Origin of the sequence: Lactiplantibacillus dongliensis (genome assembly GCF_005405105.1) — a bacterium.
Lineage (GTDB): Bacteria > Bacillota > Bacilli > Lactobacillales > Lactobacillaceae > Lactiplantibacillus > Lactiplantibacillus dongliensis.
In genome coordinates, this window is sequence record NZ_BJDK01000014.1 from 1 (window position 1) to 57,671 (window position 57,671).

The 57,671-nt window shown below is 45.0% G+C and carries 45 protein-coding genes and 1 tRNA gene (1 of these 46 running past the window's edge); 11 read left to right on the plus strand and 35 right to left on the minus strand.

Annotated features, from left to right (window positions below):
* Positions 1-252 precede the first annotated feature (252 nt).
* Both FFM80_RS06590 and FFM80_RS06595 read right to left on the minus strand, forming a co-directional pair.
* Entirely contained in the window at positions 253-900 is a 648-nt protein-coding gene (locus FFM80_RS06590) for a putative immunity protein (protein WP_137640090.1), read from the minus strand.
* A 171-nt stretch (positions 901-1,071) separates the two neighbouring features.
* Positions 1,072-1,785 carry an SDR family NAD(P)-dependent oxidoreductase gene (locus tag FFM80_RS06595; RefSeq protein ID WP_137640091.1) on the minus strand — a complete coding sequence of 238 codons (714 nt, stop codon included), beginning with the start codon at positions 1,783-1,785 and terminating at the stop codon, positions 1,072-1,074.
* A gap of 70 nt (positions 1,786-1,855) precedes the next feature.
* Between FFM80_RS06595 and FFM80_RS06600 the strand changes: the two genes are divergently transcribed.
* Positions 1,856-2,236 carry a MerR family transcriptional regulator gene (locus FFM80_RS06600; protein ID WP_171001049.1) on the plus strand — a complete coding sequence of 127 codons (381 nt, stop codon included), beginning with the start codon at positions 1,856-1,858 and terminating at the stop codon, positions 2,234-2,236.
* A 428-nt stretch (positions 2,237-2,664) separates the two neighbouring features.
* Here the strand turns inward: FFM80_RS06600 and FFM80_RS06605 are convergent, their stop codons facing one another.
* The 10 genes from FFM80_RS06605 to yycF form a co-directional block, all read right to left on the minus strand.
* On the minus strand, positions 2,665-3,846 hold the full coding sequence (locus FFM80_RS06605) for a helix-turn-helix domain-containing protein (RefSeq protein WP_171001050.1): 1,182 nt from the start codon (positions 3,844-3,846) through the stop codon (positions 2,665-2,667).
* Between the two features lie 18 nt (positions 3,847-3,864).
* Entirely contained in the window at positions 3,865-4,614 is a 750-nt protein-coding gene (locus FFM80_RS06610; RefSeq protein WP_137640094.1) for a hypothetical protein, read from the minus strand.
* A gap of 556 nt (positions 4,615-5,170) precedes the next feature.
* On the minus strand, positions 5,171-6,091 hold the full coding sequence (locus FFM80_RS06615; RefSeq protein ID WP_137640095.1) for a helix-turn-helix domain-containing protein: 921 nt from the start codon (positions 6,089-6,091) through the stop codon (positions 5,171-5,173).
* A gap of 790 nt (positions 6,092-6,881) precedes the next feature.
* Complete coding sequence (gene rlmH, locus FFM80_RS06620) at positions 6,882-7,361, minus strand: 23S rRNA (pseudouridine(1915)-N(3))-methyltransferase RlmH (protein WP_137640096.1); 480 nt, start codon at positions 7,359-7,361, stop codon at positions 6,882-6,884.
* A gap of 546 nt (positions 7,362-7,907) precedes the next feature.
* Complete coding sequence (locus tag FFM80_RS06625) at positions 7,908-9,182, minus strand: S1C family serine protease (protein ID WP_137640097.1); 1,275 nt, start codon at positions 9,180-9,182, stop codon at positions 7,908-7,910.
* A 114-nt stretch (positions 9,183-9,296) separates the two neighbouring features.
* Positions 9,297-10,112, minus strand: a complete 816-nt coding sequence (locus tag FFM80_RS06630; RefSeq protein ID WP_137640098.1) for an MBL fold metallo-hydrolase — start codon at positions 10,110-10,112, stop codon at positions 9,297-9,299.
* A 182-nt stretch (positions 10,113-10,294) separates the two neighbouring features.
* Positions 10,295-11,158, minus strand: coding sequence for a two-component system regulatory protein YycI (locus tag FFM80_RS06635; RefSeq protein ID WP_137640099.1), 864 nt, complete (start codon positions 11,156-11,158; stop codon positions 10,295-10,297).
* A 12-nt stretch (positions 11,159-11,170) separates the two neighbouring features.
* Positions 11,171-12,496 carry a YycH family regulatory protein gene (locus FFM80_RS06640; RefSeq protein ID WP_137640100.1) on the minus strand — a complete coding sequence of 442 codons (1,326 nt, stop codon included), beginning with the start codon at positions 12,494-12,496 and terminating at the stop codon, positions 11,171-11,173.
* Positions 12,477-14,354: a cell wall metabolism sensor histidine kinase WalK gene (walK, locus tag FFM80_RS06645; protein WP_137640101.1), complete on the minus strand. Its 1,878-nt coding sequence runs from the start codon at positions 14,352-14,354 to the stop codon at positions 12,477-12,479. The genes FFM80_RS06640 and walK overlap by 20 nt, the downstream gene beginning before the upstream one ends.
* Positions 14,355-14,367: 13 nt before the next feature.
* A complete protein-coding gene (gene yycF / locus FFM80_RS06650; RefSeq protein WP_137634259.1) occupies positions 14,368-15,075 on the minus strand; it encodes a response regulator YycF in 708 nt (235 codons plus the stop codon).
* Positions 15,076-15,389: 314 nt separating this feature from the next.
* On the opposite strand from yycF, the gene FFM80_RS06655 reads away from it, so the two are divergent.
* The 4 genes from FFM80_RS06655 to pgmB all read left to right on the plus strand — a co-directional run bounded on the left by FFM80_RS06655 (position 15,390) and on the right by pgmB (position 19,976).
* Positions 15,390-15,462 (plus strand) — tRNA-Lys (locus tag FFM80_RS06655).
* Between the two features lie 233 nt (positions 15,463-15,695).
* Positions 15,696-16,130 carry a pyridoxamine 5'-phosphate oxidase family protein gene (locus FFM80_RS06660; RefSeq protein WP_137640102.1) on the plus strand — a complete coding sequence of 145 codons (435 nt, stop codon included), beginning with the start codon at positions 15,696-15,698 and terminating at the stop codon, positions 16,128-16,130.
* A 423-nt stretch (positions 16,131-16,553) separates the two neighbouring features.
* Positions 16,554-19,277: a glycoside hydrolase family 65 protein gene (locus FFM80_RS06665; RefSeq protein WP_137640103.1), complete on the plus strand. Its 2,724-nt coding sequence runs from the start codon at positions 16,554-16,556 to the stop codon at positions 19,275-19,277.
* 12 nt (positions 19,278-19,289) lie between these two features.
* Entirely contained in the window at positions 19,290-19,976 is a 687-nt protein-coding gene (pgmB, locus tag FFM80_RS06670; RefSeq protein ID WP_137640104.1) for a beta-phosphoglucomutase, read from the plus strand.
* A gap of 287 nt (positions 19,977-20,263) precedes the next feature.
* Here pgmB and FFM80_RS06675 read toward each other — a convergent pair whose 3' ends face one another.
* The 10 genes from FFM80_RS06675 to FFM80_RS06720 all read right to left on the minus strand — a co-directional run bounded on the left by FFM80_RS06675 (position 20,264) and on the right by FFM80_RS06720 (position 35,053).
* The gene (locus tag FFM80_RS06675; RefSeq protein WP_137640105.1) at positions 20,264-21,031 is read right to left on the minus strand and encodes a Cof-type HAD-IIB family hydrolase; all 768 of its coding nucleotides are present in this window, start codon (positions 21,029-21,031) and stop codon (positions 20,264-20,266) included.
* 290 nt (positions 21,032-21,321) lie between these two features.
* Positions 21,322-23,136 carry a glycoside hydrolase family 13 protein gene (locus tag FFM80_RS06680; RefSeq protein ID WP_137640106.1) on the minus strand — a complete coding sequence of 605 codons (1,815 nt, stop codon included), beginning with the start codon at positions 23,134-23,136 and terminating at the stop codon, positions 21,322-21,324.
* Positions 23,137-23,148: 12 nt separating this feature from the next.
* Complete coding sequence (locus FFM80_RS06685) at positions 23,149-25,554, minus strand: glycogen/starch/alpha-glucan phosphorylase (RefSeq protein ID WP_137640107.1); 2,406 nt, start codon at positions 25,552-25,554, stop codon at positions 23,149-23,151.
* Between the two features lie 19 nt (positions 25,555-25,573).
* Complete coding sequence (gene glgA, locus FFM80_RS06690) at positions 25,574-27,013, minus strand: glycogen synthase GlgA (RefSeq protein WP_137640108.1); 1,440 nt, start codon at positions 27,011-27,013, stop codon at positions 25,574-25,576.
* Complete coding sequence (gene glgD / locus FFM80_RS06695; protein ID WP_137640109.1) at positions 27,006-28,178, minus strand: glucose-1-phosphate adenylyltransferase subunit GlgD; 1,173 nt, start codon at positions 28,176-28,178, stop codon at positions 27,006-27,008. Before glgD ends, glgA begins: the two co-directional genes overlap by 8 nt.
* Positions 28,175-29,314 carry a glucose-1-phosphate adenylyltransferase gene (locus tag FFM80_RS06700; RefSeq protein WP_137640110.1) on the minus strand — a complete coding sequence of 380 codons (1,140 nt, stop codon included), beginning with the start codon at positions 29,312-29,314 and terminating at the stop codon, positions 28,175-28,177. The genes glgD and FFM80_RS06700 overlap by 4 nt, the downstream gene beginning before the upstream one ends.
* A complete protein-coding gene (glgB, locus tag FFM80_RS06705) occupies positions 29,307-31,292 on the minus strand; it encodes a 1,4-alpha-glucan branching protein GlgB (RefSeq protein ID WP_137640111.1) in 1,986 nt (661 codons plus the stop codon). The genes FFM80_RS06700 and glgB overlap by 8 nt, the downstream gene beginning before the upstream one ends.
* A gap of 289 nt (positions 31,293-31,581) precedes the next feature.
* A complete protein-coding gene (locus FFM80_RS06710) occupies positions 31,582-32,832 on the minus strand; it encodes a glutamate-5-semialdehyde dehydrogenase (RefSeq protein WP_137640112.1) in 1,251 nt (416 codons plus the stop codon).
* A gap of 23 nt (positions 32,833-32,855) precedes the next feature.
* Positions 32,856-33,653, minus strand: a complete 798-nt coding sequence (proB, locus tag FFM80_RS06715) for a glutamate 5-kinase (RefSeq protein WP_137640113.1) — start codon at positions 33,651-33,653, stop codon at positions 32,856-32,858.
* Positions 33,654-33,847: 194 nt separating this feature from the next.
* Positions 33,848-35,053, minus strand: coding sequence for an MDR family MFS transporter (locus FFM80_RS06720; RefSeq protein WP_137640114.1), 1,206 nt, complete (start codon positions 35,051-35,053; stop codon positions 33,848-33,850).
* Positions 35,054-35,308: 255 nt separating this feature from the next.
* On the opposite strand from FFM80_RS06720, the gene FFM80_RS06725 reads away from it, so the two are divergent.
* On the plus strand, positions 35,309-35,914 hold the full coding sequence (locus FFM80_RS06725) for a sunset domain-containing protein (protein WP_137640115.1): 606 nt from the start codon (positions 35,309-35,311) through the stop codon (positions 35,912-35,914).
* Positions 35,915-36,106: 192 nt separating this feature from the next.
* Complete coding sequence (locus tag FFM80_RS06730; protein WP_137640142.1) at positions 36,107-37,075, plus strand: DNA/RNA non-specific endonuclease; 969 nt, start codon at positions 36,107-36,109, stop codon at positions 37,073-37,075.
* 91 nt (positions 37,076-37,166) lie between these two features.
* On the opposite strand, the gene FFM80_RS06735 is transcribed toward FFM80_RS06730, so the two are convergent.
* The 13 genes from FFM80_RS06735 to dnaA all read right to left on the minus strand — a co-directional run bounded on the left by FFM80_RS06735 (position 37,167) and on the right by dnaA (position 55,028).
* Positions 37,167-39,437, minus strand: coding sequence for an ATP-binding cassette domain-containing protein (locus FFM80_RS06735; protein WP_137640116.1), 2,271 nt, complete (start codon positions 39,435-39,437; stop codon positions 37,167-37,169).
* A gap of 475 nt (positions 39,438-39,912) precedes the next feature.
* The gene (gene dnaB, locus FFM80_RS06740) at positions 39,913-41,352 is read right to left on the minus strand and encodes a replicative DNA helicase (protein WP_137640117.1); all 1,440 of its coding nucleotides are present in this window, start codon (positions 41,350-41,352) and stop codon (positions 39,913-39,915) included.
* Between the two features lie 15 nt (positions 41,353-41,367).
* Positions 41,368-41,820 (minus strand): 50S ribosomal protein L9, encoded by a 453-nt coding sequence (gene rplI, locus FFM80_RS06745; protein ID WP_137640118.1) that lies wholly within the window; start codon positions 41,818-41,820, stop codon positions 41,368-41,370.
* Between the two features lie 13 nt (positions 41,821-41,833).
* The gene (locus FFM80_RS06750; RefSeq protein WP_137640119.1) at positions 41,834-43,846 is read right to left on the minus strand and encodes a DHH family phosphoesterase; all 2,013 of its coding nucleotides are present in this window, start codon (positions 43,844-43,846) and stop codon (positions 41,834-41,836) included.
* A gap of 198 nt (positions 43,847-44,044) precedes the next feature.
* Entirely contained in the window at positions 44,045-44,281 is a 237-nt protein-coding gene (rpsR, locus tag FFM80_RS06755) for a 30S ribosomal protein S18 (protein ID WP_057705745.1), read from the minus strand.
* 35 nt (positions 44,282-44,316) lie between these two features.
* Positions 44,317-44,928: a single-stranded DNA-binding protein gene (gene ssb / locus FFM80_RS06760; protein WP_137640120.1), complete on the minus strand. Its 612-nt coding sequence runs from the start codon at positions 44,926-44,928 to the stop codon at positions 44,317-44,319.
* Between the two features lie 44 nt (positions 44,929-44,972).
* Complete coding sequence (rpsF, locus tag FFM80_RS06765) at positions 44,973-45,272, minus strand: 30S ribosomal protein S6 (RefSeq protein WP_137640121.1); 300 nt, start codon at positions 45,270-45,272, stop codon at positions 44,973-44,975.
* A gap of 329 nt (positions 45,273-45,601) precedes the next feature.
* Positions 45,602-48,178, minus strand: coding sequence for a DNA gyrase subunit A (gene gyrA, locus FFM80_RS06770; protein ID WP_137640122.1), 2,577 nt, complete (start codon positions 48,176-48,178; stop codon positions 45,602-45,604).
* 79 nt (positions 48,179-48,257) lie between these two features.
* The gene (gyrB, locus tag FFM80_RS06775) at positions 48,258-50,207 is read right to left on the minus strand and encodes a DNA topoisomerase (ATP-hydrolyzing) subunit B (protein ID WP_137640123.1); all 1,950 of its coding nucleotides are present in this window, start codon (positions 50,205-50,207) and stop codon (positions 48,258-48,260) included.
* Positions 50,204-51,328 carry a DNA replication/repair protein RecF gene (gene recF, locus FFM80_RS06780; protein WP_137640124.1) on the minus strand — a complete coding sequence of 375 codons (1,125 nt, stop codon included), beginning with the start codon at positions 51,326-51,328 and terminating at the stop codon, positions 50,204-50,206. The genes gyrB and recF overlap by 4 nt, the downstream gene beginning before the upstream one ends.
* Entirely contained in the window at positions 51,329-51,565 is a 237-nt protein-coding gene (gene yaaA, locus FFM80_RS06785) for a S4 domain-containing protein YaaA (protein WP_137634237.1), read from the minus strand. It lies immediately after the preceding gene.
* 788 nt (positions 51,566-52,353) lie between these two features.
* The gene (gene dnaN / locus FFM80_RS06790) at positions 52,354-53,493 is read right to left on the minus strand and encodes a DNA polymerase III subunit beta (protein WP_137640125.1); all 1,140 of its coding nucleotides are present in this window, start codon (positions 53,491-53,493) and stop codon (positions 52,354-52,356) included.
* A gap of 173 nt (positions 53,494-53,666) precedes the next feature.
* Positions 53,667-55,028 (minus strand): chromosomal replication initiator protein DnaA, encoded by a 1,362-nt coding sequence (dnaA, locus tag FFM80_RS06795; protein ID WP_137640126.1) that lies wholly within the window; start codon positions 55,026-55,028, stop codon positions 53,667-53,669.
* A 507-nt stretch (positions 55,029-55,535) separates the two neighbouring features.
* Here dnaA and rpmH point away from each other — a divergent pair.
* From rpmH to jag, 4 genes are all read left to right on the plus strand, one after another.
* Positions 55,536-55,670, plus strand: a complete 135-nt coding sequence (gene rpmH / locus FFM80_RS06800) for a 50S ribosomal protein L34 (RefSeq protein WP_137634234.1) — start codon at positions 55,536-55,538, stop codon at positions 55,668-55,670.
* Positions 55,671-55,787: 117 nt separating this feature from the next.
* Positions 55,788-56,132 carry a ribonuclease P protein component gene (rnpA, locus tag FFM80_RS06805; RefSeq protein WP_137640127.1) on the plus strand — a complete coding sequence of 115 codons (345 nt, stop codon included), beginning with the start codon at positions 55,788-55,790 and terminating at the stop codon, positions 56,130-56,132.
* 14 nt (positions 56,133-56,146) lie between these two features.
* A complete protein-coding gene (gene yidC / locus FFM80_RS06810; protein WP_137634232.1) occupies positions 56,147-56,980 on the plus strand; it encodes a membrane protein insertase YidC in 834 nt (277 codons plus the stop codon).
* Positions 56,981-57,203: 223 nt separating this feature from the next.
* A protein-coding gene (gene jag / locus FFM80_RS06815) for an RNA-binding cell elongation regulator Jag/EloR (protein WP_137640128.1) crosses the window boundary here: on the plus strand, positions 57,204-57,671 show its 5' portion. Its footprint extends 429 nt past the window's final position; the window shows 468 of its 897 coding nt (coding positions 1-468); it begins with the start codon at positions 57,204-57,206; its stop codon lies off the right edge, out of view.

Consider the following 57,671-nt stretch of genomic DNA (forward strand, 5'->3'; position numbering starts at 1 on the left):
CAACTGAAACTGCGCTAAAGCATAACTCCATGGCTGGACTACTTTACTGAGTGTTGCACTTGATTTGACAATTTGGGCTAATTAAGAAAATCAAAGAAAGTGACACTATACACGACATCCATAATCATTGAAATAACACTAATTAATATAGCATAGTAAACGATATTCATATTTCCATTTACACAACTGACATAAAATTTACAAAAACTATATAAACAGCATCTCTCATCATTTTTACTGAATTAAGTTTTTCTAAACAACTTTCAACAATTGTGCATACTGCCAAGTACGCTCCTTAGTTGCTGATTGCGGTTGTGCCGTTCTCGTCAGCAATGCTTCCAAAGCAAAATCAGATGCTATTAATGCATGGCGTTTCACATGTGGAGTAACTGCCGCCTGATGTAACATTCGATAAAATAATCGATGAGCCTCATCCGACACCTCACGACTATATTTCATCGGGATTCCGGCATAAGCACGTGCTTCTTTGAAGGTAATTTCACCCGCTAGCCAACGTTCATTAATGGTAATCGTCTCCTGAAGTACTGAGTCATCCGAAAATCCTAAACCTGCGGCGACATGCTGACACAGCGCGATGACATAGATCGCCATTTGTCGATGCGACAATCGTTCACTAGTTTCAATTAATCTTGCACGCAAAACCACATCATCATTTTCCGGGTTAGGTGCTCGTACATCTCCCATATAACTACCGATTTTCAGCTGCCTATGACCGTTATTCAATTCATGTTGAATATGCAAAAGACGAGCTTCTTGATCTTCAAAACTTCTAGCTTTATTAAGCCACTGTTGATATCGTGTCTGACTACTCGGCGCTAGTGACGTATAAAAATCACTCAACTCCGGCTCATTCACTAATAGTTGTAACAAGGTTTCCACACTACGCCACCTTTCTTCAATTATTCTGAACTGAAATTATTTTCCAAGGATTAAAGCCACATAAATAGTCGGATAACTAACTGCTAGGTTTCGGGTATAATCCGACGCTTAAAAAAGTAATCTTCTCGTAAACAATCACGATAAGATCACTTTCATTTTAATTTGAGCAGGCTACCAAGGTACGATACCATCAATATCTGAAAACGTGCCAGAATCAGTTAACGCATCAGAAGTGGCCAATTCCACAGTCCGCGCCACCCCTACTTGCACGGTCCGATTACCGCCACCACCACCAAAACTGGTGTCTACCCAACCAGGATTGACGGCGTTTACCGTGACAGGCGTTCCTTCAAGTTCAGCAGCGAGTTTAATGGTGAACATATTGACCGCTGACTTAGAAGCCTGATAGCCAGATGCTTGTAGCTTGTGAATGCTAGTACTGGTATCGCTGGCCAGCGTCAACGACCCCACTGCACTGGAGATATTGATAATCCGGCCAGCCGGTGCTGCCTTCAAAAGTGGTAAGAAGACTTGCGTGACATCGATCAAGCCGAAATAATTCACGTTAAAATCTTGCCGAATTGCGTCTAGTGACAGTTCTGACGGCTTAGCCTCATGATCAACGGCAATACCGGCATTATTGATTAGAATATCTAAACTAGTGGTAATATTCGCTTTCGCGGCAATAATCGACTCATGATCGGTCACGTCTAACTGTACTGCCTGAGCTTGAACACCCGCAGCCTCAAGCTGGGTAACCGCGGCCTGTCCACGAGCTAAATTCCTAGAACCCACATAGATATACTGGCCTTTCAAACCAAGTTCTAGGGCTAATTCGTAGCCCATCCCGCGATCAGCACCAGTAATTAATGTCTTGATAGTCATATTCATAGCTTCCTTTTCTGTTATGATGGACCTACTATATCAGCCTAACGTAACGGGAGGTCAAGCAAAAATGGACAATAATCAATTGATGCGGATCGGTGAGTTTGCGAAAGCCGCTAATGTCACTATTCGAACAGTTAGGTATTACTTAGAGTGTGGCTTATTACCACCAGAAAAGCGCAATGAAAATAATCAACGGATCTTTAATGATGAAGACCTACACTGGATAACTAATTTACATTATTTGCGAGAAGCTGGCATGTCGATTGTTGAATTGCAACACTACACGGCCTTAGTACGCGAAGGCGATAACAGCTTACCTCAACGAATTGAATTAATGCGCAAACAGCGCAAGCAAGTCATCGCTTCGATTGCTGATAAGCAGGAACAGCTGAAAGTGATTGATCATAAGCTTGAGCGGTACTTAGCTGGAGACAGCACGGTGATGTGAGCAGCATAAACAAGAGAGTGGGACAAAAGACGGTTTACTACCGAGCATAGCCTAGGAATACGAATGATTGTGCATTTTCAATCGTTCGTATTTCGTAGCTAAGCGGAGGGAGCAGTCTTTTATCGCACGTTTCGAATATAAATATTCGGAGATGCAAAAAAGAGTTTGGGTTTTGTCCCAAGCTCATGTTTACCGTATTTTTGGTACTTATGGTATGTGCTTCCGTAACTACCCACTTAGCGGTTAATCCCAAGAAAAGCCGCATCACTTGTGATAAGGAGATCCGTACCATGTTTAATCGCCATTTGTGAGTACAGAGACTCATACCATTAAGTAACCTTCTTCCAATGTATATTCATGACCATATAAAAGGGAACGTCTTCATTTTGACGTCCCCCTTTATTTTTTTAACTGATAACCGCTAAAAATCATCTTTCAAATTTATATGGTTTCATACTGAGAGACACAACTTTCCCCTCAGTATGATCAAAATAATTATCTGGTAAAGAGGCCAAATTTGTAAGCATCTGATTAGGATACCGCACTCCATATTCACGACTAATATTGTCAGGTATATCATTAGCGTTTACAACTTTATTATTAACTATCATTTTTGTACCCATTTCTAAAGCTGTGGGTGTCTTAAATTTAAAATCATTGTCATACGGTTCTTGTTTCCGATATCCACGATAGCTAATTTGCTTATAGTACTTAATATATTGATTATCATTAATCACTCCTAGTTCCCTCATACGATGTACGATAGCAGAACCAGCTACGAACCAATATTTCTTTTTTTCGAAAATAGAATTCAATGTATCATAGGAATTAACTGTTTGGCGAAACGAATGTTCCGGTAATAAAAATGCCGCTGCAAAATTATTAGCTTGTTTTTCCATTTTACGATACTCATTATTGGTTAATTCTTGTGGATCCCAAGTATTTGCATGCAACAACCAATGTCCTAACTCATGTGCTGCCGAGAACTGTTCTCTAAAAAAAGAAGTTTCTGGAGCAAGAAGAATCGTATAATGTTTCCGATCGTCTATATCTCGATATGATCCAAACGCATCAACTTTCTCCATTCTTTTAGGGAGTATCACTACTAAAAAACCGTGTTGCTCAAGCAGATTCACCATATTACTTATTGGCTTTTCACCTAAATTCCATTTTACTCTCAACCATCGTGCTACCTGTTCAACTTCTCCAATACTACTATCTAAATCAACATTCACCAAATCATCAGTTTTATTTAACTTCGATAATTCTGGAAATTCAACATACTTCTCTAAATAATCTCTATAGATTGTAGATGCTTCAGCAAGCATACGAGATGGTGCTTTCTGTTTTTGAGTACTTGTCAATAATGATCTATAAAACGTACCCCCATTCTGTATGTCAACCTTATCCCTATCTAAGAAAAAATCTTTAGGAAATTTCAAAACTTGAATCATTCTAAAAAAGATTTCGCTACCCGGCTTTGATTTATTGTTTTCGTACTTTGAGACCATTTGCTTTGAAACCTCTAAATCTTGAGCAAGTTTTGTTATGGATTTCGAATTATAATACCTGGCTTCTTTAAGCCTTTTTCCATTAAATGATTCTATCAAGATCAATCAAATCCTCATCTATTTATTGTCATTTTTTTCTACCTCATCACTTGGCCCAGGATTGTCATTTCTTTTTTCAGATCGCAACTTCAACGGAATATCTTTCTCGGCTACTTCTGACATATCAGGGCTATCAGAGGTATTTATTGTCAACTGTTCAATAGACATATCTCCTTGAACAATATCGGAAGAAACTTCTACTTCACCTAAAAGTTGTTTATGGCCATCATACTTTTGTAACTCCGCATTTACAATACCCTCTTGAACCTCATACGATAAAACATAAAATTGATGCAACTGATCGTAAAGATCACCAAAGAATTCTCTTGTCAGTTCTTCATCAGAATTACTTTCAATTTTTGCATCATTGGTTTTACCAAACAATACTGTTTGTCCCAAAAGGTTCTTACCGCTATTGATCACACCAGAGATACGCCAAATAAAATGATTATAGCGCTTTGCTTGATTCAAAGTAGCTTTTTTAATGCAAATAAAGCCACTTTGCGCTTCCGCATCAAAAACAACTCGATAATCATTTCCACCATGACTACATACGAAGATCTGAATATCACCAATATCAATGTCTACCATGGCATTATTCAAATTTTCTTCAGTTCTAACACGGCCCCGTGAATTAAAAACAGAAGTATTTTCAAAGCCTGAAATCAACTGCTGGATAGAATTCAAATCTTCCTCATTACCAGATGCCAAAACTTCTTTAACAATTTTACTACTATTTAAAATAGTATCACTTACTTCTAAAACCATACAGCCACTCCTTTTAGAATTTCACTAAATAAAGTCAACCAGTGCCAGATAAATACTTATATGCCGCGGCGTAGTTGCTTAGTTAATTCTACCACACTTCATTTTCATACAGTGTCTAATTGTTCATAAAAAACAGATTTTCACCGCTAATCATATACTAAAGAGTACTCCAATAAATATAATGAGCATCAACAGTATAAGTTAATTAGTTAAAATTATAACTGAGCCGCAACGAGAGTCTTTAAGGCATATATTACTCTATACTCACAGTTTTATTATTGTCAGCATCCACCATATACAAATAATTGTATACAGAAAGAGAAGCTCTCTTAATTACACTTAAGAACTCCTCTTTGTAGTTGAATTATTCTATGGTCGATGCTAAACTCAAACTGTATTATAGTGTTTAAGTTATAAAATCTAGGCCTGCGATTATCAACCATTTAGTTTCTGATTTTAAGACTACTCCAATAGCCCAGGTTAGAAACTAGTACAAAAAGTTTGCTAAGAGTATCGCCTTCTTTCATGGGTAGCATTCGTCCGATGCTATCCTTTTTTATTCACTAATCCACTTAGCTTCCTGAACATGTTCCTTAAAATCTTCAAAAGATATTTTGTTAAGATGCCTAATCAGATCAAACACCTTTTTTCCATTACTATTTATCTTTCTCGCTGTCAATTGAGTCAGATCAAATATCGTTCCTACAGCTATCCCATCTGGTTCAACAGCACTTTCCGAAAATAAATCTTCATTTTCCAAAGAATTGAACCAGAAATAAGGTGTTTCACTTGGAAAGTCATCGGCAACATTACCAAGATGACCTACACCTGCAGAAAGTTCAATCGTTGCAAAGCAATATACTACAGGTACATCTTCAGCATCTTCTTTTCTATAATTTAGATTGGGTTTTAGAACGATTACTAACAAATTATAAGGATCCGAATACTTGCTATCTTTACCTTTACGCCATTGGAATAAGTGTAGTATCCTAACAATGCTGTTATTCGTAAATTCAGCCATTTTCTTCACTTTAGCTACTAAATCCTCCACACTCGCACCTTTTGCACTCGATTGCTTTACGTCCCAAACGTAATCTGATGTCGGCTGCAGGAAAGTACTGGAGCTCTTATGTTTATTATGAGTCCTAACAATTAATCCCAAGTCTTGCAAGTCACTGTTCCACGAATTAATACTACGTTCAGTAGTTTTTAATTTTTCAGCCATTGTTTGTATAGATGGCCAAGACTCACCCGTTTCATTTCCAGACTTGATTGCATACAACAGATACAATCTGATAGCACCTGCAGATAAAAAAGGTAGGTAATCTTCAAAACCGCTAAACAACATAAAAAATCCTTTAACCTGTTCTTGAGAAAACTTTCGCCAGATCGCATACTGTCCACTTAAAATGTTATCTTCACTTTGCATCTTAGCAAACCCTAATCCAAATTCGTTAAGTCCATATTCTTTACTCAACTCATATCCATTCCCTTTCCTTCACTTTATAGGTTACAATATACTATTAGAATTTCATGCTGTAAAGAAGCCGTGTCGTTTGTATTTTCCACAATATACGAAGCTGATTTCACAATAACTATATTACTAGACAGCTAACGTAAACTCACTAAACTGGCTAAACGTCAAACTAACATAACAAATGCTGGGAAGTTCAATATCACCAGCTCACTGCAAACTTCTGCAGCCTCATGCAGCTTATTGCCTACCTGTACTTAACTATCTCATTTATTAATGGTCACCCGTTTTACCGCTAATTTCGAAATACAGTGAATTATTACAACGAAAAGACTATCCCATTGTAAAAAAAGCGCTTACCATACTAAATACCCTACTTAAAGTATTTATAGGTAGAGTGGCACGATATCGGCTTTGAACCAACAGGCGAAACAATTAGGCTAATCCTTGATAGTAGAAAAATTGTATATGCTGATCAACTTACAGAAACTAATCGCTGACTTCTTCAAGGGTAGTGATCAATACAGCCTCTTTTAACTTCATCCGACAAGAAAAAGGACCTGTGACATAACTAGCCCTCAAAAAGTGAAATGAGTCTGGGACAAAACTCCCAGTTCACATCAAAAACGGTAGTTCTGAGAAGTACCAATAAAACGGCGACCACTAATCCTTCAATGATATTCTATCATCAAAAAGGTTAGTGATCGCCGTTTTCATATTTTTGGGTGTTCGACAACACATGAATGTCTGTCCCAGACTCTGTCTATAATCAGAGCATGCAGTAAAAATAACGTCACTTGTGATACGGAGACCCAATATTAATCATAAACGCCCGATAAACCTGCTCCGACAACACCAACCGCATCAACTGATGGGGCAACGTAAACCGTCCAAACGAAATCTGCGTATCTGCCCGTTGTAAGACTTCTGGTGCCAACCCTAATGAGCCACCAATGACAAAGTCAATATCGCTATGCCCATAAGTCGTCAGCTTATCGATCTCGGCGGCGAACTCTTCACTGGTTCGTTCCTTACCTTTAATCGCCAGCGCATACACATAGTCGCGATCCTTGATCTTCTCCAGAATCCGCTGGCCTTCCTTATCCATGACATTAGCCATCTCTGCGTTACTTAATGACTCGGGGGCCTTTTCATCGGGAACCTCGACAATTTGGAATTTTGCAAATTTACTCATGCGTTTCGCATATTCTGCAATCCCCTGTTTAAAATATTTTTCCTTTAATTTTCCGACACAGATAATTTTGATGTTCATAATTAACCACCTTTACACAAGTTATTAACAAAGTTATCCACAGGTGCATAACTCAATTTGCTACATGTTGTGTTGAACGTATGTTTGCCACAACATTTATTTTGACCGGTTTTGTCAATAGCCCGTCACTTTATCCACAGTTATTAACAGCAACATTTGTTCGTAGTTCCCGGTTACAAACCCTATTATATCAACAATCTAGTTTGATTAAAATAAATTTCTAAAATTTAATCCACAGCATTTTTGATCGCTTGTGGATAACTTTTAAACACCCAGAATTGCCGGGCTAGCGCCTGTTCATAAATTTCCATCCGCGACCATCAAAGTTATCCCCGAAGTTGTCCACAGTTTTACCCCGCCTATCAAATCGGTAAAAAATGGTTTCCGGATGACCGACTCAGTTTGTTCGGATTCTTTCATAATTATATCGGTTTCATCGTCTAAATAGGCTTTTTTGAAAGATGAATTTTCGGTTTTTCCAATTTTGGTCGCAAAAAGCGCCGGAACGGCATTACCGCTCCGGCGCTCTTATGAAAGCTTAATCATTTAATTGGATTGTTTAGTTAACGCTTTGGTAGTTTCGGTTAACTTCATCGTTGTACGCTTTAGTTTCCCGTTGTGATAGTACTTCACACTAACCGTATCGTTCACCTGATGGTCATATAAAGCCGTCCGCAACGTTGCTAGACTCGTAATCTTCTTACCACCTAATTCGGTAATAACATCATACTTCGTCAAGCCAGCTTTCTTCGCCGGTGACCCCGTATAGGTCTTCATAATAACGACCCCTTTAGTCACACTCGTTGGCAGCTTCAAGACTGATTTACGATCACTCGCTTGAATATTGGACAAGTTATACGTCGCAACCCCTAAGGCTGGCCGAACGACTTCACCGTTCTTGACTAACTCATTGATGATCTTCACAACTTCATTACTTGGAATTGCAAAGCCCATCCCTTCAACGCTCGTCCCAGAACTATCGGATGACAGCTTCATCGAATTAATCCCGACGACTTGACCTGCTAAGTTAAATAGCGGTCCGCCAGAGTTCCCAGGGTTAATCGCGGCATCAGTTTGGATAACCGTCGCATAACCGGTTTGTTGTCCGGAGGTATTGGTCGTGGCAATCGTCCGTTTCTTAGCGGAAATAATCCCTTCCGTCAAAGTCGTCGCGTAGTTAGAGCCTAACGGTGACCCGATTGCTAAGGCACTTTCACCCACTTCGATGCTATCCGAGTTCCCGAAACTGGCAATCTTAGAAACCTTGGCCGCATTAATCTTTAAAACGGCTAAGTCGGTCACAGAATCGGTCCCGACTAACTTAGCGCTGAGCTTGGTGCCATCACTCATAATGACGCGAATCGCGTTAGAGCCACTTACCACGTGATTATTCGTCACGATATACGCAGCACTACCACTCTTCTTATAGATCAAGCCAGAGCCTTCACTATATTCCTGCAACTTACTGTTACTGCTAGAAGACCCAGAATTTGAATTTGACCCATCACTATCCGATGAGCCGTCATCGCCGCCTAAGATCCCACTCCAGCCACTAGACGTATTTTGCTTTTGCAAGTTAATCACGGAAACGACAGCGGCCTTATTATCCTTAAAGACCTTCGTTGCTTGCGAGCTCACATTAACTTTTACATTGGTCGTTGAAGTTGAGCCCGACTTGTTAGAGCCGGTCGGTACACTGGTTGAAGACGTGGAGACATTATTATTACTCATGTAATTAATCCCGCCATAAGCGACCCCGCCACCTAACAAACCGGCGACAAGTGCGGTCACCGCCACTTTAACTAATGAATTATTTGCCATAATTTCGCGTTAAAACGCGTTCCCTCCCTACTGATGTTCATTGCTTTAAGCTTATTCTAGCTAAAAAGTGTGATTTTTCTATGACTGAACAATTGTGGAAATATTAAATCGTGATTATAGCGTCACTAACTTCGTGGCTGCTTCCGGTTCGGTATCATAGAGTTGGAAATCATGTTCAACACCAAAATCATGTTCTTTCATCATTGAAGCGACCGTTAAATGTGCCAACGTCTTCATATTATTATCCTGACTCCGGTGACCCAGATAAATCCGCTTCGTATGCCGGCCAATCACGTCCATTAACGCATTAGCGCCATCTTCATTGGACAAATGGCCCTCATCGCCCAAGATTCGTTGTTTGAGTGGCCAAGGATAACGGCCCATCCGCAACATCTCTAAATCATGGTTGCATTCAAATAAATAGCCGTCCGCATCGCGAATCACACCTTCCACCTGTTCAGAAACATAACCGGTATCGGTAATGATCACAAAGGACTTGCCCGCATGGTGTAGTTCATAAAATTGCGGTTCGGCAGCATCATGAGAAACACTAAAGGACTCAATATCTAGATCGCCTAAGCCCAACGTCGTATTCGGATCAAAGACGTGACAGAGTTCGGCAGGCACTTTACCAATCTTATGGGCCATCGCATCCCACGTACCTTGGTTCGCATAGACATCCAAGCCGTATTTACGCGCTAAGATACCCGCGGAATGACAATGATCGGTATGCTCATGCGTGACAAATAAACTGTCAACCTCATTGATATCACGGCCGATCGACGTCATTAAATTAGCAATCTTCTTGCCGCTCAAGCCAGCATCGACTAAGACTTTATGTTCCGGTGTTTCGATATACGTCACGTTGCCGGTACTACCGGACGCTAAGACGCTCACTTGCATTTGATCTGTTGCTAATTTTAATACCATTATTTAGGTTCTTCCTATCTCTGAAAAATCAACGTTCCCCGTTACCATCGACGACCCATTTTTCCCGGCCACCGGTGCGCATTACCCCATATATGATACACGCTTTGAACCGGCATGGAAAGTTATGGCCTTATCAAAAAAGCAATTGCCAACCATTCTAGTGGGGCAATCGCTTATTTTAACTATTCAGCATTCCAAATCATCCCGGCGGCGACATCGCCAGTCGTCTCACTCGTCGCCGTGTTAGCGGTATTGGCCTTCATCGCAGCCCCGGTAAAGGCATTGATCCGATGTAAGCTGATATTGGAACTATTTTTACTACGAACCGCAAAGACCCAAGTTGGCACATACACACTACTGTCTTTTAGCTTCAGCAGGCGTGAATAGCCCAACCGACCCCACACAATCCGCGAGTCATTTGAGACTTGATTATATTGGTACAACGCCACTAAGGCTTTCTTCTCACTAATTGTGACCGCCTTTTCGCGCAACGTTTTGACGTTATTGACATAGCCTTGCGTATAACCAATCAATTGATGGTTCTTATTGATCGTCAAGTGTAACTGGCCAGTCACCGTCAGAATCTTACCATCCGCAACTTTTTGCACATAAACGTAATCGCTATTAGAAGATAACTCCGCACTATACACGTATTCATCACCGTGAATCACATTAGTCGCTGACTTAACATACTGATTTAACGTTTTTTCAGGATGTTCCGGATCGACCGTTACGGACGTCCGCAGCGTGCTGGTTATCTTACCGTTACTCAAGACGCGTGTCGATTGGTCAGTTAACTGATTCAAGTGCGATTTCAACCCGCTGTCGTTATTCCCCGCGATATAGTACCCATTATTTTCCTTACCACTGGGCGCGCTAAAGCTGATATTGTCATCGCGCATTTCACGAATCACGGTCGTCGTTGTATCATTCGCCGACTTCGTACTCGTATCGCTCGAACTGGTCTGCACAAACATGTAGACCAAGAACACATCTAGGACGACAAAGGCCACCAGGAAGATCCATTCAATTCTACGAAAATTCATTATGCGTCCCCCTTACGAACCACTCAGCATGGATGTATATGTCCGCCAAGCGCCATTGTAATAGACGTAGTACGTCGGATTGAGATCAATCACTAATTTCGACGACGTATTCTTCGACCAGTGGTAGCCAAGTTCAATACTGCCCAACTTGTTTTCTTTATAACCAGCCGCAACTAACTTCTTTAAAACGGTGCTCGTACTTGGCAAGGTGACCGACTGTTGTTTCCCAGTCGTTGGAACGGGGACTTGCAGACTATATAGTGAGAAGTAATAGCGTTCCAAGCTGTTGGTCGTCATTTGTACCCGCACGTCACCATTTTCCGTTTGGTTGAAGATTGGGAACCCTTCAACATAACTCCGATAAATCACGCTGTTACTTGTCGTATCGTAGCCGTAGTAACGGATATTATCCATCGGCACCCCAATGCTAACCAAGTGATTGTAGCTCTTGCGCAGCTGCGTCGTTAACGTTAACTGCCGCTGATTGCCGGCATCACTATAGTCTTCATACTTAACGGTACCTTGTTTCGTATTCACCGTCATGCGTTTATACGAACCAGTCGTATATTCTTGTTCGTGCTTGCGATTATGGACGGTGACAGACGAGTTGCCATCCGCATCTAACAGCCGGTTAGCCAATTGACTCGCCGCCAGTTTATTCAGCAGATAACTATATTGTTGCATCTTCACTGGCTGAGTGTAGTCCAAATACGTCGCATTATGCCGATACGTCATGACGACCGGAATCGACTTGACACTAACCGCGGCGAGGATCTTTTGCATTCTTGTCAGTGACTTTCGCTTGAGGCGGACACTATAGATCTGATGCTGACTATCATTTAAAAGATAAACATGGCTCGTATCATTGATGGGAATCACGATGCGACTGAACTTCGCCGCTCGATAGCTTTGCAAGTTCTGACTGAAGATCGTATTGAACATGCTGACCGTCACACTATCCGGAAAGTTCAAGACATACGAATCTTGACCATTCAACAGGGCCGTATAGCTACGTGCCGATGTGACTCGGACCTTCGAGATACTCCGGGCGTCCCATTTGCTAATTTGTTCTTTGAATTGGGTCACCAGACTGACATTTTTATTAATCAGTAAGGTTTGCTTGCCCTTAGCATCCGTATGCACGAGTTGGGTCGGCAAATAAACATCATCAATTGTCCGCGTCGCAATCGTCGAATTGGAACTGGCCGTACTGACCTTACTTTCCCGTTCATAACGCGACGGATTCGTCCAAATGTACATCGACAACCCAATACTGAGTAGAATCAATAGGGATAGTCCGATCGGCAGAATTAGCCGTCTAAGCCTTCGCATCATCATCCCAAAGATCCTCCTCTTCATAAGGTTCATATGGCAACGAAATATAGAACGTCGAGCCTTGGCCTTCAACACTATCGACCCAGATACGACCACCGAGCATTTGAACAACTTCCTTAGAAATCGCTAAGCCCAGTCCAGTCCCGCCTTGTGCCCGTGAACGGGCTTTATCAACCCGGAAGAACCGATCAAAGACGTGATTCAAGTCAGCCCGTGGAATCCCTAAGCCTTGGTCATTAATACTAATGATGACTTGATTATGCGTCTCCAAAAGCCGACAAGTCACCACCCCGCCATCGGGGGAATACTTAATCGCATTATTCATAATATTATCGAGCACTTGGGTAAACTTATCGGTATCGATTTCGACCCACAAGTCCCGTTTCGTAAATTCACGCTTAATCGTGTAGTATTTGGCTGGATTATCGTCTTTTTTCAAGATCATATCAAAGCGATTGAGGACATAGTTAAACATCTCGTTGATATTGACAAGTTCCATATCAACTCTAGTCGTGCCAGAATCCATCCGTGACAAGCTTAGCAGCTCATTAATCATCCGAATCATCCGGTCAGTCTCTTCTTGGGTCACCTTTAAAAAGCCGGGCGCCACTTCCGGATCTTTCCACGCCCCATCGCTTAACGCTTCAATATAACTACGTAAACTGGTTAAGGGTGTCCGCAATTCATGCGACACGTTAGAAACGAACTGCTTCCGATCATTATCAATCTTTTGCTGTTCCGTGACGTCGTGCAAGACACAGACCAAGCCGCTAATAAAGCCAGATTCCCGTTGAATCAGTGAGAAATAAGCGTTCAAAATCAAATCTCGTTCATTCGATGAGAAATCGAGCGTGAGTTCATCCTGATTTTCAATTAAATCCCGTAACGAATAGTCATCCCGAATTTGAAGCATATCTAAAATCGAGCTGCCAATTGCTTTTTCAGCGGTCACATCCATAAAATCGGACGCCGTTTCATTAATAATCGTAATATTACCGCGCCGATCCGTCGCGATAACGCCATCACTCATATGCGCCAGGACACTATCCAGCCGTCGCCGTTCCGCTTCAGTCGATTCTTGGGCCTCTTCAACCCGAATCGACAAGTTATTGATGGCACCGGCTAATTGCCCCAATTCATCATCACTATAAACGCGCACTTGTCCCGCGTAATCGCCACGCGCAATTCGTTGCGTCTGTTGTTTCATTTCTTCAATCGGTCGGGTAATTGCCCGGGCAATGATAATAGCAATCACCAGTCCTAACGCGATCGCAATCAGTGATGCCGAAGCAAAGATCACCATAATACTATTGATCGTATTGTAGACTGACTTCATATTTGCCCGGACATACAAGACGCCGACTAGCTGATTACTATTTCCGGTCGAATTAGAATTATATAACGGTACAATCGAAATATAGTAACGACTATTATCTTGGGTATCATAAGTGTTCTTCGTATAAGAACGATTATTATAAATTGCATTCTTAATGTTACGATCGGTTGTCTTTTGACCAATGATTGCTTGATCATTGACGTCATTAGTCCCCCGAATCGTACCTTTACTGTCGACCACGCGGACCTCATCCACGCTAGAATTGTTAATTTCAGACAGAATTGACTTGATTTGCGCATTCGCCTTAACGGTTCCATTCGTCGACAGCTGTTCTGCCAAGGAATTATCCACATAAGTCGGAATTTGGACCTGACTCTTAAATTGCCGTAAGTTCTCCGTTTCAAGTTGCCGCACAAAGACGGCCCCAACGATTTCTAACGTAATTAATAGGAGTAACGCAAACACTAACGCAATTTTAAAATTGATCGTTTTAAAGAAGTTTCTCCGTTTAATAAATCTAAACACGGTTCAATGCCCTCTACTCATTTTCTGGATTGCGGAGATAGTAGCCAACACCCCGCCGTGTGACCAACCATTTAGGATGGCTGGGATTATCTTCAACTTTTTCACGTAACCGCCGCACCGTCACGTCAACGGTCCGCACATCACCAAAGTAATCATACCCCCACACTGTTTGTAGTAAGTGTTCACGCGTCATGACTTGGCCGATATGTTGCGCTAAGTAATGAAGCAATTCAAACTCACGGTGTGTCAGTTCGATGTTATCACCGCGCTTTGAGACCATGTAAGCATCGGGATGAATGACTAAATCACCAATTTCGATGTCAGAATTCGTCTCTTCTTCGGCCGGTTGGGCAGCTGCGGAGCCTTGCCGCCGTAAGTTAGCTTTGACCCGAGCAACCAATTCCCGGTTAGAAAATGGCTTTGTCACATAATCATCGGCCCCTAATTCAAGCCCCAAGACCTTATCTAACTCTGAGTCCTTGGCCGTAACCATAATGATTGGCATGTCATAATTCTTGCGTACTTGACGCGCTACTTCTAGACCATCCATCTTCGGTAACATCAGATCAAGTAGGATTAAATCTGGATGAACTTCATCAACTTTTTGAAGTGCTTCTTCACCATCAGCAGCGACATGCACTTCATAACCTTCTTTGGTTAAATTAAACTTCATAATATCTGAGATCGGTTTTTCGTCATCAACGACTAAAATTTTCTTCATAACGATTCTTCCTCCTTAGGGGAAAACAGTTGCAATTTTTAAAGATTCGAGTAGTTGCGGGTGTTAGTTGGTCAACCCGCGTCAGGTGGCCGAAAAAAGTTTCTTTTCAGCACTGGTTTTAGTATATCACAAATACTAAGAGCTTTCTTTGATTGCTAATCCGCGGGTTAACGGTATTTCCCGGGAAATATCGTTGCTAATTTCAGCATCATTAAGTGCCGATTTTCCACAGAAATTCACCTTTTTTGAAAAAAGTTTCGAAAAACTATTGTCAGAACCCTGAATTCATGATATTATATTTTTTGTTGAGTTATGGGCAGTTAGCTCAGCTGGCAGAGCAACGGACTCTTAATCCGTGGGTCCAGGGTTCGATCCCCTGACTGCCCATCATATAACCACTAATCAGTTTTCACGCTGTGAGCATTCACCGTGAGAGCTGATTTTTTTATGGCCATTTTTCCAGTAACCTTGTGACCACCGATAATTTAGGCGCTTATCAGTATAATCGACCACCCTCGAATGCTTTTTGGCTTCCAAGCGTGGCAAACGTCAAATGAGCATATCAGCTGACAATTTCAACAATAATCGGCATACTTATATCCTAAAAAGAGGTGCTAACCATGCAACACACGACCCGTCAAAGCGCCGCGCAAATGATTGCGACTACTGACGTCTTCACCGTCGCCACCATTGATGCAAGCGGCTTTCCAACGACGGTCGCCCTGAGTCCCTTAGCCACTGAACGAACCTTAACCCGGTTATTCTTCTATACTAGTCGACAAACGACGACCGTTAAAAACATCCAAGCCTGTCACCGAGCCACTTTGTTTTGTTACGACCAAGCCACTTATTCCTCACTAATGCTCAAAGGTCATCTAACCGAAGTGGGTGCTTCTCAGTTTCCATCCGGTTGGCAGCAGGCCTTAACCCCCTTTCAACGGGCACTGAATTACCACGATCCCGTTATCTTACAATTTCAGACAAGTGCCATCAAGGTTCGCCAAGCCATGACTATTGACCATTTAGAGCTAGGTCCGCAACCTGATGACGAGTAACCGAGTAACGATGAATTTGGGGCAATCCCAAGCTCTTTTTTCGACGGCTTGTCATAAGCACTTCGTTCGCTCACTTCCCGTTCAGTCACCTTAATAATTAACCGCACTTTTCGCTAAAGTTCGTGTCAATTTCAACACCATTATTTGCAGACCATTTTAAAAGGGACTAACCTTAAACTAGAATTAAATTTTTTATTTCTTATGTATTATCTAATTTATGAGAATGGCAGTGCCGGTCATCCGGCTTGAATTCAGGGCACTTTAACCTAGTTCGAAGCATCCTGAGACTACCGGTCTGGTCCAAGCAGTAAGTTAAGCTAACCGCCATAAATTCATCAGACCAATTATCCAGCAAGCCGGCTGTCGGACAACCTCATAAGTTAGTTTTGTCGCACTAATTTTAGACAAGGGGTGGACCAATCAATGCAACTGATTAGATTAAGAATTGAAAACGACGCAATGGCGATTGCTTATTACCCGGCTGAGGACCAGGCCGCCACGGCGCATTTTATGATCGCTTATAATCCCCAGCAAGGCATCGGCGAAAACCTTGAAAATATCAAAATTCGCTTAGCTGGTTTACATTTTGACGCGGCGGTCTTGGAAAACGGTCTCGATTATCCGTTTTCTGATACGATTGTCGGCGTCAACTACGAACGTATCGATGTCGGCTTAGCACTAACGAACATGCTCAACATTCCCGTCGTTAGTCAAGCCGCCGTTGAACAGGACGGCTTAACGGCCACTGTTAAAGCCAAGGCCACCTACCTCAAGTGGCATCTGGACTACTATGGTCAATACGACGGGGTTCGTAATAATGGTCAAGAAGCCATGCTAACCGTGGGCAACGGGTACTTTAGCTTACGTGGGGCCTACGTTGAAGCCCACGCTGACAAGAATAATTACCCTGGTACCTATGTGGCTGGAATTTTTGATCAAGAAACCACCCAGATTAAAGACCATGCCGTTGTTAATGAAGACTTAGTTAACCTCCCCAACGCCCAATTCATGACTTTTGGCGTTGATCACCAACCCCCATTCACCATTAATCAACACGATATTCAAGACGTTTATCGGAGTTTAGACCTCAAGACTGGGATCTTAACCATCTCGATGATCGTCCAATTAGCTTCCGGTCACCTACTGCAAGTTCAATCTCAAAAACTCGCCAACATGCGCGACTGGCACCGTTATGCCATTCGCTATACGATCACCCCGATGAATTTCTCGGGATCGTTGCAAGTCTACGCCGATATCGATGGAAGCGTTGTCAATGGCAATGTAAGTCGGTATAATGTTTTTGACCGGCATCATTTGCAAACGTTAGGACTGGAATCACAAACGAACACGGCTTATCTCTCTGGTCAGACGAAAACGTCGCAGATCACGTATACGATTGGTGCTAAATTGACCAGTCCCGACGTTGAGACGACTAAACATGTCCAAGTCACTAATCAAGCCCAAAGTGTTCGGCAGACGTTGTCACTAAATGTGCAAGCTGGAAAAACGGTCACTTTTGATAAAAACGTCGTCCTACGCACGAGCAATGATCATGCACCCGAATCGTTACCCGCAATCAACGATGAGTTAGCACAAGCCAACTTTGAAGACACTGTTAAGAGCAGTACCGATTACTGGCATAACTGTTGGCACGATGCCGACATCAAGATTCGTGGCGACGTTACCAGTCAGCGACTGACCCGCGTCAATATCTTCCATAGTTTCGTGTCCGCCGCGGCCATTGAAAGCGGTCAATTAGACGCTTCCGTCGGGGCACGTGGCCTACACGGTGAAGCCTATCGTGGTCATGTCTTCTGGGATGAAATGTTTATCTTGCCATTTTACAGCTTGCACCGGCCAAAGTTAGCCAAGCAGCTATTGATGTATCGTTACCGGCGCTTGGCTGCGGCCCGGCAGAATGCTCAGGAAGCTGGCTATGCCGGGGCCATGTATCCTTGGCAATCGGCCCAAACCGGTGACGAACAAGCCCAATTCATGCATTTGAATCCGATTACCGATACTTGGGACCCTGACAACAGTCGTTTGCAGCGCCACGTCTCACTCGATATTGCGTATAACGTCTGGATGTACTATCACATCACTCAAGATAAAGCTTTTCTCGGCCAATACGGGATGGAAATGCTGTTATCAATCGCTGAATTTTGGATTAGTAAGGCGACCTATGATGACCAGACCGGCCGTTACAGTATTGCCGGCGTGATGGGTCCGGATGAATTCCATGAAAACTACCCGAATGCCAAGCAACCCGGCTTGAAGAACAACGCGTATACCAACATGATGGTCGCCTGGTTATTCGATACCATTGATCAGTTACGTGGCGACTTGGCCAATGACGTCTATCAAAAAGCTGCCAGTGCCGCTAACTTTAATGGGCAATTGCTCAATAAGATGGATGATATTAGTCACAAGCTAACACTAGAAATCAATCGCAGCGGCATCATTGCGCAATTTGAAGGGTACTTTAAGTTACCGACCTTAGACTTCCGTGCTTATCGCCAGAAGTACGGTGATATTTCCCGGATGGACCGAATCTTAAAGGCGGAAGGTAAGACGCCAGATGCCTATCAAGTTGCCAAACAAGCCGATGCGTTAATGGCCTTTTATAACTTTGACGTGCCAACCGTTCAAAAGCTAATTGAAAAGCTGGGCTACAAGTTACCAAAAGAATATTTGACTCATAATATTCAATACTACTTGGAACGGACGACGCACGGTTCAACCTTATCGCGGATTGTCTATGCGGTCTTGAACCAATTGGATGAGAACTATGACCAAGCCTGGACCCTCTTCTCAGAAGCGCTATTCTCAGATTACTATGATATTCAAGGCGGAACGACGGCCGAAGGGATTCACTTAGGCGTCATGTGTGCCACGCTCCTACTGACTACGCGCAACTTCGGCGGGGTCAGCGTCTTGGGCGACCAACTGCAAGTCAACCCACAATTACCAGAACAATGGGACGGCTTAAAGTTCAAGCACACCTTCCGCGGCACCCATTACCACTTTGCGATCACTCATAGCAAAGTCTGTGTCACCGCTGATCAAGCGCAGCCGATTACGATTGCAGGTAAGCAGTATCAATTAAAAGCTAACAAGCCGCTCACGGTAGCGGACGTTACGAACTAGGAGGATTTATTTATGGCACAATTTAACGATATTAAAGGATTTGTATTTGATTTAGACGGGGTCATCACGGATACCTCAACGTTCCACAGTCAAGCTTGGCATCAGGTTGCCGATAAAGTCGGCGTCAAGTGGGATGATGATCTAGCTGACGCCTTAAAGGGCATCAGTCGCATGGATTCATTAAACCTAATCTTAGCGCGTGACCATAAAGAAAACGACTTTTCAGCTGACGAAAAGAACGCATTGGCCGCTGAAAAAAACGACAATTATTTGAAGCTCGTTAGCCAAATGAGTCCGGCCAACATCTTGCCCGGCATTCAAGCACTGCTCAATGATCTAAAGGCCCAAGGTTACCTATTATCATTGGCATCAGCTTCCAAGAACTCGCCATTAGTGTTGAAACATCTCGGTTTAGGCGATTTCTTCACCAAGTCGGTTGATCCCGCTAGCTTGAAACACGGCAAGCCCGATCCTGAAATCTTCCGCCGCGGTGCCGAAATCTTAAACTTAGACCCCGCCCAATGTATCGGGGTTGAAGATGCCGCAGCCGGCGTTCAATCCATCAACGGCGCTGGTGAAACGTCAATTGGCATTGGTGATCCGAAAGTATTAGCTGCTGCCGATATTAACTTCACCGACACGGCCCAGTTGACCTTAGCAAATATCAAGCAAGCGATGAACGCCGCTACTTTAGCTTAAATTTACGGCTCTTCACTTGAATCTAAAATAAGCATCGGCAAAACTTGGTTTTGAAGTACAAGTTTTGCCGATGCTTATTTAATTTGGATTAACCCTATCAGATAAATACTAATTACAAGCAGTTTCACTTTCAAACCGCAAAATTAACGCCGAGTGGGCTAGCATTGGCTCAGTAGTGGCGTTTATCTTAGTCGTGATTTTGCGGTTTAGATCAAGCCCGGCTGGTGAGATCACGCTTCGGCTCATGGGTCACCACGTTCCAGACCAACTGGAGCAGTACTTTTAAGCTAGATCAATCCAAAATGCTGTAACCCATGCTGAATGCCATCATGCATATTGTCATCGGTCACATAGGCTGCCAGTTTCTTCACGATGGGATTCCCATTGCCCATGGCGATTGGCGTCTGCACCATTTTGAACATCTCAATATCGTTTAATTGATCCCCAAACGCGTAAGTTGGCACCTGCGTCAGCCCCGCCTTCACTAAAATATCTCGAATCCCAGTTGCTTTAGTCACACCCCAGGCCATCGTATCTAGCGCCCGCGGATTATTCCGGACAAACGTCAATTGGCCGCGATAACGTTGCTGATACTGTTCAGCATCTCGCGGATCAAACGTTAACATAAAGTTGATATGATGATTACGATAATAGTTCGGCGCCACCACCGCCGTTTGCTTTAAGCTGGCAAAATTATCGACAGTCAAGGCGTCCGCATGGCTCAACGCAAAACCGGCGTTATTATAGTAAGCCAACGCTTGACCGCGTCGATTGGCAAAGTGCGTGACATCGTGCAACAGCCCTTTATCAAGTTCATGTGCCGATAAGAATTGCCCCTGATACTGCACGTAACTCCCATTAGCGCTCACAATCGAATCAATTCCCGTCTGCTTTAATAACGGCATCACTTCGAAGACATTCCGTCCCGTTGCGACAACCGGTAAGATCTGGTTTACTCTAAGTTGCTGAATGGCTTGAATACTACTGGCAGCGACCGTTTTATCATCTTGCATTAACGTGCCGTCTAAATCAAAAAACACCACTGCTTGATACACCGAATTACCCCCTAGATTTTTCATCGTCCTTAGCTTGGCAATGACCAAGCTAGCTGTCCTAATTATACCGCGGGTCACCGTGGACTATGAAAATAAGGCTTACAAGCGTTTTCATAAATGCAAGCCATAGAAAAAAGCCGTGACCAATCAAGGAAAGCCACGACCTCTTCTACGTCTCTTAAGGATCGACGGGGATACTTCTTAATGACATAATCGCGGGGTGCTGATTAAGAAGTACAACTATAATATACGGGTTCACCCCGTCACCAACTATCTTATTTCTGTAAAGTTCATGTAAAGTTTTCAATAAGTTGGACTTGTGTCCCCGCTAGCTCTTGACCAACCAATCGTTGTTGAATCGCCGTTGCCAATGTGGTTGGCATTCCAGCCAGATGCAGATCAGCCGCTTTGAGCACTTGTCCCATCGTCGTCACATTAATCACGACCAAGACTTGTTGCTCTGCCTGCCAGAAGACATAACCAATCCCATAATCACCCAAATAAAACGGGACAAATGCCGCCGCGTTCAGCCATGGATGATTCTGTCGCCAGACAGCCCAGCGTTGCACCACTTGCTGTTGCGTCTGATCAACACCGGCCCACGGAAAGTAGGCCCGATTATCCGGGTCCTTGCCGCCCGTCATCTTCGCTTCATCGCCGTAATACAAGCACGGGACACCCGGCAAGGTCATCAGCATCGCGACCGCGAGTTGTAACCGTTGGCGGTCGTTTTGCAACATCGTCAAGATTCGCGGCGTATCATGGCTACCAATATTGTTGAAATTATAATTAAACGTTGAGGCGGGATAATTCTCCTTTAATGTCATCAGCTCCCGCCACCAATCCACTGGGGCCAGCGTCCCGTTTAACACGTGGATAATCAGCCGGCGTAGCGGGTAATTCATGACTGCTTGCAGACCGCCACCTTCTAGATAATGCCGCCGTTCACCATAAGCCAGCTTATGTGACGCATCTTCCCAGACCTCGCCAATCAAGACTTTATCTGGGTAGTGATCAAGGGCGCGGCGAATCCCGGCAATAAAGTCATCCGGCAATTCATCGGCGACATCTAAGCGCCAGCCATCCACTCCACGTGCTGTCCAATAATCAATCACCGAACCGGGTTTCGCGAAAATAAAATCACGATAGTCTTGATTCTCCTTATCAACAGTCGGTAAGTCGCTAATCCCCCACCAACTGTCATATTCTGTCGGGTAGTTGATGAAGGTGAACCAATTGTAATAACGACTCGTCCGGGACTGCGCGGCACCGACCGTATCGTAATGCCCACTGCGATTAAAGTACCGGGAGTCAACACCAACGTGATTGAAGACCCCGTCTAAGATCAGCCGCATACCCGCGCGATGCAAGGCTGCGACTAGATGATCAAAGTCAGTCAGGTCACCCAAGACCGGATCAATCTTAAAGTAATCCCCCGTATCATAGCGATGATTACTCGTCGCCTGAAAGATCGGCGTCAAATAAATAATCGTGACCCCTAGCTTTTTCAGATAGGGAATCTTCGCTTCAATTCCTTTTAAATTACCGCCAAAGAAATCCCAGCGCATAATTTCTTGATGCGGGCCGCGAATATACAACGGCCGATCACTCAACCGACCATATAGAAAACTGTTGGGTTTAGGCGCATTCACATGGCCGTCCGGGTTGCCGTTATAGAATCGATCGGCAAAGATCTGATAAGCCACGCCTTCGCGATACCACCGTGGTAGATGTTCGACACTGGCTAAGATAGTCAGCTGATACATTTGGACTTGATTACGCTGGGCATATTGCACGCCTGGTCCACCGGCGCCACCATCGACACAGCCATAGTAGATAGTATCCGTTGCCGTTTGCACTTGAAAATAGTAGAAATACAGCCCCGTTTGCGTCGGTGTAAAGGTCGTCGTGTAGCGCTCAGTTTGCGCCGTCATTGGTAGCGCTTGTTCCGCGTCCCACTGCCCATCGTGCACCATACAGAGCTTAACTGCTTGTACGGCGGCACTCGTCTGGACGCGTAAGGTAAACGTCACTGGCGTCTTAACCAGCACGGCACCAAACGGGGTCTTACATTGCGATTGAAAAGAATCGTAATCCAGTTGCATGCCTAAGCCCCCTTAAGCTTTAAGCGGCGTGTGCGGCATTTGCCAGATATCATCCGCATACCGTGCGACCGCTAAATCCGCTGAAAAGACGCCCGCGGCAGCAATATTTGCTAACGCTTTTTGTTGCCACTGCCGCTGATCTTGAAAATCATGACTGATCTGTCGTTGTTGCTGGATATAACTTTCATAATCAGCCAAGACAAAGAATTCATCATTGTACCGTAATAATGAGTCATAGATTTCGCGGCCTTCCGTTGAGACACCGGGAATCGTTCCATCGATCAAGGTGTCTAAGACCCGTTTTAATTCTGGATCAGCTTGATAAAAGTCGGCGGCATGATAGTCACCACGTTCGTAGTAGCCGTACACGGCTTTCGCGCTCAGGCCAAACGGATATTCATTGGCCTCACCGGCGGCCTGAATAATGTCGATATTAGCCCCATCACGCGTTGCTAACGATAACGCGCCATTAGCCATTAATTTCATATTACTCGTACCGGACGCTTCCTTAGAGGCCGTTGAAATCTGCTCGCTAACATCCGCAGCTGGAATGATCAATTCACCCAGTGAAACGCCATAATTAGGAATAAACGCGACTTTTAAGCGATCACCAATATCTGGGTCATGGTTGACCAAGTCAGCCAAAGCATTGATCAGCTTAATAATCGACTTGGCATAGTGATAACTAGGCGCAGCTTTAGCCCCAAAGATGTGTACTCGCGGCGGTTCGACTTGTGCTGGATGTTCCTTAATCGCCAGATACTCGCGAATAATCTCAAAGACATGCAAGAGTTGCCGTTTGTAAGCATGCAGGCGCTTAATCTGCACATCAAAGATGGCATCGGTCCGCAATGTTAGCCCCAGCTCGCTCTGAATATACTTGGCCAATGCTTGCTTATTCTTGGTCTTCACAGCCGTTAACTGCTTCAAAAAGGCCGGTTCCGTCGCATAAGCCCCCAACAGCTTCAACTGACTCGGCTCGTGACGCCATTCAGTACCCAACTTTTGATCAATTAACGCCGCTAATGGCTCGTTAGCAATCTGCACCCAACGCCGCGTCGCAATCCCGTTCGTCTTATTATTGAAGCGTTCTGGATACACGGCATACAAATCGCGTAAAACATCGGTCTTCAATAGTTCTGTATGCAATGGCGCGACTCCGTTGACACTATGGCTACCGATCACCGCCAAGTACGCCATCCGTACTTGACCATTACCTAATGGCGCGGTGCGGTTAACCAACGCTTCGCCAAAGATCGGGGTCTTATCCGCCCGATAATGCCGATCGATTTCGACCACGATTTGATATAGCCGCGGCAGTAACCCTTTAAACATGTCAATTGGCCAAGTCTCCAAGGCTTCTTGCATGATCGTATGATTGGTATAACTCATCACTTCGCGCGTCAATTCCCAGGCAACATCCCAACTACAATGGTGGTCATCCATCAATAAACGCATCAGCTCCGGAATAACTAGGGTCGGATGCGTATCATTAATATGAATGGCAATCTTTTGCCCCAGTTCGCGGACACCGTGATGCCGTAAGCTATAATGCCGCAAGATACTCTGGACGCCGGCTGACGAGAAGAAATATTCTTGCCGCAGTCGTAGCGCTTGACCAGCCGAATTTGAATCATCGGGATACAAGACTTTGGTAATCTCATCAATACGGTCACGCTGGGCTTGTGAATAGTACGTCTGATCTGCACTAGGCGGTAATTCCGCCGACCACAGCCGTAATGTATTGGTCACGCCATTATGATCGCCGACCATGCCGGTATCATACGGCACAGCTAGCACATCATCGGTATGCTCATACGTTGGCTTCAAACTGCCATCCGCTTGCGGGGTCATCCAGACATTCCCGCCAAACCGTACTAGACACGCTTTATTTTCCCGGCGAATCTCCCAAACATCGCCATTACGTAGCCAGTCATCCGGTAATTCAACTTGGTAGCCGTTCATGAAGACTTGCTTGAACAAGCCGTAGCGATACCGAATGCCGTTCCCATTACCCGCTAAGCCTAGACTGGCCATCGAATCCATATAGCAAGCCGCCAAACGACCCAAACCGCCGTTGCCTAGCCCCGGGTCAGGTTCGGCCGCGCTGATGTTTTCCAAATCTAGACCCAGTTCTTGCAACCCCTGGCGCACTGGCTGCATTAAACCTAAGTTCAGTAAGTTGGATTTTAACAACCGCCCGGGCAAGAATTCAATCGAAAAGTAATAGACTTGCTTCACATCATCTTGGCGATATCGTTCCGACGTGCGCGTCCAATTAGGGCCATCGTAGCGCCGCAACAAATGCCCCAAGGCGACGAATTGGCCAAACGCGGAGGTATCTGATAAGTCCGTCGCATACAGCGTCTTGATTTCCGCTAAAAAATCAGTTTTAAATTGTGCCGTCGTTAATTTCAATATGGTTCCCCCTTAATTCCTAACTCATGATGTCTTGATACAGTTGCAAATAAGTCCCCGCTGAAGTTGTCCAACCAAAGTCTTGACGCATGGCTTGTTGTTGTAACTGCCGCCATGCTTTCGGGGTGTCATGGTAGACCTGACAGACTTGCGTCATCATTTTTCGCAAGACCGCCGGCTGGAAGTCATCAAAGCCAAAGCCAGTCCCCGCCCCCGTGAAGCGATTATACGGGGTGACCGTATCCTTGAGACCACCGACTAAATGAACTAACGGCAAGCTGCCATATCGCATCGCCATCATTTGCGACAAACCGCAGGGCTCAAAGGCGGATGGCATCACAAAGCAATCACTACCGGCATAGATCAACTGTGCCAGGTTCACATCAAACTTAATCTGAGCGGCTACTTGCTTGGGATAGGCGGCCTGATACGTTTTAAAGGCTTGTTCCAACGCTGGTTCACCCGTCCCTAAAACAATCAATTGGGCCTTTTGTGTCATTAAAAAGTCATTCAAGCTATCCAGCAGGACGTCCATCCCTTTTTGCTTGGTCAACCGTGAAACGACCGCAAAGACGGGGACATCCGCCACTGGTAACCCGACCTGCTTTTGTAAAGCCGCTTTATCCGTTGCCCGTCCTGCTAGCGCCTTAACACTGAAGTTCGCTGGCAAGGCAGGATCGGTTTCCGGATCATAGAGCGTCGTATCGATGCCATTTAAGATGCCCTGCAACTTGCCTTGATTTGCTCGTAAGACGCCATCTAACCGTTCGCCAAAAGCTACAGTCTGAATCTCTTGAGCATAGCTGGGTGAGACCGTGGTGACCGCATTGGCAAAGTTAATGCCGCCCTTTAAAAAGTTCACCTGGTCATAAAAAGCAATCCCGTCATCCGTAAACGTCTGCGTCCCAATTCGAAATAAACTATCGAGCACGATGGGGTTATAGATCCCTTGGAACTGTAAATTATGAATCGTCAGGACGGTCTTAATCGCCCGATAAGCTTCAATCCAATAATATTTTTCAGCCAGCAGCACTGGAATAAACGCCGTATGCCAATCATTTAGATGTAAGACATCGGGAATAAATGCCACCCGCTCCATCATTTCGCAGATTGCCATCTGGAAGAAGGCAAACCGTTCGCCATCATCCCAATAGCCATAAAGCCCCTCACGACCGAAATAGTCCTGATTATCGATTAGGTAATACTGTAACCCGGCTAACGTGAGCGTCTTAATCCCGCAATACTGCGCATGATCGCCAACTTGGACCCAAAAATGAGTGACGTCCGCGACTTGGTCACGATACTGTTCAGGAAAGAGCTGTTCATAATAGGGTAGTACGATCCGCACCGTTGCCCCAGCAGCAGTTAACGCCTTTGGTAAGGCAAGACTCACATCGCCTAACCCGCCTGTCTTATAGAACGGGGCGGCTTCTGCAGCAGCAAACAAGACCTTAGTCACTGGAGACCACCTCCGCTTGCTGAAAGATATGCTGGCCTTTACTGATGACTAGCGGTTGCTCTGGTCGGCCCTTTAAGACCAGATTGGGCCCAATGACCACGTTTTTATCAATGACCACATTCTCAATCTTCGTCCCAGCCCCAATCCGTGTGCCTTGCATGATCACCGCATCCTTGATCTGGCTGCCACGATTGATCAAAACGTTACGGAAGATGACTGAATGGTCAACTTGGCCTTCAATGTAGCCGCCGGTTCCGCAGAGACTCGCCCGGAACTGTGATCCCTGTGCGAAAAAGGTGGGAATCTCATTCTTAACTTTGGTATAAATCCGCCGTGAACTGTAAAATAACGCCCGGAAGTTGTCCTCGTTTAAGATCGCCATATTTGCCATATAATAACTGGCTAAGTCATGAATATTGGCATAAAAGCCCGTGTATTCAAAAGCATTGGCATTATGCTGAATGACCGCTTGCTTCATCAATTCTTCTAAACTAATCAAATCCCCGCGCCGATTAGCTTCTTGTAAGCTGTCAATTAAGTCAACGGTACTCATCAAGTAAATATCCATATTTTTGGCAGCTTTTTTCGTTGTGGCTTTCAGCTTGGCTTTACCCGCGGGCACGACCGCGGTGGCCATCCCTTTATCTGTCAGTTGTAAAATCGTATTGGCTGGCGTCAAAGTCTGCGGATCGACACTCTTATAGACCGTCGTTACTGGGTTATCACGCTCCTCGTGATACCGAATTAACGCCTTTAGATCGATATTCCCGACATTTCGAGTGCTCATCACTACGGAATATTCACTGTGACTACGCTTTAAAAAGAGGATTGTGTTGTCATAGTAATGATGAATCAGGGTCGCTTTCTTCTCTGGTGAGACTAACTTCAAATCATTATAAGGATACGTAAAAAGGCCCCCACGAATCGTATCCAAATTCCAATCACGGCCACTCCGCAAATGGTCCGCCACTGACCGCCCGGAACGTGGCGTGGTGACCATCACATTTTGAATCCCGGCATTGATCACACTGGACAATGGAAAGTCTAGCAGCCGGTACCGGCCGCCAAATGGCAACGTCCCAACTGGGCGACTAGTGGTCAACGGCTCTAACGCTTCCCACGGTTCGACTAAATTAATAATTGCACTAACACTGCCTCGTTTCATGGCTGTTGCACCCCCACTACTTCGTTATAGCCAACAACGGCAATTTCCGTTGGCGTCCCTTGCACGATCGCATCGTCGCCAATTACCGCTTCTTCACCAATTAACGCATGATCCACAACCACATTTTTACCGATCGTAGCACCGGGCATGACCATACTATCCACGACCCGGCTACCCATGCCGACGGACACCCGTTGTGACAAGATCGAATGGTCAACTTCACCGGCCACATAACAACTGTCGACGATCATCGAATTATTGACCTGACTTGTATCCGTCAAAAACATCGGCGGCAAGACTTGCGCCTTGGAGTAAATCCGCCAATTACGATCACCGATGTTCAAGCGATTGTGCGGTGACAAGAATTCCATATTGGCCTGCCAGAGACTCTGAATCGTCCCAACATCGCGCCAGTAACCCTTAAATGCGTAGGCGTAGACAGATTCGTTATGGGCCAAATAGGACGGAATGACATTCTTCCCGAAGTCTTCTAATGACTTGTCCGTGGCATAGCTCTTCACCAGATAATCCCGTAACGTTGGCCAGTTAAAGATATAGATCCCCATTGATGCCTTATCACTCTTAGGGTGTTCCGGCTTTTCTTCAAACTCAATAATCCGATCAGTCTCGTCAGTATTCATCATGCCAAAACGCCGCGCCTCTTGCTTCGTAACCGGGATAACGCCCACAGTCAGCGATGCCTTCTTGGCTTTGTGATAGGCCAGCATCGCATCATAGTCCATCTTATAGATGTGATCCCCGGATAAGACTAACAAGTACTTTGGATTCTGCTGATCAATATATTCAATATTTTGATAAATCGCGTGGGCCGTTCCTTCAAAGAACTTTTCACCCTCCGTTGAAGAATAGGGCTGTAAGACCGTAACACCACCATTCAAGTCATCTAAGCCCCAGCTAGCACCGTTACCGATGTGCGCATTGAGCTCCAACGGTTGATACTGCGTAATGACCCCCACCGTATTCACGCCGGAATTCGCGCAATTACTAAGTGTAAAATCAATGATCCGATAGCGTCCGCCAAATGGCACCGCCGGCTTAGCTGTATCTTTTGTCAGCTTACCTAGACGCGTGCCTTGACCCCCAGCTAAAATAATCCCGAGCATTTCATTATTCATGTCTCCGACTCCCCTTTTTAACGTTGCGCGGCCGAATCAATAACGCGCCCATCGCCGGTAAAGTTACCTCAAAACTGGCCGGCTGACCATGATACGGCGTTTCAGTCGCAGTAAACGTGGTTTCTAATTGTGTCCAAGTCCCACCAAATGCTTTGGCTTCTGTATTTAATAACAACTCATAGATCCCGGGATACGGCACCCCAATCCGATAACGCCGCCGCTCAACGGGTACAAAGTTAAAGGCCGCGATGACAAAGCTGAACTTGCGTTTTGCCTGGCGAATAAATGCCATCGTTGAACTTTCCGGATCATCCGTGTAGGTGTAGACCATCCCAGCTTGATCGTGATCTAATTCCCATAACGGGCGGTTATCGCGATAAACGCGATTGAGGGCCGCTGTAAACTGTTGCATCTGTTGATTCAAAGGATCAGCTAAATCAACCCACTCTAATTGACTCCAATCCCGCCATTCTAAGAATTGACCCCATTCCGCGCCCATAAAGTTCAATTGTTTGCCCGGAAAGGCGGCCAGATAGACCAACATCGTCCGCAAATTCGCGAATTGATTATAGCGGTCTCCCGGCATCTTATGCATCAACGACTTCTTACCATGCACAACTTCATCGTGCGAAAATGGCAAAATAAACTGTTCATCATACATGTAGACGAAGCCAAACGTTAGCAAGTTAAAGTGATCGTGCCGAAATAACGGATCCATCATAAAGAAATCCAATGTATCGTGCATCCAGCCCATATTCCACTTGTAGTTAAATCCCAAGCCGCCGTGATCCACGCGCCCAGTTACTTGCGGATAGGCGGAGGATTCTTCCGCAATCATCAAGACGTCCGGGTGCTGCCGAAAGACTGTCGTATTTAACTCCTGCAAAAAGGCAATTCCTTCCAGATTCCGGTTATCGCCATACTGATTCGTCTGCCCTTCACGTCCCGCGTCATAGTCGAGATACAGCATGTTGGAGACGGCATCGACCCGTAAGCCATCCAGATGGCAATCCGTCAGCCAAAAAAGCGCACTGGAAATCAAAAAGCTTTGGACCTGAGTCTTGCCAAGGTCGAAGTTCCAGGCCCCCCAGCGATGATTATCAGCCCGCTGCGGGTCCGCATATTCAAAGGTTGCTGTGCCGTCGTAATGATACAGCGCATCATAATTGCGAATAAAATGCCCCGGCACCCAATCAACTAACACACCGAGGTTGGCTTGATGACACTGATCAACAAAAGCTAAAAAGTCATCCCGTGAGCCGAACCGACTGGTTGGCGCGAAGTAGCCCAACTGCTGATAGCCCCAAGACGCATCGAGCAGGTGTTCCATCACCGGCATCAGTTCAATATGCGTATAACCCAGCTTTTTAACATAGGGAATCAGCTCCGCGGCCAATTCTTGATACGTATAGTAGCGGTCTCCTTCCTGGCGACGCCATGAACCCAGATGCACTTCATAGATGTTGATAGGGCGGTGCGCTGGTTGCATCTTTTTACGCCGCGCCATCCAGAGGCTATCATGCCAATCATGCGCAATTGGTGCCGTAATAATGGCTGCATCCCCAGGTTTCTTCTCAAATTGTTGGGCAAATGGGTCAATCTTCAGTTGCGTTGCCCCATCAGCTCCGGTGACCTGAAACTTATATAAATCACCCACTTGAACGGCTTTCAGCCGGCCCGTCCAAATCCCGGTAGTCGCATTTAAGTGCAGCTGTTCTGGCTGCCAGTCGTTAAAACTACCAACAACCGCAACTGCTTGGGCTTGTGGTGCCCATACCCGAAAAATAGTGTCAATTGCTGTCCAATGACTGCCTAAATAATCCTGACTACGAAATCCCTTACCAGTGTTAAATAAATAAGCTAATGTGTCCGTTACTGCTTGTGACGTTGTCAAAAGATCGACACCCCCAATATTGTGATGACTTGAACAAAAGTTTACCTTAGCTTCATTATACGAACGTTTATTGCGCTTGCCCATCCTTGGTTAATTGACCGATAAAATTAAACTTATCACTAGTAAAAGCCTAGCTACTCCCATTTAGCCCGATTAATTGGAAAAGTCCTGGAAACTGTTCAACCATCACTATCCACAGAAACCGCGTCAGGCCGTCTTTTTGGTTGTGTTCACCCAATCCTTAAGTTTTTCTTAAGAAGCTAGTTTAACCAGTGAACGTTAAGTCACTCAATTACCAAACCAATAAAAAAAAGCTAATTCCTTGATTACTATCACTAGCAATCAAGGAATTAGCTTAAACCTACAGTTAACGTTAGTCCCGGATCTGGCCGTTACCATCGATAACATACTTGTAAGACGTTAATTCATTTAAACCCATCGGTCCGCGGGCATGTAATTTTTGAGTTGAAATGCCGATTTCAGCACCGAAGCCGAATTCAAACCCATCCGTAAACCGGGTGGAAGCATTGATATAAACACAAGCCGCATTAACCCGTTGCTGGAATAATTTACCAGCTTGGTAATTATCAGTAACAATCGCTTCGGAGTGTTGTGTATTATACCGATTGATATGCGTAATCGCGGCCGCCTCTGAATCAACAACCTTAATGGCAATAATCAAATCATTATATTCGGTTCCCCAGTCAGCCGGAGTTGCTGGGACAACATCCGGAACAATCGCTTGGGTCGCTTCATCACCACGCACTTCTACCCCTTGGTCACGCAGGGCTTGCACGATCGTTGGTAAGAACTTAGCTGCGACGGCTTGATGAATCAACACTTTTTCGGTTGCATTGCAGACAGATGGTCGTTGGACTTTGCCGTTGACAATAATCCGCGTCGCCATTGGGAGCTGGGCAGCTTGGTCAACATACACGTGGCAATTTCCCGCTCCCGTTTCGATCACCGGCACGGTCGCTTGGGATAGTACGGCTTGAATTAAGCGAGCACTCCCGCGCGGAATCAAGACATCGACATAATCAGTAAGTTGCATGAATTTCGCAGCGGTGGCATGTGAGGTATCTTGAATGAGCTGAATCGCGTGCGCATCCACGTCCGCCGCCGTTAAAGCCGCTTGCAGTACCTGCACCAAAGCTTGATTAGAATGTAACGCTTCCTTACCACCACGTAAGATGACGGCGTTTCCTGCCTTAAAACAAAGCGCTGACGCATCGACCGTCACATTTGGCCGGGCTTCAAAAATCATCCCAATAACGCCGAGCGGTACCCGTTCTTTCGCAATCATTAATCCCGCGGCATTTCGCCAGGCATGATCGACATTGCCGATTGGATCAGGCAACGCTGCGACCTGCTGCAAACCGGTCGCCATCGCTTGAATCCGATCACTTGTTAAGGTCAGCCGATCCACAAACTTGGCGGGCACTTGTGGATTTTCTAAATCTTGCGCATTTGCGGCCAAGATATCATCCTGATGGGCTAATAATGCAGCTGCCATCGCCATTAATACTTCATTTTTCTGAGTGCTCGTTAACAAGCCGAGTGCGTAGCTGGCCTGTTGTGCATTTTCACCTAATTGTTGTAGTGTCTCATTCGTTGATTCCATATTGCCTATCCTCCTTCAATCGACTACCCAAATAAGGTACCGACTGGTTCACCCGCTAGAATCTGGAAAATAACGGCCGGATCAGCACCGTTAGCCAAGATCATCTGACCATCAGCCTTCAGCATCCGTTCAGCGGCCTTTAACTTCGTGACCATCCCACCCGTACCAAAGCGGCTGCCACTACCACCAGCAAGTGCATAGGTCTGGGCATCGACCGTCGCAATGTGCGGTAATAACTTAGCTTTCGCATCGGTATGCGGATTACCATCATAAAAGCCATCAATATCTGACAGCATAATCAATAAATCCGCATCAATATTCGTAGCAACAATCGCCGACAATTGGTCATTATCACCAAACTTGGTTTCATGATCCAATTCATCGACCGCTACCGTATCATTTTCGTTAACAATCGGCACCACATCTTGTGCTAGCAACGCTTCAAACGTATTTAAGACGTTTTGATGACTCTTCGGATAAACGAAGATATCACGCGTTAATAACAACTGCCCAATCTTTTGTTCATAGATTGCAAACCGTTCCTTATAGATTGAGAGCAACTCGGCCTGACCAATCGCGGCAATCGCTTGCTGATCGGGAATGGCTTTGGGGCGTTGCTTTAGTCCCATATAGTTTAGGCCGACCCCAATCGCCCCCGACGAAACCAGCACGACTTCGCGATGATGATGCCGCATGGAACTAATCACGAAAGCCAACTGATCGATGGCGCGGAGATTGATTGCCCCATCGGGATAGACTAACGTACTAGTACCGACCTTAATCACAACCCGTTTTGCTCGTAATTTGCGCATCTCTTCCACTATTGCACCAACTTTTAAATTTTTTTGTTTCACGTGAAACATTTTGAATTATTACCTGCCACTCTGGTTGGTCCAGAATTGGCTGGAACGTGATGGTCACTGAGCCAATTTTGGCCTGCCCGACGTTAATTAACCGGGATCTGTAACCCAAGTGTTTGTTTATTTTCATCCCATAATTTTAGTCAAAACAATTATTATTTATGTTTAATTTCAGTTTTCATATAATTTGTCGCTGCCGGCCGATTAACGTGCACGACACCCACATTAACCGCCAAGACCACTAGCAAGATACCAAAAGCTAACAAGAACAAGCTACGATATGACCAATTATCAATGATCAAGCCGCCAAAAAGCGGTCCCAAAGAACGGCCAAACGCACAAAAAGCTTGAACTAAGCCTTGGTATCGCCCCTTCGCGCTGACCGGTGACAACTGACTAACTAAGGTCGGCATCGCCGGTGACCAAGTTGCCTCACCAATCGTCAACAAGACCATCGCAAAGATAAAATGCGGATAGTCATGCGCAATGACTAGCGATAGAAAGGACAAGCCGACAAACAACATGCCGAAAAAGAATTGGTGATACAGACTCTTGATTCGATCACCCAGCAAACTTAAGATACTCTGGATTACCACTAACAGCCCCGCATTAACCGTCCATAAGAAGCTATAATTGCGTAATGGCATGCCTAGATTAGTCATGTAGACGGATAAATTGCTGACCCACTGTTCGTATAACAACCAAATGATAAACAGACTCACAAAGAAGGTCCAGACCATCCGCGCATTAGCAGTCGGTAGCTGGACATCCCGAGCCTGACGAGGGTCAACACCAGTCACATCCGCCGTATCCACATTATACTCTAACAAAGCGATGACTAAGAAGATGAGATACAGTCCGGTCGTCATTGAGAATAACGGCGCCATGCCCATCGCGTACACCAGCCCCACAAACATCGTCCCAAAGACCACCCCTAAGTTGGCTGCCAGGTACATCAATGTAAATGTTCGCCGCACTTTTTGTCGTGGCACACTGGCGGCCAGGGCATTGAACATCGTATTCAACCACCCACTGGCAAATCCAGTCACCACTAATAAGATTGGATACCACGGCCAGCTATGCCAAAAGATCAGCAAAAAGTTCGCCATCCCATTGATTAAAATTCCCATTAATAACAAGTAATACGGGTTACTGCGGTCAAAGATCCGACCACCCACCGTACTAGCACAAACATTGGCAATCGAATTCAACATCAACACGACCCCGGTCTCGGTCAATGATTTACCTAAAACATTATGCATGTAGATCGTCGTTAATGGCCAGATAAAGCTCATACCAATATTATTCATGAATTGACCGGTAATTAACCATGGAATCCCAATCGTTTGTTTTTTCGTCATCGCACCACCGCCCTTGAAAAAATACTGCTAATTTTATCATAACAAAATTTATCTTAAAAAGCTTAATCAATTTATAATGTAACCAATCACGATTGCGGCAGCTAGGCGATCACTTCACCATTAACACTTATTGACAGTATCATTGTAGACTAATCTTAATCACAGTGATTATTTAGAAAAAAATCCCCAAAACGCTTTACCTATCACTTTCCGACCCTGTATAATTTACTTATTACTTACTTGGAGGGGACCCAAATGTCTTTGAAAAAAACCGTTGGATTAGCAATCATCAGCCTAACCTTATTGAGCGGTTGTAGTACGACCACGACTCGCGCACCTAAAACGATTATCAAGCATCAGACCAGTATCGTTGATCATCGCACAACTGCTGATCAAGATGCCTGGTCTGCAGCCCGGGCAGTTAGCCGGGCTAATGCCGCTTCAGCGAAGAAGTTGTCCCAGCAAAACGCGGTGCTAGCAAAAGCGTCCACTGAAGCTAATTCACAATCAAGTGATTTGGCTGATCAACGTGAATCTGTTAAAGCCGCTTCACAGGCTGCCGCAGATTCTGCATCCGAAACAGTTGCCTCACAAGCTAAGCAAGCTAGTAAAAATGCTAAAGCTGCGTCGGAATCAACTGCTAAAACGCAAACTAGCTCAGCCAACCAAACTACCGAACACGCAAATCGTTTTTCAGGTAATACCGATACCGCTCAACAAGGCGTCATTATTGGCAATAAACGGTCTAAAATCTATCACGTTTATAGTCAGCATAATTATCGAATGGCTGGCAAAAATGTTGAAACGTTTAATACCGAAGCCGAAGCGCAAGCATCCGGTTATCGAAAATCACTACGCTAATTTATTCGGAGGACTCTAATCATGCACATTTTTGTTGGTTTAATCATCTTAATTGCGACCCTCTACTGGGGTTGGACTTTGAAAAAACGTAAACACTATCAAGGCAAACAATGGCGCCATCACGCTTGGCCCGCAATTTTTCCTTTATTAATTAGTTTGGGCTTACTTGGCACAACGCTTTGTGGTTGGCTAATGCTGGGACTGCTGATTTATTGGAGCTGGCACCTCATCGCTCGACAGCATTACCGCGGTAAACAATTAGTTAAACGGGGATGGCCGATCCTATTGCTAGTTTGGGTCAGCCTAGGTCTGATTGGCAGCGTAACAACAACTGAAGTCCCTCAAACTAAGGTTAAAATTGAAACTGTCAAAAAGACACATAACATTACGGTAAAAAATGATACTGAATTACAAAAACTGCAAACCGCTAACAGTAGTTCAGCCAGTAGTTTAAAAGCTCAGGCAACGAGTTTAGCGAAACAGAAAGCACAGATTGATAAACGCAAAGATAAAAATAAGGCTGATGGCGCCACTAAAACTACGGCTGCTACTACCATTAAAACTGGCACTAATCCTAGTCCTGCCAGTCTAGCCGCCCAATCTTACACTGGTCAACAGACAATAACCGTCAATGACAATCAGCCTGCTTTCTCAGCAGCTGACTTAACAACGCGTCAAGGTGCATGGCAGCGTTATAGTAACCTTGACCAGCTCAATCGTGTCACCGCCGCGAATGCGCTACTAAATCAATCACTCATGCCCAAATCTCAGCGGGCACCCTTGACCGTCACACCAACTGGCTGGCGAAACAAGAGAATCGCTAGCGGTTGGCTATATAATCGTAGCCATTTAATCGGTTACCAGCTCACTGGTCAAAATAACAATCCGAAAAACTTAATGACCGGGACACGTTCCCTAAACGCACCTGAGATGGTTACCTATGAAGATCAAGTTGCCGATTACCTAAAAGCTGACACCAGTCACTACGTTCGCTACCAAGTAACACCTATCTTCAAGGGAAATGAATTGTTAGCTCGTGGTGTCCAGATGCGCGGCCAATCAATTGGCAGTGAGGCAGTTAGTTTCAATATTTATATTTTCAACGTTCAAACTGGCATGACTCTGAACTACAATGACGGGACTAGCCGTACCACTAAGTAACCCAGCAATTATCATCACATCATTAAAAAGGCTGCTAGTCACAGAATACAATCTGTAACTAGCAGCCTTTTAATGGCGATTACCGCCTTTTTCACTTGGCAGCAATCCACGTCTTTAATGCCACGCCGGTACGTGATTTAGCCACGTTGATCGACTCCCGCGGCGTGCCACTATACTGAATCTGACCGCCGTAGCGACCGGCATCAGGGCCAACATCAATCAGCCAGTCCGCCTGACCAATGACATCCAAATTATGTTCAATGATAATTAGCGAATTACCAGCCGTCACTAACGCGTTAAATAACGTCAACAAACGGGCAGTATCTTGCATATGCAAGCCAGCAGTCGGTTCATCTAATAAATAGATTGTGCCCTTTTTACCAAGTTCAACCGCTAATTTAAGCCGTTGTAACTCACCGCCAGACAACGTGGTTAAAGGTTGCGCTAAGGTTAAATACCCTAAACCCACGCGATCTAAATTCCCCAATTGTGCCGCTAATTTAGGCGTGGCTTGAAAGAAGTTCACCGCAGCACTCACTGATAGCTGTAGGACTTCGGCGATGTTTTTCCCTTGGTACGTGTATTGCAACGCTTCGTCACTATATCGTTTTCCATGACACAGCTCACAAATTTGAACGACCGGATCCATAAAGGCCATATTCGTAATCGTGACTCCCTTGCCTTTACAGCGCGGACAAGCGCCTTTGCCATTATAGCTAAACAAACTAGTTCCAACCCGCTCATTCGCTAAACTAAACAACTTGCGAATCTCATCTAACAAACCCAAATAAGTCGCAGGCGTCGACCGACTGTTGAGGCCGACCGGTGCTTGTGCTAAGTCGATATAGGGGCCTTTTAACTGGTTCTTCAAGGCTGTTACTAACGACGACTTCCCTGAGCCAGCCACCCCAGAGATAACCGTCATCACGCCTAGTGGCACATCAACATCAACCTGTTTTAAATTATTTTGGGTAACTTGCCGCAACGCTAATTGTCCCGTCGGCTGCCGCTCGGTTCCCCAATGATGGGCCTGCCGTAGCCATTTACCGGTTAACGAATCTGAGGCCAGTAACTCGGGATACGTGCCTGTAAACGTCACGTTACCGCCACCCTGACCAGCTTGTGGTCCCATCTCAACTACATAGTCCGCAAAGTTAATCATCGCCGGATTATGCTCAACAATCAAAATCGTATTGCCTTTATCCATTAACCGCGTCAACGCTCGTTTGACTAGCTGGATATCATGTGGATGCAAACCCACACTCGGTTCATCCAAAATATATACCATATCGACCAAAGCACTGGTAAGATACTTGGCAATCTTGATCCGCTGCGCTTCCCCACCAGACAATGAGCTCGTACCTCGATCTAGTGTCAAGTAGCCCAATCCAATGTCAACCAATGACTGAATCTTAGTCCGCAGTTCACGGACGACATCCGTAGCTAACGGGGCAGTAATTTGTTGTAAAAAGCTGAGTACGTGTCGTAAATCCATGGCCGTCACCTCAGCAATGTTTTGTCCATTGATTTGATTGGTTAAGACGACCGGTTTTAGCCGCGTTCCTTGACAAGCGGGGCACGGTTTCCGTGTCACGATTTTGGCAATCGCCTCTCGATGATGTTCCGCTTCTTTTTTACCGATCACCGAGCGCCGAATCCGGGGAACAACGCCTTCATATAAGGCCGTCCTTGGAAAACCCTCACCCGGATGTTTGAGTTTTTGCTGCGGCGCATGCATCAACAACTCGTACTCAGCGTCAGAATAGTCTTTAATGGGCTTATCATTGTCGAATAAGCCGCTCGTTGCATAGCGCCGCCAACGCCAAGTATCCGGGCCAAAGCTAACAAACGTGATGGCGCCTTGATTCAACGATTTATTTGGATCAATTAATTGCTGTTCATCAATATCATCAACATAGCCTAACCCCTGACAAGTTGGACACATGCCTTGTGGTAAATTGAATGAGAAGCTATCAGAATAGCCAATAAACGGCTGACCAATCCGTGAAAATAGCAAGCGCATCAACGAGTAGATCCCCGTATAAGTCGCTAGCGTTGAGCGGGCATTCTTGCCCAACCGTTGCTGCTCAATCACAATTGCTACTGGTAAATGCTCAATCTCACTGACATGTGGCTGGCCGTACTTTGGTAGATACTGTTGCGTAAAGCTCGGAAACGTTTCATTCAGTTCCCGTCGCGATGCCGCTGCAATCGTATCGAAAACTAACGACGATTTACCAGAACCAGACAGGCCGACGAACACCGTTGTTTCATACTTCGGCACGCGTAACGACACATGCTGCAGATTATTTTGCGTCGCATCGTCAATCTCAATAAAACCACGTTTAAAAACTGGTTGCATTCAATTTACCCCTCTCACTTAACCGTTCGGAACACCTACTCATCCACCATACCACACTCTAAAATTTTTTCGGTCATTAAAAACTGGTCACCGGAGACAATCGATCTGAAAACAAAAAAGCCCAGCTAACTGGCTAGTTGGGCTTTACATATTAACTTACGCTTAGTGTTAGTTGGATTAAAATGTCACTCTGGTTGGCCCAGAATCGGCTGGAGCGTGGTGGCCGCGTTTGGAAGCCAAGGGGCGGCCTTCCAAGCCGGGCTTTATCTAAGTCGGAAAATCACCGACCAAGATAAACGACACCACTGAGCCAATTCTGGTCCGCCCGCCGTTAACTAACGGGACTTAAAAAATTAACAATTGATTATTTTAAGTTCAGTTATTTAGCCGAGAGGTTGGCTTCAAAATAGCCCATGGTATTCCAGCATTTTAGAATCCAACCGGCAGGCGGCAATTTCAACCAGCACCAAGCGCATTAACTTGGATTTTGCGGGTCTTGCGCATAGGATACGGATGAGAATTTATTGAACGGTTTCACGAACAATAACTTCACGGTTCCCCGCGCCCCAGCCCGGTTCTTTTCAATAATCACTTCGACTTCACCGACATCTTCAGAGGCATCTTGGTCACGGGGGTCGCCGCCATTAAAGTCACCGCCACCGTTACCACCAAAATTACCGCCGCCACTATCGTCGTCGCCATCTTCATCCCGGTAATAATCTTCCCGGTATAAGAACGCAACGATATCGGCATCTTGTTCAATTGATCCGGATTCACGGATATCAGATAAGACTGGTCGTTTATCTTGTCGTTGTTCAACCCCACGTGATAACTGGGATAGCGCAATAACCGGAATGCCTAATTCCTTGGCTAACTTTTTCATTTGCCGCGAAATTTCCGACACTTCTTGTTGCCGACTTTCGGTATTACCACCTTCGATCAGCTGCAAATAATCGACCACAATCAAACCGAGATTACCTTGTTCTTTTGACAATCGCCGGCTCTTAGCCCGAATCTCAGACATCTTAATTCCGGGGGTATCATCGATGAAGATACTGGCTTTGGACAAACTCCCCATTGCCACAACTAAGTGTTCCCACTCTTCTTCATCAAGTTGCCCAGTCCGCAAATGGCCGGCATCGATACTGCCTTCCGCACACAACATCCGATTTACTAACGATTCAGCACCCATTTCAAGACTAAAAATGGCAACCGTCGTATCCGTCTTAGTCGCGACATTTTGCGCAATATTTAACGCAAACGCCGTCTTCCCAACGGCTGGACGAGCTGCGAGGATAATCAAGTTATCCGGCTGCAATCCGGCTGTCATCTTATCAAGTTCGGTAAACCCAGTCGGCAACCCGGTAATATCATCATCATTTTGATACAACCGATCAATTTCTTCAATTGACGAATTTAAGACATCCGAAATCGACTTAAACCCACTTTGGTTCCGCTGCTCCGACACATTCATAATGTCCCGTTCAGCATCATCTAGTAAGGTCGTGACATCATCATTCTCTGTATAAGCCTTTGTCGTAATTTCGGTCGTCGTCTTAATCAAACGCCGGACCGTCGCTTTTTGAGCTACGATTTTAGCATAATACCCGGCATTGGCCGCCGTTGGAACGGAACCGGCCAATTCAGCGATATAACTCATACCGCCGACATCATCTAATTGATTTTGCGCCGTTAATAGATCACTAACCGTCACCGCATCAATCGCTTCATCACGGTCATTTAACGTGACCATACTGGCAAAAATAAGTTGGTGCGCACGCCGATAAAAATCTTGTGCTTCCACGAATTCCATCGCTTCAACCAGTGCGTCACCATTTAAGAAAATTGCCCCTAAAACGGCTTTTTCAGCCTCGATATTTTGGGGTGGTGTTTGATCCAGCACCTCATTGTTCATTCGCGGTCCGTCCTTTTACTTTTCGACAACGTGCACACGAATCTTCGCCGTTACTTCTGGATGAAGCTTAACGGGCACGTTTGTGTAACCTAACACCCGAATTGGGTCTGGTAATTCAATCTTACGTTTATCTAATTTAACTTGGTATTGATCAGCCAGAGCCGTCGCAATCTGCTTGCTAGGAATCGAGCCAAATAACCGGCCATCCGTCCCGGCTTTAGCTTTTAATTCAACGACAGTTTCGTCAGCTTCCAAAGCTGTTTTCGTCGTTTTGGCATTGGCTAATTCCTCAGCTTCACGGGCCGCTTCTGATTTTTGTTCCGCCTTTAAGGTGTTAACAGCGGCTTTCGTGGCAGCTTTTGCCAACCCTTTCTTGATTAAAAAGTTTTGGGCATACCCATCTGGTACATTTTTAATTTGACCACGTTGACCTTTACCACGTACATCGCTCAAAAAAATAACTTTCATAATTGACTCACTCCTAATTAGATTCTGGATTTTCATCATCAGTTGCCGTTAATAAGTCCGTTAACGCTTGTTTAACCTCATCGACCGATTGGCCTTCAATCTGGGTCGCCGCATTCGATAAATGGCCACCCCCGCCCAAGCGTTCCATATACACTTGGACGTTGATCTCACCTAATGACCGCGCCGAAATGCCGACACGACCATCCTCACGCCGAGTAATGACAAACGACGCGTCAACCCCCGACATGGATAATAGGGAATCCGCAGCCTGCGCCGCCGTGACCGGATCATAGACCTGATCATTCTCCCCGACGCACAGTGCCATGTCTTGATTAACAAATTCAACGGATTCAATTAGATGATTACGTTGTAAATAACTATCGACATTTTCCTTCATGAACTGTTGGACCAACAAGCTATCCGCACCCGCTGATCGTAAGTAACTCGCCGCATCAAACGTCCGTGATCCTGACCGCAATGAGAAGGACTTCGTATCGATCACAATCCCGGTCAGCATAGCGGTCGCTTCGATCTTATTGATTGGTTCCGCATCATGTGATTGATACTCAAACATTTCCGTAATCAGCTCACAAGTTGATGACGCGTATGGTTCAATATAAACCAAAACGGGATTTTCGGGAAATTCTTCGCCCCGACGATGATGATCGATAATCATCACGTGGTTTTCCAACCGTTGATAAAGGGCTTGTGACATGGAAATACTTGGCTTAGAATGATCCGCCATGACCAATAAGCTTTGATCGGTAGCTTTCTCTAAGGCCTCAGCCGGTGAAATAATCGATGATTCAATGTCATCATCGTGCTTCAATTGATCCAATAAACGTTGAATATCCGAATGCAGATTCTGTTCATCTAAGACAATCCAACATTGTTTCCCATTCATTTCCGCAATCCGACGAATCCCTAAGCAAGCGCCGACCGCATCCATATCTGGTTGATGATGGCCTTGGACAAAGACTTGATCTGATTGATTCATTAATTCAATCAACGTTTGACTAATCATCCGCGCCCGAACCCGGGTCCGCTTTTCCATTGGATTGGTCTTGCCACCATAGAAACGCGCCGGTTCATCCTCAGCTTTGACGACGACTTGATCCCCGCCACGGCCTAACGCCAAATCCATATTGCTCTGCGCTAAGTCGGCTAAGTTATTCATGTTACGCTCACCATAAGCAATCCCAATACTCAATGTTAAGGGGAAGTTTTGCTTCGAAGTCGATTCACGAATGCGATCGAGAATGCGGAACTTGTTTTCTTCCACCCGGCGCAAACTGCTGGCATAACCTAAAACAAAGAAATGATCATCATCTAACCGTTTTAAGTACATCCCAAACGTTTGCGTCCATTGTGACAGTTCATTCGTTACATAATTATTTAAATTAGAAATATCTGTATCCGCCATCGATTGGGTAATTTCATCATAGTTATCCAAAAAGACTTGGCCAATGACTAACTTTTCATCTTCAAACTGATCAGCCAGCTCGGCATACTTAGTCACATCCATCAGATAGACCGTATTGGTACTCTGCTGCACGCGCAGATCAAACTGGTAATCTTGCCAACGAATCGTCGCCGGCTGGTCCTGATGTGCTTTAATGGCCGCTGCTAGCTCTTGGTCAATATCGGCTAACTTATAGCCCAGCACATCTTGGTTACCAAAATAACGCTGCAAGTACGGATTAACCCATTCGATTGTCTGGTCCGCATTAAAGAGCATGACGCCAATCGGCATTTGAATTAACGCCTCTTGTTCACCCCGCTTAATACGGTATGACAAATCTGATATATATTCCGTGGCACTTGAACTTAATTCAATCAGGGTATTGTAGGACATCACCCCGCCCATGATGATTAAGACCAGCACAATTGTCCCAAAAATCCAGTTCATTAAAAACCCAGTCACTAGGGTAATCAGTGACAGGCCTAAAATCACTAGCGACAATAGCCGTAATGGTTGATTTTGTAAGAAAAATGGAATGTTTTCGCGCGAAAAAAGTTTTTTCATTTGAAATTCCCTCGAGAGTTCTCAGTAATAGTTATATTTTATCACAAACCATGTCAGCATTCAGTCTCGGTCACATGAAACCAAGTTGACAGACTTGACCTAACACGCTGTTAGTTGGCTTTTTAATTGTAAATCAGCTAACTTTTAGGCCAAAATAAAAAACCACGGAAATAATCCCGTGGTTTTTAACAGACTTAATTATTCTTCGGAAACGAATGGCAATAAGCCCATGATCCGTGCCCGCTTGATAGCGATCGTTAAAGAACGTTGGTTCTTAGCGCTCGTACCAGTTACTCGACGTGGCAAAATCTTCCCACGTTCGGAAACGAAGCGACGTAATAAGTCAGTATCTTTATAATCGATGTATTCGATATGGTTTGCGGCGATGAAGTCGACTTTACGACGACGACGGCCACCTCTTCTTTGTTGTGCCATAGATATTTCCCTCCTCTAATTAGCAGTTAACCTGCTTAGAATGGCAAATCATCATCTGAAATATCAATCTGGTCCCCATTGTTAGCAAATGGATCAGCTTGGTTGTTCGCACTACTTGCAGGCGCGCTATTATTAGCGCTACCGCTCGTGCTGGCACCGGCCGCATTCCCATTGCCAAAGGGATTATTGTTATTTGATGAAGCTTGCTGAGGAGCTGCATTTTGGCCGTTTTGACTGTAACCACTATTGTTATTCTGGTTGTAGCCACCACCGTTATTAGTCGGTGCGTTACCGCCGCCATTATTGGCACGATAACGTTCGGATTCAGCCCGTGATTCCAATAGTGAAAAGTTTTCAACGACCACTTCTGTTACATAGACCCGCTGGCCCTGTTGGTTTTCATAATTCCGGGTTTGAATCCGGCCATCAATCCCAACTAGTGACCCTTTATGGGTGAAGTTCGCAAAGTTTTCAGCAGCTTTACGCCAAATGACGCAGTTGATGAAATCAGCTTCACGTTCCCCATTTTGATTGGTGAAATTACGGTTAACGGCTAACGAAAATGTTGCCACTGCCGCACCACCAGACGTGTATCGTAACTCAGGATCTCTTGTTAGTCGGCCAACAAGAACTGAACGGTTTATCATAAACAGAAGTGCTCCTCTCGTCATTTATTTCGTTTTAATTTGAATTAATCTTCGCGACGAACGATCATGTGACGTAAAATGTCATCATTGATCTTTGAAAGCCGATCAAATTCGTTCAAAGCGGCATCATCAGTCATTGTAGCGTTAACGATATGATAAGTACCTTCGTTGAACCCGCCGATTTCGTATGCGAAACGACGCTTCGACCAGTCTTTTGAATCAATTACTTCCGCACCGTTATCAGTTAAGATTTTGTCAAAACGGTCAACTAAAGCTGTTTTAGCAGCGTCGTCGATGTCTGGGCGTACGATGTAAGTAATTTCATATTTCTTTGATTCACTCATGAAATTTGCACCTCCTTATGGACTTCAGGCCCTTTCCTTTTGAAAGAGCAAGGAAAGTAATCTAAGTTTTGCTTAGATACTCACGAATAAATAGTATAGCATCTAAGTCAATTTGTTGCAAGGTTTGAAACAGCCGACAAAACAAAAAGCTTCCTAAGCTCGATACGTTAATAAACTACGTAAGGCTTTGAAAATTTCCGTTTATTTCCCGGGAAATTATTTTAAGGCTTAGATAGAACTAGCTGACCAAGCTACAATAACTGACAACTTAAGCTAAACAAAACGGATGATTGCCATCGACTGACAATCATCCGTTTTAACTTTAATCGTTATTGTTGATCAGTTGGCTTGGCTTCAGTCGACGCTGAGTCATCATCAACCGCGCTGGTTGACGTCGCTTCAGTAGTCGCACTATCAGCTGCTTCCGTACCATCACTGGTTGCTTCAGCATCATCATCTGGTTTGTCCACTTCTGGATCAACCTTAGCCATCGTCGCAACCTTGCCACCGTCGTCCAAACGAATCAGGCGAACCCCAAGTGTTGCCCGTCCAGTCTGTGAGACAGTCGCAATATTGAAGCGAATCATGACCCCATGATCAGTCATGACCATGATGTCTTCTTCACCGGCAACGGTGGTCAAGCCCGCTAACGGCCCATTCTTTTCGGTCACGTTAGCGGTCTTAATCCCTTTACCACCACGACCTTTGATTGGGTATTCGCCAGCTGGCGTCTGCTTACCATAACCCTTTTCAGTAATGATAAAGACTTTGCTGTCTGGCTTTAGAATATCGAAGCCCACGACGTAATCAGCATCGCGTAATCGAATCCCGCGGACCCCGGCAGCCGTCCGTCCCATGGAACGAACCGTTGTTTCATCGAAGCTAACGGCATAACCGGCATGCGTCCCAATGATCATGTTTTGATGACCATCTGTAATCGTCACACCAATTAATTCATCATCATCTTTCAACGTAATGGCTTTGAGCCCATTACTCCGGATGTTAGCAAATTCTGAAACTGGTGTCCGTTTAACAACCCCTTTCAAGGTCGTAAAGAACAGATAATCAGCACTATCATCGGCCGCATTGTGCACGTTGACGACCGCTTGGATCTTTTCACCGGAGTTCACACCTAGTAGGTTAATCACCGGAATCCCTTTGGCCGTCCGACCATATTCAGGGATTTCATAGGCTTTCATCCGATAAACTTTCCCAGCATTCGTGAAGAATAGCAACACGTCATGAGTGGAAGTCGTTAGTAGGTGTTCAATGAAATCATCATCATGGACGTCCATTCCTTGAATCCCGCGACCACCACGATGTTGTGATTTGAATTCGGTCGTTGGTAAGCGTTTGATGTAACCGTTATGCGTTAACGTTACGGCCACTTCTTCTTCTTCAATCAAGTCTTCATCTTCAAGACTCAAAACTTCACCAATCATCAATTCAGTCCGCCGTGCATCGCCAAATTTACGTTGAATTTCAAGCAATTCTTCGTAAATAATTTGGTTGATCCGGTCTTTGCTGGCTAAAATGGCTTTGTAATCCGTGATTGATTTCAAAAGTTCTTGATATTCACTTTCAATCTTCTCACGTTCCAAACCAGTTAACCGAACCAGCCGCATATCCAAGATAGCTTGGGCTTGCTTATCGGACAAGCCATAGTTATCCATCAATTGGTTCTTGGCAATTTCACTCGTTTCCGATTGACGAATAATCCGAATGATTTCATCAATATGATCTAGCGCAATCCGCAAGCCTTCCAAAATATGGGCCCGCGCTTGGGCTTTCTTCAAATCAAATTGAGTCCGTCGCCGAATAACGTCTTCTTGATGTTCCAAATAATAGATTAAGATTTGCTTTAAGCTTAAGACTTTTGGTGCACCTTTAACGATGGCTAACATATTAAAGCCGAAGTTCGTTTGCATTAAGGTCATCTTATATAAATTGTTCAGAATAACTGACGCACTGGCATCGCGCCGCACATCAATCACGACCCGCATCCCTTCACGGTCACTTTCATCGTTGATATCAGTGATACCTTCGATTTCTTTATCCCGCGCTAATGACGCGATCCGTTCAATTAATTTGGCTTTATTGACCATGTAAGGCAATTCGGTCACGATAATCCGTTGTTTGCCATTCTTTTGTTCTTGAATGTCCACCTTGGCCCGAATAATGATATTTCCGCGACCCGTTTCATAAGCTTTACGAATCCCGGATTTACCCATGACAATCCCACCAGTTGGGAAGTCGGGGCCTGGAACAGCTTCCATCAAGTCGGCCGTCGTGACATCTGGATTATCCATCAACATATGAATCGCCGAAATGACTTCTGACAAGTTATGCGGTGGAATATTGGTCGTCATCCCGACCGCAATCCCGGTCGCCCCATTAACTAACAAGTTCGGGAAACGTGCCGGCAGAACTTCTGGTTCCCGTTCCGTATCATCATAGTTAGGTTGCCAATTAACGGTGTCTTTATTAATATCGCGCAGCATTTCAACCGCAATCTTACTCATCCGCGCTTCGGTATACCGCATTGCGGCCGCACCATCACCATCGACAGACCCAAAGTTCCCATGACCATCCACTAACATGTAGCGGTAACTAAAGTCTTGGGCCATCCGTACCATTGATTCATAAATCGCGGAATCCCCATGTGGATGATACTTCCCCATGACATCCCCAACGATTCTGGCTGATTTCTTATACGGCTTTTCGGGGGTCACCCCAAGTTCGCTCATACCGTATAGAATCCGCCGGTGAACTGGTTTTAACCCGTCACGAACATCAGGTAAGGCCCGCGCCACAATAACACTCATGGCGTAGCTTAGAAATGACGTTCGCATGGTCTTCGACAAGTTCACATCGGTTATTCGATTTGGTAACTCTGATTCAGCCAAGTCTTGCATCCTCCTTTATCGCTGTTGATTAAGTCTCTTCGTCAAACTAAATTGACTCTATTTATTTTTTTCTGATCGATTAAACATCGAGATCCTTAACGAACACCGCGTTATCTTCAATAAATTCACGCCGTGGTTTAACTTGATCGCCCATCAACATGGAGAAGACGTCATCTGCATCAGCGGCATCTTCATCACGAACCCGCAGCAACCGCCGCTTATCTGGATCCATGGTCGTTTCCCATAATTGTTCGGCGTCCATTTCACCTAACCCTTTATACCGTTGGACAACTGGTTTAGGTGATGGCGCTAATTGGCCTAAGACTTCACTTAATTCGTCATCAGAATCGATATACCGGACAAATTTTCCTTGGCGAACTTGATACAGTGGTGGCTGGGCAATATACACGAACCCGGCATCGACTAATGGCCGCATGTAGCGGTAGAACAACGTCAATAGCAAGGTCCGGATATGGGCCCCATCGACATCGGCATCGGTCATGATGATCAACTTATGGTAATTGGCCTTGCTCAAGTCAAAGTCACCACCAAAGCCAGTTCCCATCGCCGTAAAGAGTGAGCGAATTTCTTCGTTAGCCAGAATCTTATCGATACTAGCCTTTTCGACGTTTAAGATCTTCCCCCGAATTGGCAAGATTGCTTGCGTCAATCGTGACCGCCCTTGCTTGGCAGAACCACCGGCGGAATCCCCTTCGACAATGAATAATTCACTGATTTCAGGGTCTTTACTCGTATTATCGGCTAATTTACCAGGTAAATTGCTGATTTCCAAGCCGCTCTTTTTCCGCGTAACTTCCCGAGCCCGTTTAGCGGCGACCCGGGCTTTAGACGCCAGTGCCCCTTTATCGACAACTTTACGACCGATACTTGGATTTTCGAGCAAATACTTGTTGAAGTGTTCCGAGAACAACCGATCAACGGCTGCCCGAGCATCGGAGTTCCCCAACTTAGTCTTAGTTTGCCCTTCAAATTGTGGGTCTGGGTGCTTGACACTGACGACCGCAGTCATCCCTTCACGCACATCTTCACCGGATAGATTAGGTTCATTATCCTTTAACAAGTTATTCTTGCGGGCATAATCGTTAATGACCCGAGTCAACGCTCGTTTGAACCCTTCTTCATGGGTCCCACCTTCATACGTATGGATATTGTTCGTAAAGGTCATCAGATTACTGTGGTAATCATCGGTATATTGCAAAGCAACTTCGACCGTAATCCCGTTTTGTTCACCTTCAACATAGATTGGCTCTGGGAACAGGACGGTTTTATTCTTATCCAAGAATTCAACGTAGTGCCGAATTCCGCCTTCATACAAGAAGTCTTGTTCAGTAGGTTCCGCTGGTCGATTATCACGAATCGTAATCTGCAACCCTTTATTCAAGAACGCTAATTCACGAATCCGCGTCGTTAAGATATTAATATCGTAAGTCGTTGTTTCACGGAAGATATCTGGATCCGGTAAGAAATGAACGATCGTCCCATGACCATCAGCCGGGGCGTGGTCATCAATGACCTTCATCGGCGTCTTAACTTTTCCACGCGCAAAGTCCATGTAATAGATCTTGCCATCATGAATAACTTTGACATCTAATTCTGATGACAACGCGTTGACAACGGACGCACCGACCCCGTGCAGCCCACCAGAAACTTTATAACCGCCGCCGCCGAACTTACCACCGGCATGCAGAATCGTAAAGACCGTTTCCAAAGCGGGTTTACCAGTCTTCTTTTGCGTACCAACCGGGATACCCCGGCCGTTATCAGTTACCGTAATGCTATTATCTTTTTCAACGGTGACATGAATTTCGTTAGCAAAACCAGCTAGCGCTTCATCAATCCCGTTATCGACAATTTCCCAAACCAGATGGTGTAACCCTTGGCTACTGGTTGTCCCGATATACATCCCGGGACGTTTACGAACAGCTTCAAGGCCTTCCAAAACTTGGATCTGGCTGGCGTCATATTCATGCGCCCGCTCACGTTTGGTTTCTTTTTCATCTTCGGTCAATGCGGTTCCTCCTCATGTAAAATGCCATGGCTAACTTCAAACACCTTTGGCGCATTTATTAATTTACGAGCCACCCCATCCAAACTCGGGGTGGTCAAAAACGTTTGGACTTTATCTTGAATTGCCGTCAGTAAATGAGTCTGACGGGCAGTGTCTAATTCTGACAAGACGTCATCCAGTAATAACACCGGATATTCCCCCGTTTCAGCTTTCATCAGGTCAATCTCAGCTAACTTAACGGACAATGCCGTGGTCCGCTGTTGCCCCTGAGAGCCATACGTTTGGACGTTCTTCCCATTAACACTGAATTGCAAATCATCACGATGCGGCCCGAGTAAAGTCGTGCCTTGAAAGATTTCCTTAGCCTGTTGTTGCGCATATAACGCCTGCAAGGCCGGATATAGTTGCGCCGCGGTCGGATTCTCGGCCACGTCAACTTGGGTGACATAGTGAAAAGTCAGTTGCTCTTGATCTTGCGTAATTTCCGCATGGACCGCTTGCGCCCATTTCTCAAGCTGCTGCAATAATTCTAAGCGTTTTGCGATAATTTCGGCGCCAAATGCCGCCAGCTGATCAGATAGGACCCCTAAATAGACCTTATCTTTCGCTTGCTGACGGTTCAATTGCCGCAAGTATTGATTGCGTTGTTTTAAAATCGTGCGGTACTGACTCAGGTTATAAAGGTACTTGGGACTCATCTGCCCAAATTCCATATCCATAAATCGGCGGCGAATCGCGGGAGCCCCTTTGACGATCGAGAGATCTTCCGGTGCAAAGACAATGACATTCAAGTTACCGATATACTGTGATAACTTAGCCTGCTCCAGGTGATTGACCCGCGCCCGTTTCCCGCGACGGCCCAATTCCAATTCTAACGGCACGCTACCAGTCGCTTTATGTAAGCGTCCCTTTAACGTGGCCGTCGTCGTCTGCCACCGAATCAATTCTTTATCATTAGCGGTACGATGACTGCGCGTTAACGCCAGCACATAGATGGCTTCTAACAAGTTCGTCTTTCCCTGCGCATTTTCGCCGAGTAAGACGTTGACCCCAGGTTTAAAGGTCACTTGTAAGTCCGCGTAATTACGAAAATCATGAAGCACTAAATTTTCTAGATACATTTAATCAGTCGTTTCTGTTGATTGGGACTGAATCACAAATTCCCCGTTATCAGCGATCACGATTGTATCGCCGGGATAAAGTTTGCGACCACGCCGATCATCGAGTTCTTCATTGACCAAGACGTCGTATTCTTGTAAGAACCACTTGGCCTGACCACCGGAACTGATGATGGCTTCTTCTTTTAGTAACTGCCCGAGGGTAATAAAGGGCGTATTAATTTGGACTGGCTTTTTCAAAATGTCACCTGCCTAACCTTTCAAGACTACTGTAAACCGACTTATAACAAGTTACATTATACCGTTTTTTTAATGAAAATTCAATTTATAACCGCATTTAGAGCCAGTTTAAGCCGATTTAAACAAAACTAATGTCGGGGTACCAACCTGGGGGTAAATCCGCTAAAATTCGAAAAATTTGCCGATTTTAACAAATTTGCTGTTTTTTCAGGCCTAAAATCGACTGAAAATCACCTTTCAATAATTAGTAACTGGCTGTTGGTTGCATATTCACGGTAAGAATCGCACGTCTGACCTTGATTTAAGCCTATTTTGAGCTTAGTCGTTGACTTAAATTGCCACGCTAGTGTGTGTTTCTCGCGCTTCGCTTTAAAATGGTCCATCGTGTTTCAGCATTTTAGAAGCAACCAGTTAGTTGGCAGCCATTTTAACCTTGTGCTTTTCTAATTTTATTAAGCCCCGTTCTGAAATTCCCTTTTGCGACTTCACCTAGTATTTTTATTAGGCCTACAGCTTAAAACCAGCCTCGACAACCAGCACGCTGTAAGCCTGATTGGCCGGATAACATAGTGTTAGTTACTTGAATGCTTGCTTTTATCAAATACTTTTTTTGAAGTAGCACCTGTCGACAATGTATATTGCGTAAAAGTAGTGTAACTGTAAAAGTTACGATGGTTTGAATAGCCTGTCCTCATTCCGCTACCAGTCATTTTAAAGCCACAAAAAAGCCGACCAATCAGCATTTGATTGGTCGGCTTTTTTGTGGCTTTGTATATTTATTCAGCTAATTAAAAGGTTCGTACTGGTGTGATCAACTGAATAAAGTTCTCGCCTTCTTCAGTTGGGACCAAGGTAAATGGACGTAACGCCATTGTGAATGAAATCTTGATCATGGCTTGGCCAAATGACCGTAACGCTTCTTTCATGTAATCTGGGTTGAACGAAATTTCAAGTTCATCACCGTTGAGTTCAGCGGGTTGTAGTTGTTCCGTTACTTCCCCAACATCTGGTGAATTCCCAAAAATCGTGATGGTTTTGTCCGTTGGATTAACCGAGAAACGCACCACGTTATTACGACTTTCATGTGAAAGCAGTGACGCCCGTTCGATTGCTGCTGATAAAGCTGGCGCTTCGATTTCGACCGTTGTGTTTGATTCTTTTGGAATTAACCGGGATGTATCAGGATAATTACCCTCCAGCAAACGAGAATAAAACGAGGTCTTACCGAGCACAAACAACACTTGGTTTTCAGATAAGCGCATTTGAACATCAGGATTGTCATCACCGATCATCCGGGATAATTCCGTTAAACTCTTCCCTGGAATAATGACGTCGTAGTCAGCATTATTAGCTTCTGGCAACTTGATCTTACGTTGACTTAACCGATGTGAGTCAGTCGCAACTGCTAAAAATTCGCCATCTTTCAAGATAAAATGCACCCCAGTTAAGATGGGCCGACTTTCTTGATTTGAAACGGCAATAACGGTTTGGCCGATGAGTTCTTTGAAAACATCGCCGGCTAACGTAATGGTATTAGTCGTATCAATTTCAGGTAAATGTGGATAGTTTTCTGGGTCTAACCCATTGATGGTAAAGGAAGCAGCGCCAGAAGTGATCTGGGTTTGGAACCCATCAACTAAGGCAACCGTCATGGTATCTTCTGGTAACTTTTTAACGATTTCACTGAAGAAACGGGCTGTTAGAACTACTGAACCGGGTTCTTCGACGACTAACGTATTGTTTTCATCATCAGCGGGAATGGTCGTTTCAATGGAAATATCAGCATCGCTACCTGTTAAGGTTAGGCCATCGGTGGCAACATCGATTTTGAGTCCGGTTAATATTGGAATCGTGGTTTTAGATGAAATTGCGCGTTGCACATTATTTAATTCTTTAATAAAAGCTGATCGATTGATCGTGAACTTCATAAGGTATCCTCTCTTCTTGGTGACACGGGTTTATATAGATTAATAAATAAAAGATCGTAGTAATAGTAGGGCAGTGGGTACTGTGGAAAAGTTTTGTAACCCTACTAACCATCGAGTTTTCCACATGTGTATAAGTTGTGGAAAACTTTTAGAGTTATTAGAATTTATCCACACTACGCTTTAAGCTGACTTTTCAGGTCCCCGATAGCTTGTTGTAATTCGGTATCGGTTTTGAGCGCTGCCGAAATCTTGTCACAAGCATGGATGACTGTCGTGTGATCTTTACCGCCAAATTCGTTACCAATGCGTGGTAGTGAACTGTCCGTTAACTCGCGCGCTAGATACATGGCGATTTGGCGTGGATTGACGATCTGTTTATTCCGTTTCTTCCCTTTAATGTCAGCCATTGTAATATGGTAATACTTGGCGACTTTTTCCTGAATAACGGGGATCGACACTTCTGATAGCTTACTATTAAGGTTCAAACTCTTCAATGCATCAGCTACTAAACTAGTGGTGATAGGAGATTTGTTTAGTTGTGAGTAAGCTTGAACGCGGGCTAAAGCGCCCTCAAGTTCGCGGACATTAGAATCGATCTGTCCCGCAATGTAACTTAGTGTATCATCCGGGATCGCAATCCCTTCAAGGTCCGCTTTGTTACGCAAAATGGCAATCCGGGTTTCAAGATCAGGTGGGGTGATATCAACGGATAACCCCCACTTAAACCTGGAAACTAATCGATCTTGCAGTTTCGGGATTTCATTTGGTAAACGGTCAGAGGTGAGGACGATTTGTTTATCATCTTCATATAACGCATTAAATGTATGGAAGAACTCTTCTTGAGTGGCTTCCTTATTAGCAAAAAATTGAATATCATCAACTAATAATAGGTCAACGTTACGGTATTCTTCACGAAACGACTCTTGTGTCCCCGTTTGGATAGCGTTAATCAAATCATTGGTGAACGCTTCACTGGTGACGTACTTAACCTTGCCGTTAGGATTCGAATCGAGAAGTTTGTTACCAATTGCATGCATCAAATGGGTCTTGCCCAGTCCGACGCCCCCGTAGAAAAACAATGGATTATACATCGTACCGGGTTCTTCCGACACGACCAACGCCGCGGCATGGGCCATTTGGTTCCCCTTGCCAATGACGAAGCTCTCAAAGGTATATTTCGGATTGAGTTTCGTTTCCCGCATAAATGTGGGGGTAGTTGCGGTCGCCGATTTTTCGGTTGCAACGTTACCGGTAGATGCTTGCGATTTTTCCGTAAGCTGCTGACGTTCTTCCTCCGTGATCATTACTGGTTCAATCTGTTCGTTGGTCGCTTGGAAAGCGTAGTCGCTGAACTTGTCGGCGAGGTTCTTTTCCCAATAGTCACGATGAAGTTTAGTTGGAACTTCGATCGTCATTTGCGATTTGTTCAACTGAAGCGGATTAGCCGGCTCGACGAATGTTTGAAAAGTCATCGGCGAGAGATCAGTTTTTAGGGAGAACTTAATGATGTTCCATAAGTCATTACGATCCAGCACATGGATACCCCTTTTCTTAAAAAACGTAAGTCTATTTTAGCATGAACGTTAAAAGTTTTCCACAGGCGGGTGATAAGAATGTTAATTGAAATCACAAGCTGTTTTTAAAGTTATACACAGGGTGTCAAAAACTGGAGGATTTTGGAGAAAACCAGAGTTGTCCACAAAATCTTGGTTAAAAGTGGCCCTAATAACACAACGTTTCCAAAGGTTATGCACACAAAATAAAGACGCTGTGGATAACTAAATCACACCCCGTTATTTTGTCGATAAGGTTGTGTGTAACTTGGGGACAGTCAAAAGACGATTCACAATCATCCACAGGCCTAACCACAAATTACGCGCCAAATGGGCTGGGAATAGTTTACGGGATTATTAATTTCGAGGTTTTCAAATTAGTAAATCTATGATATAGTATCTAGGAAATGCGTTTTAGAATAGACTGCGTTTTGAAAATAACGACTTAATCGAATTGATTCATGTCATTATAGAGAAGGAGGTGTCATGATGAAGAGAACTTACCAACCAAAGAAGCGGCATCGTTCACGTGTCCATGGTTTCCGCAAACGGATGAGCACCAGCACAGGCCGTAAAGTGTTAGCCCGTCGACGCCAACGAGGCAGAAAAGTATTGTCTGCATAGGCCACTGATAATCAGTGGCTTTTTCTTTACAGTCCTGAGTGACTTCGGTCGTTCAGGACTGTAAAGTTGTGCAGCGATTTGCTCAGGTGAGCTTGAGCGCACACATGGAGATGGATTATGCGAAAATCATATCGGGTCAAAAAAGAAGCTGACTTTCAGCAGGTTTTTGAAACCCGCAACTCGTATGCCAATCGTCAATTTGTCATTTACGTTTTGGACAAGCCTGCACAACCACATTTTCGCGTCGGTATCTCAGTTGGTAAAAAGATTGGGAATGCTGTTGCTCGGAATTGGGTCAAGCGGCGGATTCGACAGTCAATTACCGAGTTAAAGCCGCAGTTGCCTGCAACGGTCGACTTTCTCGTGATTGCGCGGCCGAGCGTTGCTGGTAAGTCGCAAGCTGAAATCAAAGCTTATCTTAGCCATGCGCTAAAGCTAGCGCACCTGCTGGACAATGATTAAGTGAGGATATTCGTTTGAAAAAGTACAGAAAAATACTGGCAATGCTTTCCGTGCTGGCGATTGCGCTAGTACTGACTGGGTGTAGTAATACCCCAATTACGGAGCAGAGTACCGGGTTTTGGGATGGCGGAGTCATCCTGAACTTCTCACGGGCGATTATTTGGTTATCGCACTTGTTCGGTCACAGCTACGGCTTAGGGATTATCGCCTTTACGTTGATCATCCGGATCATCATCTTACCGTTAATGATCTTCCAAACTCGCAGTATGCTTGCGATGCAAGAAATCCAACCTCAGATGAAGGCTTTACAAAAGCAATATTCATCTAAGGATATGGAAACGCAACAAAAGCTACAAGCCGAGATGAAGAAGCTTTACAGTAAGTATGGCGTGCACCCAATGGCCAGCATGTTACCATTGTTAGTTCAAATGCCGATTCTGATTGCGTTGTATCAAGCAATTTGGCGCACTAAAGTCTTGAAGACTGGGACTTTCTTATGGTTGCAACTTGGTGATAAAGATCCATACTACGTTTTGCCAATCCTAGCGGCGTTGTTCACGTTTGCTAGTTCCTGGTTAGCGATGAAGTCGCAGCCAGAACAAAACGGGATGACGCAATGGATGACGTACTTGATGCCGTTAGTCATTTTGATTACCGCCATCAACGTGCCATCCGCGTTGTCACTATACTGGGTTATTTCTAACGCGTTCCAAGTTGGTCAAACAATGTTGTTGCAAAACCCATTCAAGATCAACCGCGAACGAGAAGCCAAGAAACAAAAAGAAAAAGACCGTCAACGTACGATTGAACGTGCCAAAAAGCGTGCGATTAGAAATCATAAACGTTAATACGATTGAGTAGACCTGCCATGTGGTGGGTCTTTTTTTTAGCGTCTTTGGGCTGACAGTTAGGGAAGTTAAACACTGCTATTTTACCAACCAGTCAAAAATGAAAATAGACCAATAAATTTCCAAGCCAACTCACAACGTCCCGTCCTAACCCGCAATTCCCATGCCTCCCAGTTCAATGCTATAATAAACACAGGTATTTTTACGAGGAGGAAACATCAATATGGCAGTATTTGAAGGACCTACCGTCGCTGAAGCAATTGCGACGGGCCTTAAGCAAATGCAAACGACCCGTGACAACGTTAAAATTGACGTGCTTGAAAATCCCAAGAAAGGGTTCCTAGGGCTGGGTAAGCGACCAGCTAAGGTTGAGTTGACCGCTAAGCCAGCGCCAAAATCGGTCGCAGCTAAAACGCCGACGCCCGCTAAAGCGGCAGCTGGGACTAAACCAGCTCGAGCAACGGCACCAACCCAACCGGTGACGCCGAAACGGCCAGTAACAGCAAAACCAGTTAAAAAGGCTGGTCACCAAGCGAAACCCAAATCAGTAGCGAAACCAGTTAAATCGAAGCAAACCAGTCAAGTGGCTAAGCCCAAACCAGCCAAAGCGACAGATAATGAAGTGCCGACGCGGACACCCGCTGAAATTGCGGCGCGACAAGCGGCCAATGAACAAGCCGTGCGAGATTTG

Bases quoted from the DNA above. Each gene is read 5' to 3' on its own strand.
- FFM80_RS06595 (WP_137640091.1), bottom strand. From the start codon at position 1,785: ATGACTATCAAGACATTAATTACTGGTGCTGATCGCGGGATGGGCTAC.
- FFM80_RS06600 (WP_171001049.1), top strand. From the start codon at position 1,856: ATGGACAATAATCAATTGATGCGGATCGGTGAGTTTGCGAAAGCCGCT.
- FFM80_RS06610 (WP_137640094.1), bottom strand. From the start codon at position 4,614: ATGGTTTTAGAAGTAAGTGATACTATTTTAAATAGTAGTAAAATTGTT.
- rlmH (WP_137640096.1), bottom strand. From the start codon at position 7,361: ATGAACATCAAAATTATCTGTGTCGGAAAATTAAAGGAAAAATATTTT.
- FFM80_RS06625 (WP_137640097.1), bottom strand. From the start codon at position 9,182: ATGGCAAATAATTCATTAGTTAAAGTGGCGGTGACCGCACTTGTCGCC.
- FFM80_RS06630 (WP_137640098.1), bottom strand. From the start codon at position 10,112: ATGGTATTAAAATTAGCAACAGATCAAATGCAAGTGAGCGTCTTAGCG.
- FFM80_RS06635 (WP_137640099.1), bottom strand. From the start codon at position 11,158: ATGAATTTTCGTAGAATTGAATGGATCTTCCTGGTGGCCTTTGTCGTC.
- FFM80_RS06640 (WP_137640100.1), bottom strand. From the start codon at position 12,496: ATGATGATGCGAAGGCTTAGACGGCTAATTCTGCCGATCGGACTATCC.
- yycF (WP_137634259.1), bottom strand. From the start codon at position 15,075: ATGAAGAAAATTTTAGTCGTTGATGACGAAAAACCGATCTCAGATATT.
- FFM80_RS06660 (WP_137640102.1), top strand. From the start codon at position 15,696: ATGCAACACACGACCCGTCAAAGCGCCGCGCAAATGATTGCGACTACT.
- FFM80_RS06665 (WP_137640103.1), top strand. From the start codon at position 16,554: ATGCAACTGATTAGATTAAGAATTGAAAACGACGCAATGGCGATTGCT.
- pgmB (WP_137640104.1), top strand. From the start codon at position 19,290: ATGGCACAATTTAACGATATTAAAGGATTTGTATTTGATTTAGACGGG.
- FFM80_RS06680 (WP_137640106.1), bottom strand. From the start codon at position 23,136: ATGCAACTGGATTACGATTCTTTTCAATCGCAATGTAAGACCCCGTTT.
- glgD (WP_137640109.1), bottom strand. From the start codon at position 28,178: ATGAAACGAGGCAGTGTTAGTGCAATTATTAATTTAGTCGAACCGTGG.
- FFM80_RS06700 (WP_137640110.1), bottom strand. From the start codon at position 29,314: ATGAATAATGAAATGCTCGGGATTATTTTAGCTGGGGGTCAAGGCACG.
- glgB (WP_137640111.1), bottom strand. From the start codon at position 31,292: ATGGGCAAGCGCAATAAACGTTCGTATAATGAAGCTAAGGTAAACTTT.
- FFM80_RS06710 (WP_137640112.1), bottom strand. From the start codon at position 32,832: ATGGAATCAACGAATGAGACACTACAACAATTAGGTGAAAATGCACAA.
- FFM80_RS06720 (WP_137640114.1), bottom strand. From the start codon at position 35,053: ATGACGAAAAAACAAACGATTGGGATTCCATGGTTAATTACCGGTCAA.
- FFM80_RS06725 (WP_137640115.1), top strand. From the start codon at position 35,309: ATGTCTTTGAAAAAAACCGTTGGATTAGCAATCATCAGCCTAACCTTA.
- FFM80_RS06730 (WP_137640142.1), top strand. From the start codon at position 36,107: ATGCTGGGACTGCTGATTTATTGGAGCTGGCACCTCATCGCTCGACAG.
- FFM80_RS06735 (WP_137640116.1), bottom strand. From the start codon at position 39,437: ATGCAACCAGTTTTTAAACGTGGTTTTATTGAGATTGACGATGCGACG.
- dnaB (WP_137640117.1), bottom strand. From the start codon at position 41,352: ATGAACAATGAGGTGCTGGATCAAACACCACCCCAAAATATCGAGGCT.
- rplI (WP_137640118.1), bottom strand. From the start codon at position 41,820: ATGAAAGTTATTTTTTTGAGCGATGTACGTGGTAAAGGTCAACGTGGT.
- FFM80_RS06750 (WP_137640119.1), bottom strand. From the start codon at position 43,846: ATGAAAAAACTTTTTTCGCGCGAAAACATTCCATTTTTCTTACAAAAT.
- rpsR (WP_057705745.1), bottom strand. From the start codon at position 44,281: ATGGCACAACAAAGAAGAGGTGGCCGTCGTCGTCGTAAAGTCGACTTC.
- ssb (WP_137640120.1), bottom strand. From the start codon at position 44,928: ATGATAAACCGTTCAGTTCTTGTTGGCCGACTAACAAGAGATCCTGAG.
- rpsF (WP_137640121.1), bottom strand. From the start codon at position 45,272: ATGAGTGAATCAAAGAAATATGAAATTACTTACATCGTACGCCCAGAC.
- recF (WP_137640124.1), bottom strand. From the start codon at position 51,328: ATGTATCTAGAAAATTTAGTGCTTCATGATTTTCGTAATTACGCGGAC.
- dnaN (WP_137640125.1), bottom strand. From the start codon at position 53,493: ATGAAGTTCACGATCAATCGATCAGCTTTTATTAAAGAATTAAATAAT.
- rpmH (WP_137634234.1), top strand. From the start codon at position 55,536: ATGAAGAGAACTTACCAACCAAAGAAGCGGCATCGTTCACGTGTCCAT.
- rnpA (WP_137640127.1), top strand. From the start codon at position 55,788: ATGCGAAAATCATATCGGGTCAAAAAAGAAGCTGACTTTCAGCAGGTT.